Here is a 57,671-nt window from a genome sequence, read left to right as displayed (position 1 = left end):
CGTTGCCGGCAGCATGGCCGTGCCGCCGGGGTACGCACCCCTGATCGCCGGGAGGTGCTGCCTCCTGGTGGACGACGTGCTCACCACCGGTGCCACGATGGGTGAGCTGGCCCGGGCCCTGCGTGCCGCCGGCGGACATCCCCTGGGCGGAGCGGTGCTGGCAGCCGCCTCGGCCCCGGCCGGGCCCGCCGGCCGGGATGCGGGCCGGGAGGCCGCGAGCCGGCCCTCGTGAGCACCGCGGAATGACGCGGAGTGTAACGATTATGCAGTGCCGGCTGCACCGGCCCTCGGAGTGCCCTCGGACATCGTCGGCAAATGTTGTAGATATTCGTGGGTAAAGGGTGAATAAAAGGTGTCCGTGATCTAACGTGAAGTATGGGCTCCCGCGAGGGAGGCAACCCGTCTTCAGCGGCTGAAAGGAGTTTCTCTTTTCGGTCGCTGTTGTGTCATCTAGGCAATTATGGAGGGCACCATGGAATTCAACATCAACGGCCGCAACCTGTCCGTTTCGGATCGGTTCCGCGAGTACGCTGAGGAGAAGATCTCCAAGATCGAGCAGTTGGGCGACAAGGTCCAGCGGCTTGATGCCAAAGTCACCAAAGAGGCCAATGCCCGCAATGCCGAAAGCTCGATGACCGTCGAGCTCACCGTGCTCGGACGGGGCAGCGTGGTCCGCGCCGAGGCCAAGGCCGCGGACAAGTTTGCAGCTTTCGACATTGCCTATAACAAGCTTTTGGAGCGCCTGCGCCGCGCTCGGGACCGCCGCAAGGTCCACCACGGCCGTCACACCCCGACCGCCGTCCATCAGGCCACCGCCACGCTGGAACCGGCCAGCTCGGACATGCCGCTGCACGAAGCGGCGCTGGCTGCGGCAACTGCCCAGGACCAGGCCGAGGACCGGACCGGCTACGACATCGACAACGATGTTCCCGCCGGAGACTCACCGGTGCTGATCCGCCGCAAGGTCTTCCCGGCCGCGTCCATGACTCTCGACGATGCCGTGGACAACATGGAACTGGTGGGACACGACTTCTACCTGTTCATCGACAAGGCGACGAACGCACCCAGCGTCGTCTACCGCCGTCGTGGCTGGACGTACGGCGTGATCACCCTCGACGCCGATTGCAGCGCCGAAGAAGCCAAGGCGCGCGAAGAGGTGCTGGCCTACCGCGCGTCGGCGGGCGCCAAGGCCTGACAGCGCCGCGGCTGCCTAGTATGAAGGCATGACAGCCCGCATCACTCCGGCCCAGGCCCGCCGCATCGCGCTGGCGGCGCAGGGCTTGGTTCAGGAACGGCCCACCGGCCTTGTCACGGCAAGGCAGGTGGGCCGGACCTTTGACCGGCTGCGGCTGCTGCAGATTGACTCCGTGAACGTGCTGGTGCGCTCGCATTACCTGCCGTTCTTCTCCAGGCTCGGCGGCTACGACGTCGACATCCTCCACCGGTTTGCGGGAAAAGCGCCGCGCCGCATGATGGAGTACTGGGCGCACGAAGCCAGCTATATCAAGCCGCAGGATTTCGCCGATCTCCGCCAGTGGCAGCGTCGCCGGTGGGTTGGCGCCGCCGGCATGGACCCGGTCCTCGTCCAGGACCTGACCGCCAAGATCCTGGACACGCTTTCCTCCTCGCGCGGCCTGACCGCCCGGGCGGTCGCCGACCGGATCGGCCATGACGCGCACCAGCCGAAGACCGACTGGGGCTGGAACTGGAACGCGGTCAAGCGGGTGCTGGAGGACCTCTTCGAACAGGGGCTGGTCAGCGCCGCCGCGCGGACTCCCCAGTTCGAACGGCTCTACACCCTGACCGAGCGGGTGCTGCCAGCCCCGCACGACGCACAGTACCGGCCCGATCCTGAACAGGCGATGCTGAGGCTGATCGAGGCCGCCGCGCTGGCTCACGGCATCGGGACCGTCAAGTGCTTCGCCGACTACTTCCGGGTGCCGGTGCGGGCGGCCGCCGACGCGGTGCGGACCCTGGAGGCGGCCGGAAAGCTGGAAGCGGTGCAGGTGGATGGCTGGAGGGGCGACGTGTACCTGCACGCCGAGGCGGCCCGGCCGCGCCGCGCCACCGGCAGGGCACTCCTGAGCCCCTTCGATTCCTTGGTGTTCGAACGCCAGCGGGTGGAGCGGCTGTTCGGCTTTCGCTACCGGATCGAAATCTACACGCCGGCGCCGAAGCGGACCTACGGCTACTACGTCCTGCCGTTCCTGCTGGGGGACCGGCTGTGTGCCCGCGTGGACTTGAAAGCGGACCGGGCCTCGGGCAGGCTCGTGGTCCGGGCTGCGCACGCCGAAGACGACGCCCCGCCCGGAACCGCCGCGGAGCTGGCAGCCGAGCTGGCCGGCATGGCCGAGTGGCTGGCGCTGGACGCCGTGGTGGTTCATGAGAGCGGCGGTTTGGCCCCGGCCCTGGCCCGTGAGAGCGCGAAACGGCCGCCGGGAACCAAAACGCTGCGGGACTCGTCTCTCACGTAGACTGAACGAGCCAGATTTCTGCGCAACTGACTGGGAGCTATGTAGTGCCAACGATTCTCGAGCGTGTGCTTCGTACCGGCGACAAGAAGACGCTGAAGAGGCTGCGCGGCTACGCCGATGCGATCAACGTCCTGGAAGAGGACTTCAAGTCCCTCACGGATGCCGAGTTGCGCGGGGAAACCGACACGTTGAAGCAGCGCTACCAGGACGGCGAGCTGCTCGACGACCTGCTCCCGGAGGCATTCGCGGCCGTCCGCGAAGCCGCCAGCCGCACGCTCGGCCTGCGCCACTTCGACGTCCAGCTGATGGGCGGCGCAGCCCTGCACATGGGCAACATCGCGGAGATGAAGACCGGCGAAGGCAAGACGCTGGTGGCCACCGCGCCCGCCTACCTGAACGCGCTCACCGGCAAGGGCGTCCACGTGGTGACGGTCAACGACTACCTGGCCGAATACCAGTCCGACCTGATGGGCCGTGTTTACCGCTTCCTGGGCCTGACCAGCGGCTGCATCCTGTCGAACCAGAACCCGGCGACGCGCCGCGAACAGTACGCGGCGGACATCACCTACGGCACGAACAACGAGTTTGGCTTCGACTACCTGCGCGACAACATGGCCTGGAGCCGTGACGAACTGGTCCAGCGCGGACACCACTTCGCGATCGTGGACGAAGTCGACTCGATCCTGATCGACGAGGCCCGCACCCCGCTGATCATTTCCGGCCAGGCCTCCGGCGACGTGAACCGTTGGTACACCGAATTTGCGCGCGTCGTGATGCGGCTGAAGGACACCGAAGACTACGAAGTCGACGAGAAGAAGCGTACCGTCGGCGTGCTGGAATCCGGCATCGAAAAGGTCGAGGACTACCTCGGCATCGACAACCTGTATGAATCGGCGAATACGCCGCTGATCGGGTTCCTGAACAACGCCATCAAGGCCAAGGAGTTGTTCAAGCGGGACAAGGACTACGTGGTGCTCAAGGGCGAGGTGCTCATCGTCGATGAGCACACCGGCCGCATCCTGGCCGGCCGGCGCTACAACGAAGGCATGCACCAGGCGATCGAGGCCAAAGAGGGCGTCGAGATCAAGGCCGAGAACCAGACGCTGGCCACGGTGACCCTGCAGAACTACTTCCGCCTCTACGGCAAGCTCTCGGGCATGACCGGCACCGCCGAAACCGAAGCGGCCGAGTTCATGAGCACCTACAAGCTCGGCGTGGTTCCGATCCCGACGAACAAGCCGATGGCCCGCATCGACCAGTCGGACCTGATCTACAAGAACGAAGTCGCCAAGTTCGACGCCGTCGTGAAGGACATCGCCGAGCGCCACGAAAAGGGCCAGCCGGTCCTGGTGGGCACCACCAGCGTGGAGAAGAGCGAGTACCTGTCCAAGCAGTTGGCGAAACAGGGCATCCGGCACGAAGTGCTCAACGCCAAGAACCATGCCCGGGAAGCGGCCATCGTCGCGCAGGCCGGCCGCAAGGGTTCCGTCACGGTGGCGACCAACATGGCCGGCCGCGGTACGGACATCATGCTCGGCGGCAACGCCGAGTTCAACGCGGTGGCTGAATTGGAACGCCGCGGCCTGGACCCCGCCGCGAACCCGGAAGACTACGAGGCCGCCTGGCCCGCCGCCCTGGCAGCGGCGCAGAAAGCCGTACAGGCCGAGCACGACGAGGTCAAGGAGCTCGGCGGGCTCTACGTGCTGGGTACCGAACGGCATGAATCACGGCGCATCGACAACCAGCTCCGCGGCCGCTCCGGGCGCCAGGGCGACCCGGGCGAATCCCGCTTCTACCTCTCCCTGACCGATGACCTGATGCGGCTGTTCAACTCGGGCGCAGCGGAACGGATCATGAACTCCTCCCGCATGCCCGACGACGTGGCGTTGGAGTCCAAGATGGTTTCCAAGGCCATCCAGAACGCCCAGGCACAGGTCGAAGGCCGGAACGCCGAGCAGCGCAAGAACGTGCTGAAGTACGACGACGTGCTCAACCGGCAGCGTGAGGCAATCTACAACGACCGGCGGCGCATCCTGGAAGGCGACGACCTGCACGAGAAGGTCGCGTTCTTCCTTGAGGACGTGGTGACGGCGATGGTCAACGAAGCCACCGCTGAGGGCCATGGCGACGACTGGGACTACGAGCAGCTGTGGACCAACCTCAAGCAGCTCTACCCGATCGAACTGACGATCGACGAGGTGCTGGAGGAAGCCGGCGGGCGCTCGCGGGTCACGGCGGATTTCCTGCGCGCGGAAATTGTCTCCGATGCTAAGGTCGCCTACGCCCAGCGGGAGCAGACGCTCGGCTCCGAGACCATGCGCGAACTGGAGCGGCGCGTGGTGCTCTCGGTGATCGGCAGGAAGTGGCAGGAACACCTCTACGAGATGGATTACCTCAAGGAGGGCATCGGACTGCGGGCCATGGCCCAACGCGATCCGCTGGTCGAATACCAGCGCGAGGGATTCGTGATGTTCCAGGCCATGATGGAGTCCATCCGTGAAGAGAGCATCGGCTATCTCTTCAACCTCGAGGTACAGGTTCAGCAGCCGGCCGAGGCGACGGTCCCCGGGGTCGCTGACGCCCGGGCGGCGGCGGCGCCGCAGATCACTGCGGCCGGGCTGGAAGCTCCGCAGCGGCCGGCGGCCCTGCAGTTCACGGCGCCCAGTGCATCCGGGGAAGCCGAGACACGGGTCGAACGCCAGGCCCCGGCCAAGGCGGCAGCGCCCGCCAGGGACAAGCGCCCCGCCAAGAGCGGCAAGCGCCGGAAGTAGTTTGCGGGTTCAGCCGATCTCCAGGGCCGTGACCTTCCACAGTCCGCGGATCCACTCCAGCCGCAGCGCCACCGCGCGTATCCGGCGGGTCTCGGCCACCACCAACGACGCTTCATAGGCGCTGTCGGCGGCACGGCACACCCGGGCGGAGCGGACCACCGGGCTGCGGTGCAGCCGCAGCGGTGCCCGGCCATCGGAACGCAGTTGCGCCTGGTGGGCCCTGGCGATGTCCGCCCGGTGCACCAGCTTTTCGTAGCTGGCGGGGTCCAGCCAGCGAGCCAGCTGTTGGACCGGCCGTGTGCCGGAGACGGCCTCCAGGCAGGCCTGCGCCACGGACCGGGCCATCGCCGTGACGTGGAGCAGTTCGGCCTCCGCCTCGGGGTCCCCGCCCACCGGCAGCGGAACGGGACGGGGCACTGCGGCGGGTCCGGCCATCCCGCGGGTGTCATCCGGTCGCCTGGGCTGCAACCGGATGACGGGCGCAAAGTAGCCGTCCGGCCCGGCCGGTTTGACCCGCCGTACCGTCAGGGGCCGGGGCGCCCCGCTCGCCGGTGCCAGCGTGTCCAGGCGCGCGCCCGCCGCGGCTTCTTTCTCCGGCGTCTGCACGGCCGGGAGGTGTCGCACGTTGTCCATGTCCTGCCCTTCCTTCCACTGGTACTGCCTTGGCTTCCAGCCGCGCCACACAGCACGGCTCCCGTGTGCGTCTCTCGGCCGTTTCCGGAAAGCTTCACTATCCGGGCGGAGGTACGACGAGCGTTTGCCCGGGTTTGATTAGGGAGGGGTCGTGACCGATGAGGGTTTGGTTGGCGGCATACCACTCCGGCCACCGCTCGGCGATTTCCACGTCGGTCGCCAGCGGGCCCAGCTCGGCGGCCGCGAGCTGCCAGAGGGAATCCCCGGCGGTGACGGTAACCAGCCGGGGTGCGCCGGAGGCTTCCCGGGTTGGCGGCTTGGCGACGGCGCCCGGGGCCGCGGCCGGGGGAGCGGGCTTCCATGAGGGGTCCACCGGAGGGTTTACCCGACCGGCCAGGCCGTCCGGCTGCCACCGGGGATCCACCAGGGCAGCGCTGGACGCGCCGGTCCCGGCCGCGGCTTCGGCCGGACGCGTTGCGGCCGCCGCATGGGCGCCCGCGACCACCACCAGATTGAGGCCGACGACGGCGCCCGCCAAGCGCCGCAGGAACGCGGGACTCCACGCGGCCGACCGCGCCGCCAGGCGGCTGTGGCCGGTCCTGGCCAGCACCGCGCAGGCCGCCGCTGCCGCCATGCCCAGGAGCAACCAACAGAGCACGGCCGCGCCGGCTCCGATCGACAGGAGCGCCAGCAGGTCCTGATAGTTCTGCGAAGGCCACGCGGCGCCGGTGGCCAGCTCCCTCCCGGCGAGCACCAGCACGGCGGCACAAGCCGTCACCAGCCCTGTGGTTGCCAGATCGGCGGTGGTTCTGAGCATGGGAAGTGCCTCCGGAGAGAACGTGTTAACGTCATTTGATGTAGTTTGATTCTGTTTACTGCTGTTTGTTTCCAATAGTGGCAGCTTCAAACGCTTGTTGTAAAGCAGTAGGTTTTCCGTTGACGGCATGTGGTGCAGGTTCCTAGGCTGGCGCCATGCGTTGGGACGCCCTGTTTGCCGATTTGGAGGCCCAGCTACACGCCGCAGACCGGCTGGAGCTGGAAGCGGAGGTAAACGAGCGCGCCCGGATCGAGCTGGCGGCAGTGGGTCTGGCCGACCGGCTTCGGGGGCAGCTGGACAGCAGGTTGCGCGTCCGTGTAGGCGCAGACCTCAGGTTCGAGGGGACGCTGGCCCATGTCGGATCAACCTGGTTGGTGCTGTACGAGGGAGTGCGGAGCGTGCTCCTGCCGTTGGCCGCTGTCCAACTGCTCGAAGGAATGGGCCGGCATGCGGTTGCCGACTCGACCGGGGCCCGTCGGCTCGGGCTCGGTTCCGCCCTGCGCGCCCTTGGCCGCGACCGCGCACCGGTCGCGGTCTACCTGTCGGGTGGCCTCGGCATCCCGGCGGCCGAGGGGGTGGTCGACAGGGTCGGGGCGGACTCCTTCGACCTCGCGGCGGTGCCGTCGGGCGAGGACAGGCGCGCGGCAAATGTCCGGTCGGTCTACACGGTGCCCTTCGCGGCCATTGCGGCCCTCGTGTCCCGCAGCCCGGACTGAATGCTCATTCCGTGGTGGACTTGGCCTCTTCGATCAGCCGCCGCGTCTGGGCGTACTTGTCCTGGATGTACTGGTCGAGCATGACCTGCTCGACGCGCCATTGGCCCCGGCCGCCGATCTGGATGGCGGGAAGTTCGCCGCTGCGAACCAGGGCGTACGTCTGCGACGAGGAGATCTGCAACTCCTCCGCCACATCGGACAGGGTGAGGAACCGCGGCATGGGCTGATCCTTCGAAGCGGGGACGGTTTCAGCCATTATGGCATCGTTTGACGTCGTTTGGTCCAACTGGCTCCGTTGGTTCTGAAAAGTTTTCCCCAGATCCGGCCCGGGTGGCCGCGGCGGTTCCCTTTCCCCTGGGCCACGGCCAGAATGGTGCCACCCGCGGCCTCGGGGCCGACTCTCGGAGCGCAGCCTGGCTGTCCCTTGGGCGCGGGAATAAGGGGGGAGGAAGATTCGTGAGCGCTGCCATCGCAGAAAAAACCGTCGCACAGCGGTTGAAACGCCCGTCGTGGAAAGATCCCCGGTTGCTGGTGGGGCTGCTGCTCGTGGCGGCTTCGGTGGCCGGAGTTGCAGCGCTGGTCAACAGCGCGGATAAGACCACCGGTGTCTTGGCGGCTAGGACGGACATCGCGGTGGGACAACCGATCTCCGCCGCCGACGTGGTCGTCGTCGACGTTCGGCTGGGCGAGGCGGGCAGCCTTTATCTGCCGGCAGCAACGGGGTTGCCGGCAGATGCCGTCGCTACCGCGCTGGTCCGGGGCGGTGAACTGCTGCCGGCTTCCGTGCTGGGTGCCGGCGACGACTTGGACCGGAAACCGATCGGCCTGAGTATCGAGAGCCCGTTGCCCGAGGAGGCCGGTCCCGGTTCCCGGGTCGATGTATGGGTGTCGCTGCCCGACGGACGCAACGGTTTCAAGGAGCCGGAGAGGCTGCTCGAGGCGGCCGAGGTGTCGCAGTTGACGCGCGCCACCACCGCTTTCGGCTCGTCCGGGGCGGAACGGCTGCACGTCCTGGTGGGGGATGACACCATGCCGGCGCTGCTACATGCCCTCGCCAACGGGGCACGCATCAACGTGGTACTCAACCCGGCCGGTACTCCATGAGTCTGCCGGTCGTCACGCTGGGAACGGCGGCCGCCGACTTCGTGACCGGCCTGGAACGGCTCCATGGGCCTGTCACCGTGGTCCGGCGCTGCACCGACCTCGCGGAGTTGCTGGCGGCGGCGCAGTCCGGGCTGGCCCGGGCGGCCATCGTGGCGGGCCGGACGAGGGAGCTCGACGGCAGCGTGCTGGAGCGGCTGCACGGCGCCGAGGTGTCCGTGGTGGCGTTGACCGACGACGGCGGGGAACGCCTCCGGCTCGAAGCGCTCGGCATCCGCACGGGTGCCGCAACCGTTGAGCCCGTGGCCCTGGCAGCACTGGTGGCCGAGTCCGTCGCGCAGCTGCGCTCGCTGACGGCGGCCAAAGCGGCAGCAGGAGCCGCCGCGCCGGGAGGGGCGGCGCTGGCCGACCCCGCCCGGGCCCTGCGGCCGCACGACGCTGCGGTTGAACCGCCGGCACCTGCAGGGGCCAAGGGTGAACTCGTCGCGGTGTGGGGTCCGGCCGGGGCGCCGGGACGCACCACCTTGGCGGTCAACCTCGCCGCCGAATACGCCGCCGCCGGCCGGCGGACCCTGCTGATGGATGCGGATACCTACGGGGCCAGCGTCGCCGCGTTCCTTGGCCTGCTCGATGAATCTGCCGCGCTTGCCCACGCCTGCCGGCTGGCGGACCAGGGCGTGCTGGACAGCCCGGCCCTGGAACGGGTCTGCCTGAAGGTAGCCGTGGCCGGAACCTCGATGCTGGTGCTGACCGGGATTACGAGGGTGGACCGGTGGACCGAGCTGAGGCCGTCGGCGCTCGGGGCGGTGCTGGACGTGGCGCGGGCGGTGGCGGAGACCGTCGTCGTGGATTGCGGTTTCTCGCTGGAACACGACGAGGAGCTGAGCTTTGACTCGATGGCGCCCCGGCGCAATGGTGCCACGTTGCGGGTGCTGGAGGCGGCGGACCGGGTGCTGGCCGTGGGCAGCGCGGATTCGGTGGGGCTGCCGCGGCTGGTCCGCGCGCTGGACGAACTGGCGCATGCCGTCCCCTCCGCCTCGGCCGAAGTGGTGCTCAACAAGGTTCGGGCGGCAGCCGTGGGAGCCCGGCCGGAAGCACAGTTGCGGGAGGCCTGGGAACGGTTCGTGCCGGCCGCCGGCGTCCCCGCCCTGCTGCCGTCCGATACCGCCGCAGCCGATGCCGCCCTGCTGGGCGGCTCGGTCCTGTTGGAATCCGCGCCGGGCTCTGCGCTGCGGCACGCCATCGCCGGGCTGGCCGGAAGCCGGCCGGCGCCGCCCAGGCGGGGAATCCGCCGTCGTGCCCGGTCAAAGTGAAGTTTTGAACGCGCCGCGTTAGGCTTGCCGAAGGACCGCAACGGCGCGGTTGGGACCCACCTATCGGAGGCGTTTTACATGTCGACTGGATCCAGCATGGCGGATCTGTCCAGCTCAGCTACCGGCGATGAGGAATTCATCGCTAAATACTATGAGCACCTGGCCGCGGAGGATGCCGCGAGCTACAGTCCGGATGTGCTCCGCGCCCGCGCGCTGGCGCACCGGGAGCTGGCGGTTCACCGGCCGCCGGCGCAGCCCGTGATCGCCATCCGGGACGAACCCGAGGCCAGCATCGTCATGATCGTCACCGATGACATGCCGTTCCTGGTCGATTCGGTGACCGCGGAGCTGCTGCGCCACGGCATTGCCATCCGGATGATCACGCACCCCACCTTTGTAGCCACCCGGGCCCGGGACAGCCACGACCTCACCGGCGTGGAACAGGTGCCGGCCGCCGCCGGGGTCTCCAGCGGCGACACGGCGGCACTGCCGCAGCTGGGATCCTTCGAGACCGGCGGCGACCAGGTCCTGCGGATCGAATCCTGGATGGCCGTGGAGACCGGACGGATCGAGCCGGACAAGGCCGCCGAGCTGATGTCCGGCCTCAAGAGCGTCCTGGCGGATGTCCGGGCGTCGGTCGAGGACTGGCCGGCCATGCGCCGGCAGGTGCGGCAGGTTGCCGCGTCGCTGGATGCGGTCGTGGGAGCGGAGGAAATTCCCGACCTGCAGGAGGCCAAGGAGCTGCTTGAGTGGCTCGACGACGGGAATTTCACCTTCCTGGGCTACCGCGAATACGATCTCGTCACCCAGGACGGGGAAGACGTGCTCCTGGTCCGCGAGGACAGCGGCCTGGGCATGATGCGCCACATCGGCGACACGAAGCGGGTCCAGCACCTCACCGAAGAGGGCCGTGCCCGCGCCCGGGAAAAACGCGCGCTGGTGATTACCAAGGCGAACTCGCGGTCCACGGTGCACCGCGCGGCATACCTGGACTACATCGGCGTGAAGAGCTTCGATGCGCAGGGCAACGTCGACGGCGAGCGCCGCTTTATCGGCCTTTTCGCCACCAGCGCCTACAACCGTTCGGTGAAGAGCGTCCCGATTGCCCGGGAAAAGGTCGCGGCAGTGCTGCAGCACAGCGGCTTCCCGGCCGATTCGCACTCCGGCAAGGACCTGCTGTCGATCCTCGAAACGTACCCGCGGGACGAGTTGTTCCAGATGGACGTCGAGGAGCTGGCCGCGACCGCGATGGGCATCCTGCGGCTGCAGGAGCGGCGCCGGACCCGGCTGTTCCTGCGCACCGACGCCTACGGCAGGTTCGTGTCGGCCCTGGTGTTCCTGCCGCGCGACCGCTACACGACCGCCGTCCGGCTGCGGATCGAGCAGGAGCTGCGCAACACCTTCGACCCGCAGAGCATCGACTACGAGGCGCGGATGTCCGAATCCGCCCTGGCCAGGCTGTTCTTCCGCATCCGCCTCAAGCGTGCCTCCACGGTGCCGAAGGTCGACACGGCCGACCTTGAGCGCCGGCTTGCCCAGGCGTCCCGGTCCTGGTCGGAGGGCATCGAAGAGGTGCTGCGCGCCAATTTCGACGGCGAGGAGGCTGCCCGCCTCTCGGCGAACTGGAAGGACGCGTTCCCGCCCAGCTACCGGGTGGACTACGAGGTGGAAGACGCGCTCGAGGACATCGCCCGTTTCCGCAACTACGAGGGAGGCGACCCCGGCGCGGCCCCGGTGCTGCACGTCTACGTTCCCGAGGACAGCGCCGACGTACTCGCCGCCGACGCCCGGCTGAAGCTGTACCTGCCGGAAGCCCGGTCGCTGAGCAACATCATGCCCGTGCTGCAGAACACCGGGCTGGAGGTACTGGACGAGCGCCCGTTCGAGATCAACACGGCGGACGGCGAAGACTACTTCCTGTACGACTTCGGCCTCCGGTATCCGGCGGGCGTCGACCCGATCGCCACCGGCGACCTGCTCGAGGAAGCCTTCGGCGCTGCCGTCACCGGACGCAGCGAGTCGGACGGCTTTGACCGGCTGGTCCTGGCCGAGGGCATCGGCTGGCGCCAGGTTGCGGTGCTGCGCGCATACACCCGCTACCTGCGGCAGCTGGGCAACCTGGTCTCCTACGCCTTCGTCTCCGACACACTCCTGGCCAACCCGGCAGTGGCCCGCGCCCTGCTGGCGGTGTTCAACGCCAGCTTCGATCCGGACCTGGAAGGCGACCGCGAGGCGGCGGTCGAGGCCGCCCGCTCCGAGCTCGCGGCGGGACTCGAAGCCGTGCCCACCCTTGACGCGGACCGGGTGCTGCGCTCGCTGGCCAACCTGATCGACGCGACGCTTCGCACCAACTACTTCCAGGACAAGCCCTACTTCAGCTTTAAACTCAGCCCGTCGCGGATCGAGGGTGCACCGTTCCCGCGGCCAAAATACGAAATCTGGGTCTACTCGCCGCGAGTCGAAGGCGTCCACCTTCGCTTCGGCGACGTGGCCCGCGGCGGACTGCGCTGGTCGGACCGGCGGGAGGATTTCCGCACCGAAATCCTGGGACTGGTCAAGGCGCAGACCGTCAAGAACGCGGTCATCGTGCCTACCGGCGCCAAGGGCGGCTTCTTCGCCAAACGGCTGCCCGACCCCGCCGTGGACCGCGCGGCCTGGATGGCGGAGGGGCAGGAAAGCTACCGCACCTTTATCCGCGGCCTGCTGGACATCACCGACAACCTGGTCCGGTCCGCAACCGGCCAGGACGTGGTGCCGCCCGAGCGGGTGGTCCGGCTGGACGGCGACGACACCTACCTGGTCGTCGCCGCGGACAAGGGGACCGCAAGCTTCTCCGACATCGCCAACGACATCTCGCTGGAATACGGCCACTGGCTCGGCGACGCCTTCGCGTCCGGAGGCTCGGTCGGCTACGACCACAAGGCGATGGGCATTACCGCCCGTGGCGCGTGGGAGTCGGTTAAGCGGCACTTCAGCGAACTCGGCGTCGACACCCAGACCGAGGACTTCACCGTCGTCGGCGTCGGGGACATGAGCGGCGACGTCTTCGGGAACGGGATGCTGCTTTCCGAGCACATCCGGCTGGTCGCGGCCTTCGACCACCGGCATATCTTCCTGGACCCGGATCCCGACGCCGCTGCCTCCTTCCAGGAGCGCCGTCGCCTGTTCGAGCTGCCCCGTTCCTCTTGGGCGGACTATGACGAGAAGCTGATCAGCGCCGGCGGCGGGGTCTACCCGCGGTCGGTGAAGTCGATCCCGTTGTCCGCGGAGGTGCGGGAAGTTCTCGGCCTCGATCCGCAGGTCACGAGCATGAGTCCGCCCGAACTGCTGCAGGCCATCCTGAAGGCGCCGGTGGACCTGCTGTACAACGGCGGCATCGGCACCTATGTGAAGGCGTCGACCGAGTCGAATGCCGAAGTCGGCGACAAGGCCAATGACGCCATCCGCGTCAACGGCGCCGACCTGCGGGTCAAGGTGATCGGCGAAGGCGGCAACCTGGGGATGACCCAGCGCGGCCGGATCGAAGCCGCCGGCAAGGGGATCATCCTCAACACCGATGCCATCGACAACTCCGCCGGCGTGGACTGCTCGGACTACGAGGTCAACATCAAGATCCTCGTGGACCAGATGGTCGCCGCCGGGAAACTGCCGGTAGCGGAGCGGGCCGACCTGCTGCATTCAATGACCGAGGAAGTCGGACGCCTGGTCATCCAGGACAACATCGACCAGAACGTCCTGCTGCTCAACGACCGCCAGCGGATCATCGAGTGGAGCCCGAGCTTCGAACGCCTGATGGACTGGCTGGAAAGCCACGCCGAACTGGACCGGCAACTCGAAGCGCTGCCGACCACCGAGGAGCTGCACGAACGGATCGCGGCCGGCCAGGGCCTGACCTCTCCGGAGCTGTCCGTGCTGGCGGCGTACTCGAAGATCGAGCTGACCCATGCGCTGACCGAGAGCAACCTGGCCGACGACCCGTACTTCGACGGCGTGCTGCGCGGTTATTTCCCGCACCAGCTGGTCGAGCGGTTCGGCGACGATATGGCGGGCCACCCGCTGCGCCGGGAAATCATCGCCACCGTCGTTGCCAACGACATGATCAACATGGGCGGCATCACCTTCGCCTTCCGGGTCATGGAGGAAACGTCCGTCTCCGAGGCGGACGTGGCGCGGGCGTTCGTGGCGCTGCGCGAGATCTACGAATTCGACAAGCTCGTGGAAGCGTTGAACGCGTTGCCGGCCAGCTTCCCCACGGATTTGTGGTGCATGGTGCATCTGGACATGCGCCGCCTGCTGGACCGGGCAGTGCGTTGGTATATCAACCATGTCGACAGCGGAACACCGGTCGCAGAAGGCGTCGCGATGTTCAAGCCCCAAATGGACCCGTTGCGCAACAACCTGGCTCAGTACCTGCGCGGCGACGACCTGGTCCGCGTGCACGAATGGCTGGAAACCGCCGAAGAACGCGGGCTGCCCGCAGGGATCGCCCGGCAGTGGGCCGAGCAGTTCGAGAGCTTCGGTTTGCTCGACGTCGCCCGCATCGCCGGGCAGATCGACGAACCGGTCGAGTCCGTCGCACGCGTCTACTACGCGGTTTACGACCGGTTCGACGTCGACAACCTGCTCGAGCGGATCACGGCGCTGCCGCGGGAGGACCGCTGGCAGTCGCTCGCCCGTGCCGCCATGCGCGACGACCTGTACACGACGGTCACGGACATCACCGTGGCGGTCATGCAAAGCACCCCGGCAGGGGAGCAGGCCGAGGCCAGGCTGGACGAGTGGGAACGGGCCAACGCGGAGAACATCAAGCGCACCCGGGACATGTTCGAGGAAGTGAACAGGCTCGAGCAGGACGACATGGCGTCGCTGTCCGTGGCACTGCGACTGATGCGTTCGACAGTGCGGCGATAGCTTGGCGATCTTCACCGATCCCATCCGCGACTACGCGGACTTTCGTCCGGGTGACGCGGAGTGGCTCCACCTGCTGGTGGGCGACTGGCAGCTGATCGCGGACCTGGCGTTCGCCGACCTGGTCCTGTGGTTCCCGACGCCGGACGGGAGCTACGTGGCGCTGGCGCATGTGCGCCCGTCAACCACCCACACGGTGTTCCACCGGGACTTCGTGGGGGAGCGGATCCGTGCGGACCTCAAGCCGCTGGTGGACCAGGCACGCCAGTCGCAGGCGATCGAACGGTCGTCGGAGGCGGACTGGACCACCGAGATGGCCATGCGGGTCGAGGCGGTGCCCATGGTCCGCAACGGCCGGACGCTCGCCGTCGTGACGTCGCACATGGACCTGTCCAGCTCCAGAATGCCGTCGCGGCTGGAGCTGACCTACCGGCAGTGCGCCTACGACCTCTTGAAGATGGGAACGCTGGGACTGTGGCCGGACTTCGCCTCGCCGACCGGGTCGCGCCGCGGCGCGCCCCGGGTCGGCGACGGCCTGATCAGGCTGGACGCCGACGGGGTGGTGGAATACGCCAGCCCCAACGGGGTTTCTGCATTCCGGCGCCTCGGCGACGTCGAGTCCCTGGAGGGCCGCTCACTGGCCGAGGTGACGACGGCGCTACTCAAGGACCGGCGGATGGTCGACGAAACCCTGCCGTTGGTGGTCACCGGGCGGATGCCCTGGCGCACGGAGATTGAATCCCGCGGCGTCTCGCTCTCGCTCCGGGCCATACCGCTGAGGAACGAACAGGAGCGTTTCGGCGCCCTGGTGCTGTGCCGGGACGTCTCCGAGCTGCGCCGGCGGGAGATGGAGCTGGTGTCGAAGGACGCCACCATCCGGGAGATCCACCACCGCGTGAAGAACAACCTCCAGACGGTCGCGGCGCTGCTGCGCATGCAGTCGCGCCGGATGGTCAGCGACGAAGCAAAGCAGGGGCTGGAACAGGCCATGCGCCGCGTCGCCTCGATCGCGCTGGTCCACGAAACGCTGTCCCAGGGCTTGGCGCAGAACGTCGACTTCGACGAACTGATCGGGCGTCAGTTCCGGCTCTCGGCGGAAGTAGCCTCGCCCACGCAGGCCGTCCGCACGGAGCGCAGCGGCGAGTTCGGGGAACTGCCCAGCGAGTTCGCCACCCCGCTGGCCCTGGTGATCAATGAACTGGTCACGAACGCCGTCGAGCACGGGCTGGCCGGGCGGCACGGCACCGTCCGGTTGACTGCCCGGCGGAGCCGGCGGGGCGACGACGAATTGCTGACCGTCTCGGTCGAGGACGACGGCGTGGGCCTGCCCGAGGAACCGCGGCGGGAGGGCCTGGGCCTGCAGATTGTCCGCACCCTCGTCACCAGCGAATTAGGCGGCCGGATCGAATGGACCCCCCGCGACGGCGGGGGAACATGTGTGCGGATCGACCTGGTGCTCAACACCAAAGGGGCCCGCTGAGCGCGGGCGGATCAGCCGACGCGAGAGGCCGCTGCCGAATCCGGCAGCGGCCTCTCGCCACACTGGGGGTACCGGGTCAGGAGGCCCGGCGGGCCCGGGCGGCACGGCGCTTCAGCGCCCGGCGCTCGTCCTCGCTCATGCCTCCCCACACGCCGGCGTCCTGGCCGGATTCGATGGCCCACTGCAGGCAGGTATCAATCACCGGGCAGCGCCGGCAGACGCTCTTGGCCTCTTCGATCTGCAGGAGTGCCGGCCCGGTGTTCCCCACAGGGAAAAACAGTTCCGGGTCCTTGTCCAGGCATGCCGCGCGGCTACGCCAATCCATGCTGATCACATACTCCTTTAAATGGTGTCCGGTGGTTTTTGTGAAAACATTCACGAACAGACTCATAGAAAAGGGAGCCCGACCGGCCCCCTCTGCGCTTCGCCATCAAGCGTTTCATGTTAAATCCGCGTAAACAAGAGGTCGTGCGGACTTAACCGGCCGTAATACCTGAGTCATTCGTCACAGGGTGATATGGTTCGGCTCCAAGCGGGAGCCGGTGCCCGGCGATCTGGAGCCGTTAATCCGACTATCTAAGGTAGGGTGCGAGTGTGTCAATGCCTGCACCCTCATCCTTCCCTGCCGCCCGTCCGATCGCCATCAAAATTGTAGCGGCGGCAGTGGTGCTGGAAGCACTGGTGCTCTTGGGCGGAGCAGCCCTGTTCGCCTACGGGCTGGCCACCCAAACCCCGATATCGCTGACCAGCAGCGTCTTCCTGCTGGTCCTGATGCTGGTCTTCGGCCTCTGGCTGCTCGTCGTCGGACATTACCTGTTCCGCGGGTACCGCTGGACCCGCGCTGCTGCCCTGGTGTGGCAGATCTTCGTGGTTGTCGTGGCCATCTCCATGATCCAAGGCGGCCAACTGCTGCTGGGCCCGGTCCTGTTGGTGGCGGCCGCAGCCTCCTTCGTCCTGCTGCTGACCAAGCCCGTGACGGATTTCCTGGTCAAGGGCGCCGCACCCCGCGCCCTGTAGCCAACGCCACCTGCAGCGGGACGGCCCGGCCGGCCTCGATCCGGTAGCCGCGTCCCGCCGGTCTCCACCCGTCGTCGAGCCGCACACCGAAGAAGTCCGCATCCGCGCCCGCCCGCGGCGCCAGGACCATGCCGCGCCCGCGTGCCCTGGCCTGCAGGACCAGCGGAACCTGCTGCGGCAGCAACGGCCCGGGCCGCGCGGCCACCACGGCCGATGCACCGGCGGCGATCAGGGCCGCGATGGCACCGTGGGCACGCGTGCCCAGATCCTCCGCGTCGTCGACCAGCAGGACGGCGCCGCTCCCGACGGCCGCGCGGCCGGCCCAGAAGTCGTCGGCGTCTCTGCCGTGCGGGGGTGCGCAACAGGGCCTCAGGCCCTCCAGCGCCCGCTGCAGCACGACCATCAGATTGGTCTTCCCGCTGCCCTCGGGCCCCAGCACCAGGTACACCTCGCCGGCGGCCAGCGGCAGCGTGGAGGGCCCCAGCTCGTCGCCCTCCACGCCGATCACCGGAAGCCCGCGGGCCGCGCGGGGCAGCGTGGCCGCGGGAACGGTCAGCGGCAGCGCTTCGACCCGGAAGGGACGGGCGCGGGCATCGGCCGGCGGCGGGCAGCCGGCCGGATCGGTGGCCAGCTGGCAGACCCCGCCGTCGCCACCGATCCGTCCCTGCACTAATGCCCTGCCGGGCACGGCGTCCATGGGCGGAAGCCGGGGCCAGCCCAGCAACGTTTCGGGACCGGCCCCGGTCGGCAGGTAGAGCCGGTTGCCCATGAGCGGCAGGAAGCGGCTGCCCGATAGTTCACGGTCGCCGGACACAACCAGGATGACCCCCGTAACCTGGCCGTCGCGCGCCAGATCCTGCAGGCAGTCTTCGGCCCAGCCGAGCCGGCCGGCCCGGAAGCCACCGAGCCAGCGGCCCCAGCCGCTGACCAGCACGGCCAGCGGAACAGCGGCCGCCGGATCGGGCGGACCCCCGGCCGAGGCCAGGCTGCCGAGCCGGGCGGAAACCTCGTTGGCCAGGCGCCGCAGCACCCTTGCCGCCCGTTCGCTGTCCTGGGGGCCGACGTAGGCGCCGGTCCGGCCGGCGTCCGCGGCGAAGCCCAGCGAACCGTCACCGTCCAGCACGTAGCAGTGGCGTTCCACCGGTCCGCCCAGGAGCTGCGTCGCCAGGACCCGCAAAAACTCCCGGTGTCCTCCGCCCCCTACCCCGAGAACGGCCAGGTGGCCGTCGGGCTCCGGTTGCCAGCGCAGCGGCACCTGCCGTTGCCGGAACGGCATGTCCAGCAGGCCGATCGGGATGCTGCCCCCGTCCTTGGGCGCGGCGGCGGGGACCGGGCTCCCGCCGCCGTCGTCGCCGCCGGGAGAGCGGGCGGGAGCGGACGGCCCGGGCCCCGCGAGGTCGGCGGCGGCCAGGCTCAGCGGCAGGGCCGGCCGCAACCGCCGGGCCTCCGGCAGGCCGAGGCCACGGTAGGCGGCCGCTGCCTCCGCCACCAGCCGCTCCACCACTCCGGTGACCTCCGGCGCTGCCGCTGCCGGTGGTTCTGCCGCCAGCCATTCGTCCACGGTCCGGAAGAGCGGGAAGTGTCCGGCGGCCGGCAGGGTGCTGCAGGCGGACTGGAAGGGCACCACATCCTGCGTGCCGACGCGCAGGTAGGCCCTGCCCCTCGCGGTCACCGGAATGTCGGCGGCCACGGGCGAATCCAGCAGGTCGCGGGACTCGGCCGTGTTCTGCGTCCGCAGCACGATCATGGTGGTGATATTCGCGCTGATGTCCGAGGAGACGGCACCCTGCGGCCGTTGCGTGGCCAGCACCAGGTGGATGCCCAAGGCGCGGCCCACGGTGGCCACGCGCATCAGCTCGGGAAGCGCCTGCGGCGCGTCCTCGCCCAGCATCCGGAATTCGTCGACGACGACGACGAGCCGCGGCAGCGTGCCGGGCGGGCAGGCCGCGATGTCCCCGATGCCGCGGGCGGCCAGCAGGGCTTCGCGGCGGCGTACCTCCGCCTGCAGCCAGGCCAGCGATCGGCCGACTGCCTCCAGCGTCAGGTCCGTGAGCAGGCCGGCGCAGTGCGGCAGCCGGGCGAGCGGGCCGAGCCCGGAACCGCCCTTGAAGTCGATCAGCAGGAAATTCACTGTGTTCGGGGACCTGGTCAGGGCCAGCGAGAGGACAAGGCTCCGCAGCAGTTCGGACTTGCCGGAGCCGGTGGTGCCGGCGACCAGCAGGTGCGGCCCGTGGACGGCCAGGTCGAGCGCCAGCGGTCCGGCGGCGCCGGCACCCGGCAGGGCGGTGAGGCCGGGATGGCGGTCCCCGCGGAACCAGCGCTCCTCCAGCGGCTCCCGCGGCAGCATCGACTGCAGGCGGCAGCGCGGCGGCACCGAACCGGTGGCCGGCAGCGTCTCGGAGGGCATGGCCGCGGCGGCCAGCCGGGCAAGGCGGTCCAACGTGGGGGCCTGCACCAGATCCGCCGAGAACACGACGTCTCCGCCGTCTGCGCTCAGGCGGGAGGCCTGTCCGGCCACGATGATCCGGGTCCCGGCGTCGGCCGATCCGCCGAACCAGAGCTGCGCGGCCGGCCGTCCGGCATCCGCCAGTACCCGGGCCGCCTCGCCCCCGCGTCCGGCTACCAGGAGCACGAGGGTGCCGCCGCCGGTGGCGAGCCGCTCCGCCAGTTGCCTGGGCCGGTCCGCCAGCTCCACGCCGGGAAGGAACCGCGCCGACGCGCGAACGGATTCCGGCAGCGCGTAGCAGACAACGCGCAGGGCGGTTCCCGCCGCGCGTGCGGCCAACTGCAGCAGGGCCGAACGCAGCAGACCGTCCAGCCCGAAAGGTGTTCCCTGGATCCGCAGCGGGGGCCCGGCGAGCAGGTCCACGCACAACGGAACATCCCTCGGCGGGGGAGGCGGGACCACCGGCGCCGACGCCGAACCGATGTGTGCCGGCAGGCCGGCCGTCCCCAGCCGCAGCCACACGTGCGCCGGCCGGTCCGGAGGGCCGGGGTCCCCGGCAGGACGCCGGGCCCCCGTCCCGGCCCGCAGCAGGGACGCGGCCAGATCAGCGGCACCAGGGGCCGCCAGGTGCCGCCGCCGCGCATCGGCTTCCGCCGCCGCGTGCACCGCGGCCCGGTAGCGGCGGCGCTGCCGGCGCCCGGCGGCGTAGGGCACGGCGGCGGCCAGCAGGGACATGGCGCTGAAGACCAGGAAGAACCACAGGCCCGTCAGCAGGGCCAGCGCGAGCCCGGCGAGCAACGGTAGTCCGGCTAGCAGCAACGCCGTTTTGGACCGTTGCTCCGGAGGCTTTTCAGCCACGGGCACCGGATCGGCCAGGTCCGTGTCCGGCCGGAACGGTGCGTCCGGTTCGCTGCCCACGACCAGTTGCAGCCGGCTGCCGCCGATCCGCACGCTGCGGCCGGCCTGCAGCACGACCTGCAGGGTGCGCCTGCCCCGCCAGACGATCCCGTTGGACGACCCGGCGTCGCGCAGCAGCACCTGGCGGTCGGTGACATCCACGATGGCATGCAGCCGCGACAGCGCCGGATCCGCGATGGTCAGCGCGCAGGCATGCCGGCCGACACTGAAGCTGCCGCGCCCGAGGGCGAACAACCGGCCGGCGTCGGGGCCGGCGGCGACGGCCAGCAGCAGCGGCGGCAGAGCGGGCCGTTCCCGGCACGGCACCGCCGCCGCGTCCGGGGCGCAGACGACGACGGCGCCATCGACCAGCGGGGACACGCCGGCGGCGAGGGAGGACAGGCTCAGTCCGGCCACCGTGAAGGCCGCCCCGGGCAGGCGCCCGCCCAGCCAGGCAGCCAACGGCGCGGCGCTGCTTCCTGATTCCAGCCCCGCGACTGCATCGGCATGCGCCGCGACCCAGGCCGCTGCGGTGGCCGGAAGGCCGGGGGCCGCCACCAGCGTCAGATGAAGGACCATGACAAGGAACCTAGGCAGAAGGGAGCCCCACTTTCCCGTGCATCGCCCGGTATGTGGATAACCTGCGGTACCGGAGGCTGACGCGAACAAGCGATACCCTTGACTCTGGGCCGAAGGGCCGACACACCGACACAACGAGAAAAGGCCTTTGCTCTTGAAGATCGCTGTCATTGCTCTGGGAAAGATCGGGTTGCCGCTGGCCGCCCAGTTCGCCTCGAAGGGGCACGAGGTCGTCGGCGTGGACGTCAACCCCGCCGTGGTCGACCTGGTCAACGCGGGCAGCGAGCCGTTCCCGGGGGAGGCGGGGCTCCAGGACAGGCTGGCCGAGCTGGTGCCGGCGGGCAGGCTGCGGGCGACCACTGACTATGCGGAGGCGGTGCCGGGAGCGGACGCGGTGGTGCTGGTTGTGCCCCTGTTCGTGGACGCGGAGGCCAAGCCCGACTTCGGCTGGATGGATGCCGCCACGCAGGAGCTGGCCCGGCACCTGACGCCGGGCACGCTGGTCTCCTACGAGACCACGCTGCCGGTGGGCACCACCCGGACCCGGTGGAAGCCGATGCTCGAGGCCGGCTCCGGCCTGGTCGAGGGCGAGGACTTCCATGTGGTCTTTTCCCCGGAGCGGGTGCTGACCGGCCGGGTGTTCGAGGACCTGCGGAAGTATCCCAAGCTCGTCGGCGGGCTCTCCGGGGCCGGTGCTGCGGCGGCGCAGGAGTTTTACGAGGCGGTGCTGGACTTCGACGACCGCCCGGACCTGCCGCGCGGCAACGGCGTCTGGGACCTGGGCTCGGCCGAGGCCTCCGAGCTGGCCAAGCTCGCCGAGACCACCTACCGGGACGTGAACATCGGGTTGGCGAACCAGTTCGCCCGCTATGCCGCGACCGCCGGGATCGACATCTACCAGGTGATCGAGGCGTCCAACTCCCAGCCCTACAGCCATATCCACCAGCCCGGCATCGCCGTCGGCGGGCACTGCATCCCGGTGTACCCGCGGCTGTACCTGTGGAACGATCCGTCGGCCACGGTGGTGGCTGCGGCCCGAGCCGCGAACGCGGGAATGCCGGACTACACGATCGGCCTGCTGGAGGGTGCGTACGGCGACCTGGCCGGCGCGCGCGTGGCCGTGCTGGGCGCTGCCTACCGCGGCGGCGTGAAGGAGACGGCGTTCTCCGGGGTGTTCGGCGCGGTAGAGGCGATCAACGCGCGGGGCGGCACCGCCGTCGTGCATGATCCGATGTTCAGCGACGCCGAGCTCGCCGCCCTGGGCTTCACGCCCTACCGGCTGGGCGAGCCGGCCGACGCCGCGGTGGTGCAGGCCGACCACGCCGAATATGCGCAGCTGGGACCGGACGACCTTCCCGGCGTGAAGGTGTTCGTCGACGGCCGGCGGGTCAGCTCGGCCGAACGGTGGCCGGGCGTGGCGTACCGGGTGATTGGCAAGGCATGAGGGCCGGAGCGTAGAGGCAATGGATGGTGGAGCAGCGGTCGCGAGCGGAAAGAGGGAACCCATGGCGTTCATCGCCGATTCGGCGGACGTCGCCGACGCCGCCCGGCTGGGCGAGGGCACGAAGATCTGGCACTTGGCGCAGGTCCGCGAGGGCGCCGTGCTGGGAGAGAACTGCATCGTGGGCCGGGGCGCCTACATTGGCACCGGGGTGCAGGCCGGGGACAACTGCAAGATCCAGAACTATGCGCTGGTGTACGAGCCGGCGCGGCTGGGCCGCGGCGTGTTCATCGGACCGGCGGTCGTGCTGACCAACGACACCTACCCGCGGGCGGTCGCGCCGGACGGGTCGCTGAAGAGCGCCGACGACTGGACGCCGGTGGGCGTGGACATCCGCGACGGCGCATCGATCGGCGCGCGGGCGGTCTGCGTGGCCCCGGTGACCATCGGCGCCTGGGCCACCGTGGCGGCAGGCTCCGTGGTCACCCGCGACGTGCCCGACTTCGCCCTCGTGGCCGGGGTTCCGGCCAGGCGGATCGGCTGGGTGGGCCGGGCCGGACAGCGGCTGGTCCAGGACCCGGCGGACCCGTCGGGCTGGGTGTGCCCGGCGACCGGCGCCCGGTACCGGGAGGACGAGGGCATGTTGCACGAAGTTTCGGACGAAACCGGAGGAGAGCAGCTGTGAGCAAGGACTTCATACCGGCGGCCAAGCCGATCATCGGAGAGGAGGAACGGGCCGCGGTGGACGCCGTGCTGGCCTCCGGGATGCTTGCCCAGGGGTCGGAGGTCGCCGCCTTCGAGCGGGAGTTCTCGCAGGTGCTGCTGGACGGCCGGCACGCGGTGGCGGTCAATTCCGGGACCTCGGGCCTGCACCTGGGCCTGCTGGCCGCCGGCATCGGCCCGGGTGACGAGGTCATCGTCCCGTCCTTCACCTTCGCGGCCACCGCGAACTCGGTGGCCCTGACCGGCGCCACTCCGGTGTTCGCCGACATCGAGCCGGAGCACTACTGCCTGGACCCGGACGCGGTCGCCGCCGCCATTACGCCGCGGACCAAGGCCGTCATGCCGGTGCACCTGTACGGCCACCCGGCCGACATGGACGGGCTGGGCAGGCTCGCCGCGGAAAAGTCGCTGCTGCTCTTCGAGGACGCCGCGCAGGCCCACGGGGCGTCGCTGGGCGGCCGGCCGGTGGGCACGTTCGGCGAGTTCGCGATGTTCAGCCTGTACCCGACCAAGAACATGACCTCCGGCGAGGGCGGCATGGTGTCCACCGGCAGCGACGACGTGGCGCGCCGGCTGCAGTTGCTGCGCAACCAGGGCATGGAACGCCAATACGAAAACGAACTGGTCGGCTTCAACGCCCGGATGACCAACCTGCACGCCGCGATCGGCCGCGTGCAGCTGGGCAAGGTCCTCGGCTGGACCGAACGGCGCCGGGCCAACGCCGCGTTCCTGGACGCGAACCTGGACGGTGTGGGCACGCCGAAGGTGGCAGCCGGGGCGGTCCACGTGTACCACCAGTACACCGTGCGGATCGGCGCGGGGGAGCGCGACCGCTTCGCCGCGGCGCTGAAGGACGAATACAACATCGGCTCCGGGGTCTACTACCCGATCCCGAACCACCGGCTGCCCTCCTTTAACGTCGCCGCGGACCTGCCGGTGACCGAGGCCGCGGCCGCCGAGGTGCTCTCGCTGCCGGTGCACCCCTCGCTGGACGCCGAGGACCTGGACCGGATCGCCACCGCGGTCAACGCCCTGGCGAAGGCAGGAGCGTGAGCATGGCAGGTTCCGGCAAGAACGTGCTGCGCGCCGGGCTGATCGGCCTGGGCATGATGGGCCGCCACCACGCCCGGGTGCTCCGCGAAACCGAGGGCGTGGAACTGGTGGCCGTGGCCGACGCGTACGGCGACCCGCACGGCGCGGCGCCCGGCCTGCCCGTCTTCGGCGGCGTCGAGGAGCTGATCGGGGCCGGGATCGACATCGCCATGTGCGCGGTGCCCACCGGCCTGCATGTGGAAGTCGGAATGGCCCTGGCCGAGGCCGGCGTGCACACCATGGTGGAAAAGCCGATCGCGGACACGGTCGCGGGCGGCGAGAAACTGGCCGCCGCGTTCGAGTCGCGCGGCCTGGTCGGCGCGGTCGGCCATATCGAACGGTACAACCCGGCGCTGCAGTCGCTGCGCGCCCGGCTGGAGGCCGGCGAACTCGGCCTGATCTTCCAGATCGCCACCCGCCGGCAGGGCCCGTTCCCGGCCCGGATCGCCGACGTCGGCGTGATCAAAGACCTGGGCACGCACGACATCGACCTGACCGCATGGCTGGCACAGGCGGGCTACGCATCCGTCAGCGCCAACACCACCATCCGCACCGGCCGCGAGCACGAGGACATGGTGGCCGCCACTGGCCTGCTGGACAACGGCGTGATCACCAGTCATCTGGTGAACTGGCTGTCGCCGACGAAGGAACGCGTCACCGTGGTCACCGGCGAACGCGGCGCCTTCGTGGCCGACACACTGACCGCGGACCTGACCTTCCACGAAAACGGCACCATCAACACCGAGTGGGAGTCCGTGGCGAACTTCCGCGGCGTCTCCGAAGGCAACATCACCCGCCTGGCCATTCCCAAGCGCGAGCCGCTGAAGGTCGAACACGAAGCCTTCCGCGACGCCGTGCTCGCCACCCGCGGCCTGCCGCCCGGTTCCCCGGCTGCCCGGCACGACGGCGATGCCCGCCCCGGCCGCCCGGCGGCCAGCATCGTCACCATGCGGGAAGGGCTGAACACGCTGCGCGTGGCCGAAGCCATGATCGCCAGCGCGAAGGAATCCCGCACCATCGGGCTGCACGCCTGATGGGCCTGCGGATCGTGCTGGCCACCCGGATCTACGCACCGGAGGCCGGCGCCGCCGCCTACCGGCTGGCCGCCACCGTGCGGGCCCTGACCGAGGCCGGCCATCAGGTCACCGTGCTCACCACCCGGCCCCCGCAGGGACTCCGTGCCGCGGCGGGGACCAGCGGCGACGGCGCCCGGATCCTCCGCTGGCCCGTGCTGCGGGACGCCAGCGGCGCCGTGCGGGGCTATCTCCAGTACGCCAGCTTCGACATCCCGCTGTTCTTCCGCCTGCTGGCGCAGAAACCCTTCGACGTGCTGCTCGTCGAGCCGCCGCCGACCACCGGCGTGGTGGTCCGGGCCGCGGCCGCGCTGCGGCGGCGTCCCTACGTGTACTTTTCCGCCGACGTCAGCTCCGATGCGGCGGCCGGAATCGGAGTGCACCCGCAGGTGGTCAAGGTGCTGCGGGCAGTGGAACGCTGGGTGGTGACCGGAGCAGCCGGCGTCCTGAGCATCTCGACCGGCGTGACCCAGGCGCTGGCGCGGCTGACCTCCGGACGCGCCAGGGTGGCCGAGGTGGGCACCGGCATCGACACCGGCACCTTCAGCCTGCACGGGCCCCGGGATGCGCACCCCGGCCCCACCTTCGTCTACGCCGGCACCATGTCCGAAATCCAGGGCGCCGGCGTGTTCGTGGACGGATTCCTCAAGATCTCGGACCGGTACCCTCACGCGCGGCTGCTGATGTACGGCGGCGGCGTGGAGCTGGAGGAGCTGCGCCGGCGGGCGGCACCGGCGGGGGAGCGCATCCGCTTTATGGGAACGGCCGACGGCGGCACGATCGCCGGCGCGCTGCGCTCCGCTACCGCGGGGCTGGCCTCCGTGCGGCCGGCCCGCGGCTATGACTTCGCCTTCGCCACCAAGGCCTTCGTCTCGCTGAGCTGCGGCACGCCCGTGGTCTATGCCGGCGTCGGGCCGCTGCGGCAGCTGGTGGCCGACCACGGGCTGGGCCAGAGCGTGGACTGGGACGCCGGCCAGGTGGCCGAGGCCCTGGCCGTGGCGCTGGAACGGACCCCGGACGACGCCGAGCGCCGCCGGCTGTCCGACTGGGTCGAGCGGAACTACTCGCTGCGCAGCGTGGGGGCCCGCGCCGCCGAGGCCCTCGCGGGTGCCGCGAAAGACTTCCGACCGCGCTGACGCCGGCTCCGGCAGCGCGTCGGCAGGGTCGCGGGAGTGCCTCCGGCGGTGGCGCGGTCAGGGGGTCCGCAGCCCCGAAAGGATTCCTTCGGCGACGGCCTCGATCAGGGCGTCAGCAGGGCCGCGAGGATGCCCCTGGTGACGGCCTCGTCCTCGGCCGAGCTGAGCGCCGCGGCGGCTCCGTGGGCGTTGGCCTTGTACTTGTCCACCTGTTCCGTGGTCAGCGACGCCAGCGCCCGGGCCAGCGACTCGGTGCTGAAGTCCTCGGTCACCACGCCCAGGTCGTAGGCCTTCATCAGCGCCGCGGTCTCCGGGGACGGGCTGAACACCAGCGCCAGCCGCGCCTGGACGAAATCGAAGAACTTGTTCGGCAACATGAACCGGTGGTTCATCGTCTGCGGCGGAAGGGAAAAGACCCCGACGTCATAGGCATTGAGCGTTGCCGGCAGATCTTCCGGCGGCACCGCGTCGTGGAAGGTGATGCGTTCGTCGCCGTCGGCCAGGTCCTTGAGCTGCTGCCAGTAGCGCCCGCCGTCACGCGCCTTGACCAGGTACAGATCCAGCGTGAAGCGGTCATCGAGCAGCTTTACGGCGTTGATGGTGCCTTCCAGATTGCGGCCTGGTACCGCGGCGCCGCTGTGGACCAGGCGGATCTTCCCCGGCACGGGGGCCGACGGGTCAAGATATCGGAACGGCCCCGCGTTGCGGACCACCTCCACCGTGCAGCCGAACTGGTCCGCATACATCCGGGCGATCGATCCGTTAACGGCGGTGACCGCGGCGCTGATCGGCAGGTACTTTGCGCAGAGCCTGTGCATATACGGCGCGACCAGCAGCCGCCAGGGCAGTACATGGGAGCGTTCCTCCGGCGCCCACTCGTGCATGTCTCCCCACACCGGTGCCCCCTGCGCCACGGCGTGGGCCAGGGGCAGGGCGCGCGCCTCATTCGCCACGACCAGGTCGAAGCGGCGTCCCGCCACCAGTTCGCGGGCCTGCTTGATGGCGGGGGCAGCCAGCTCCACCGCAGAATACAGGCGCAGCGCCAACAGCAGCACACCCAGCGGCGTCTGCGGCAGCGAGGGCAGCGACGCGTCGATTTCGAGGTGGTGGGTGGCTCCGGGGGGCCGCTTGCCATAGCTGAGCGTGGTGACCTCACCGGCTTCGGCCAACAGCTTGACTTGCCGCAGCACCCGGGAATCGGCCTGGATATCCGAGAACGAGATACACAGGATCTGCTGGGCCACCACTGCTCCTTGTCGCTGACGCCGGGCGAATGCCGGACACTGAAAGATTACCGTCCGGGAATCGGTCCGCCGCGGCGCGACGGTGCACCGGGCGCGCCGGACCGCGGCGCGAGGGGAGGATGCGGGTCTGGGCTGCAGGCCTCCGGCCCAGGGCAGCCGGGCTCAGGGCAGCCCTGCGGACCCCGGGCCGCGGCAGGGGCCCGGGCGGGGCCCGGAGCCCCGGGTGGCGTTCAGGACGCCGGGCTAGGATGGCGATAAGCCGCACCGAGCCGGCTGCAGCCCACCAAGATCCGGGAGCCCCGTGAAGATCGCGATCACCAAGAGCACGTTGCGGATTCCGCCAACGTACTTCGCCACGGCGCACGCCGAGCGGTTGAAGGACAGGCACGACTTCCGTGTCTTCACGCTGGTGGCCGAGATCGAGGATTCGTCCGTCACGATCCCGGTGACGGACTTCGTTCCGGTGCCGCGGCTGGGCTTCCGGCGCCGCGAGCTCATGATGCCCGCTTTCATGCCGGCCATGACCGTGGCAGTGGGCCGGTTTGAACCGGACATCATCCATCAGCACTTTGCCACCTGGTCGACGCCCGCCGTCAAGGCCTCCATGGTGTCCGGGACGCCGCTCATCACGACCATGCACGGCTCCGACATGGTCTCGCTGGGGAATCCCGCGGACACGGTGATGGCCCGGTGGCACCACCGGAACGTCCTGGCCGCGGCGGCGCACAGCACCCGCATCCTGGTGGTCAGCAACTACATGGCCGGCCGTGCCGCGGAGCTGGACCTGGACACCGCGAAAATCCAGGTGCATTACCAGGGCGTCGATACCGACTATTTCGAGCCAGTCCGCTACGAGGCCGATGAAGTGCCGGTGGTGCTCTTCGTCGGCCGGTTGAACACGCAAAAGGGCATCCGGGATCTGTTGGACGCCTCCCTGGCCGTCTGGCGCAAGGCCCGGCACCGGCTGGTGGTGATCGGGGACGGGCCCTTGCGGGACACCGTCGCCGAGCAGGCCGCCAGCCATCCGCACATCGACTACCTGGGCCGCCAGGACAGGAGCGCGATCCGCTCCTGGCTGCAGCGGGCGCATGTCCTGGTGGCCCCCAGCCAGGAAGCCGGCGGCGCCCGGGAGGCGGCCGGACTGGTGCTGCTGGAAGCCCAGGCGTGCGGCACTCCCGTGCTGGCGTACCGCAGCGGGGGCATTCCCGAAATGATGGACGACGGCGTCACCGGCCTGCTGGCACCGGAAGCCGAGTACAACCAGTTGCAGGACGGGTTGCAGCAACTGCTGCAGCTGGGCAGCGCGGAGTACCTGGCCATGCGCCGAGATGCGCGCAAGTTCGTCGTGGATCAGCGGAGCCTGGCGGGCAGCGTGCGGGAGCTGGACGGCCACTATCGCGACGTGGCAGCCCAGCGGCCGGCCGCCGGATGGCAGGGCCCGCCGCCGCCGGAACAGCCGTGACCATTCCCTGTGTGGAATACTAGGCGGGTGAGTCGCTGCTGGGTCGTCGTGCCGATGTACAACGAGGCCACCGTCGTCGGTTCAGTCATTCAGGAGCTGCTCGAAACCTTTCCCCACGTGGTCTGCGTGGACGATGGCAGCACCGACGATTCCGCCGCCCTGGCCCGCAAGGCCGGCGCCGTCGTCGTTGCCCACCCGGTGAACCTGGGCCAAGGCGCCGCCCTGCAGACCGGAATCGAATATGCCGTGCAGGATCCGCAGCTGGACGCGGTCATCACGTTTGATGCGGACGGCCAGCACCGGGTCCAGGACGCCGCGGCGATGCTGGCGCGGATCAGGGCCGGCGAAGCGGACGTGGTGCTCGGTTCCCGCTTCCTCGACGGGCGGGGCGAGGTCTCGGCGCTCAAGCGCATGGTCCTGCGCACGGCGGCCATCCAGTCCCGGATTTCCACCGGCTACCGCCTGACCGATGCCCACAACGGGCTCCGTGCCATCTCCGCCGACGTGGCCCGGAAGATCCATCTGACCCAGAACCGGATGGCGCACGCCTCCGAACTGGTTCACCAGTTCGCCGCCCTCGATGCCCGGGTGGTGGAGCAACCGGTACACATCGTCTACACGGAATATTCCAAGTCCAAGGGGCAGTCCCTGCTCAACGGCATCAACATCCTCGCTGACCTCTTCTTCCGGTGAACCCATGCTCATAGTTGTCCAAATCGTCCTGGTCCTGGCCGTCGCCCTCGGCGCGCTGGCGCTGATGCGCGGCGGCCAGAACGCCCGGCACCAGGCCGTGCGCCGCATCCTGCTGATGCTCTTCGCGGTCATGGCCGCGCTGTCCGTGTTCTTCCCGGGCATCCTGACCGCCGTGGCGAATGCGCTGGGCATCGGCCGCGGCACCGATCTGGTGCTGTACGGGCTGATCGTGTGCTTCCTGATCTACATGGCGAGCTCGTTCCAGCGCACCCGGCAACTCGAGGAGCGGATCACCAAGCTGGCCCGGCGCATCGCCCTGGACGAGGTGCCCAAGCCGGATGACGTGGCCGGACCGAGCGACGCGGCACCCCCCGGAAGCGGGACGTGAGCGTGCCGGAGAACCTTGGCCGAGACGGCGGTTTCGAAGCCGAGATCGTGATCGCCGTCCATACCGCTGACCGGCCCGTCCGCCGCGCCGTGGACTCGGTCCTGGCCGCAGCGCCCGGCCGCGTCGGCGCCACGGTGGTGTGCCACAACATGGACCCGAATCCCGTGCGCGGGCAGCTGGCCGGTCTGCCGGAGACCGTCCGGGTGCTGGAACTGGCCGACGGGATACCGTCTCCGGCCGGGCCGTTCAACCACGGGCTGGGCCAGGCCCGGGCAGAATTCGTCGGCATTATGGGATCCGACGACACGCTGGAGCCCGGCTCGGTGTCCGCTTGGCTGGACGCCGCGCACGCCACGGGCGCGGTCGCCGTCGTCGCACCGCTCCGCTACCGCGGAGGCGCACGCATCCTCACGCCCCGCGCCCGAGTGATCAGGGGCCCGCTGGTGGATCCGCTCCGCGACCGCCTGGCCTACCGGACGGCACCCCTGGGACTGATCCGGCGCGAGGCGGTCGGCCGGTTGGGCCTGCGGCTGACCGAAGGGCTGCGCACCGGGGAGGACCTGGAATTCGGCCTGCGCCTGTGGTTCTCCGGCGAAAAGCTCGCCTACCCGGCCCGCGCCCCGGCGTACCTGGTGGGACAGGACGCGGACGAACGCGTCACCGCCGCCGTGCTGCCGCTGCGCGCCCAATTCCAGGACGTCGAGTCGCTGGTGTCCGGGGACTGGTTCCAGTCGCTGCCGGCCGCCCGGCGCGAGGCCATCGCGGTGAAGCTGCTGCGCGGCCACGTCGTCAGCGCGGCGCTGCGCCGCGGTGCGGGCTTCGCCTGGGGAGCCGAGGACCGGGAGGCGATGTCCGCCGTCGTCCGCTCCCTAATCAACGCCGCGCCCGGGGCGCCGCGCCTGCTGGGCGCCCCGGACGAACGGCTGCTGCTGGCCCTGCGGGATGCGGCCTCCGCCGCGGACCTTGCCTCGGAGATACGACGGCGGGAGGCCGCCGGCGCGCTGCGGCGCACCTTCACCCGGCGCTGGCCGGACAACGCCCGGCGCGAAGCCCCGCTGCGGACCAACCTGAACTCGCTCGCGTTCACCGCCGCCTGCCGGCTCCGCGATGCCCGGCTGCAGGCAAGCCCGGCCGCCGCGGCGGGACGCCCTGCCGGGGCCAGCGGCTCCTCCGCCGCCCCGGAATCCGCCAGCCCCGACGTTAGGCAGCCCCGTGACTGATGCCCGATCCCTGCTGGTCCTCTCGTTCTCGCCGCTGCGCAGCGACCCGCGGGTGCTCAAGCAGATCACCCTGTTCAAGGACAAGTACCGGGTCTTCACCTGCGGCTACGGCCCCGCACCGGACGGCGTCGCCGGGCACTTCGAGCTGGACACCGCGCTGGCCAGCTGGCCGCGCGATCCCCGGCGGCTCGCCCTGCGCCGCTACGTGGACGTGTATTGGAACATCGCCGCCGTCGCGCAGGCCCGGAAGCTGCTGCGCGGCCAGCGCTTCGACGCGGTCCTGGCCAACGACACCAACACCGTCCCGCTGGCGCTCAGCCTGCAATCCGACCACGGCGTCCACGCCGACCTGCACGAGTTCGCGCCGAAAGAGCACTTCAACAAACCGGCCTGGCGGGCGCTGGTCGCCCCCTACGTGCGCTGGCTCTGCCGCACCTACCTGCCGGCCGTGCGCTCGGTGACCACGGTGGCGGAGGGCATCGCCGAGCAGTACACCAAGGACTTCGGCGTCGCCGCCTCCGTGGTCACCAACGCCGCGCCCTACGCGGACCGGCAGCCGCGGCCCACCGGCGCGAAGATCCGGATGATCTACAGCTCCGCCGGACAGCGCTACCGCAAGATCGAAGACATCATGGAGGCCATGCGCGGCGCGCCCGAGCACCTGGAGCTGGACCTGATCGTGATGCCCAACGAGCCGGCCTACGTGGCCGAGCTCAAGGCCCTCGGCGAGGAACTGCCGCGGGTGCGGTTCCGCGAGCCGGTCCCGTACGACCGGCTGGTGGACACCGTGGCCGAATACGACGTCGCCGTCTCCATCATCCCGCCCACCAACTTCAACCTGGCCCACGCGCTGCCGAACAAGTTTTTCGAGGCGGTCCAGGCCCGCACCGGGCTGATCATCGGGCCCTCGCCGGCCATGGAGACGCTGCTGCGCCGGCACGGGCTGGGTGCGGTCACCGCCGGCTTCACGCCCGCGGCCCTGGTGGAGGTGCTCAAGACCCTGACGCCGCAGCTGGTGGACGGGTGGAAGGCCAACGCGCACGCCGCCGCCCGTGAGCTGTCCTCCGAGCACCAGATCAAGGGCTGGGAGCAGGCCGTGGACCGTCTCTTCGCCCGGCAGGAGGCCTGAGCGGTGGCGGCAGAACCGCGCGTCCTGCACATCTACGACGCCGCCGACGTCGGTGCCACCCTGGTCAAGTACGGCCGGCGGGCGGGGCGTCCGTGGCGGCACTTCAACGTCATCCCGCCGGAAGGCGCGCCGTCGTCGGCCGTGGGCCGGGCGGGGAAGCTGGCCGCCGGTGCCGTGTGGCAGGCCCGGCGGGCGGCCGCCATTCTGCGGTCGGACCTGCTGCATGTGCACTCGGGGTCGCGGATCGGCGTCGTGCGGTCCAGACCGGTCAAGCCCTTCGTGCTGCATTTCCACGGCACGGATATCCGCACCCAGTACTACGATCCCGTCCGCCGGCCCGCGCTGCAGTGGGGCGCCGACCACGCCGTGAAGGTGCTGTACTCCACCCCCGACCTGCGCGAACACGCGGAATCGGCCCGCCCCGACGCCGTGTACCTGCCGAACCCGGTGGACCTGGAGGAACTGCCCGAGTGGCGGCCCGCCGAGCGGCCGCGGATCGTTTTCGCTTCCCGCTGGGATGACTCCAAGGGCGGCCGGCGGCAGCTGGAGCTGGTGCGTGCCCTGCAGGTTGCCGCCGGCGCAGAGGTGGAGCTGCAGGGGCTGGAGTGGGGCGGCGGCGCCTCCCGGGCGGCGGAACTCGGCGTCGTGATGGTGCCGAAGATGCCCAAGCCCGCGTACCTGCGTTGGCTCGCGTCGGCGCACGTGGTGATCGGCCAGGCGGCCGGCATCCTGGCCATGAGCGAACTGCAGGCCATCGGCATCGGTGTTCCCGTGGTGATGCAGCCTGGGGAGGGGTACTACCTGTCGCCTCCCGTGCTGCAGGGGGAGTCGGCCGACGCGCTCGCGGCTGCGGCCGCGGCGGCGCTGGAGAACCCGTCCCGCACGTCCGCGGCCCTGGGCGGCCGCGCCTGGCTCGGCGAACACCACGACCCGGTTCGCCTGGTGCAGCGGCTGGCAGGACTTTACGCCGAGGCCGCGGCCGGATAGACCGGCCGGCTCCTGCCCGCGGGCCTGGAGCTGCCGGGCGGCGGGCGCCGGCTCAGCGGTGTTCTTCCACCGGCTTCCCGGTCTTGCCGAGGCCGGCGAGGGCGGCCTGTTCGGCGAAGTCCGGCACGGTGGCCACCACCTCGTCGAAGATTCCGGCAGCGGCCACCGTTCCGCCGCGCATGAAGAACACGATGTCGGCGTCGCGGATCGTCGCCAGGCGGTGCGCCACGGTGATGACGGTGACGTCACCGTGCAGCTGCCGGATCGCCGTCGTCACGGCCGCCTCGGTGGCGGTGTCGAGCGCCGAGGTGGCCTCGTCCATGACGAGCACCCGAGGGTTGTCGTAGAGGGCGCGGGCGATGCCGAGCCGCTGCCGCTGCCCGCCGGAGAGTGCCATGCCGCGCTCGCCGACCAAGGCGTCCAGGCCGCCGTCGCGGCCCAGCACCGTGTCCAGCAGCTGCGCGCGCCGCAGCGCAACGGTCACGCGCTCGCGATCCACGCGAGACTGGTCCCACGCGAGGGCGACGTTCTGCGCGATCGAGGCATCGAAGAGCGAGACCTCCTGGGGGACGTAGCCGATTCGCCGCCGCCAGGAATCCAGCACGAACTCCATTGGCTCGCCGCCCACCAGGATGCGCCCGCGGCTCGGCTCGAGCAGGCCCAGGAGCAGGTCCACCATCGTCGACTTGCCGGCGCCGGACGCCCCGACGAAGGCCACGTGGCTGCCGGCCGGAATCCGGATGTTCACGTCGTGCAGGGCCGGCGCCGCGGTATCCGGGTAGCTGAAAGCGACGTCCTGCAGCTCGATGTCGGCGGCGTTGTCCGGAAGCTCGTGCTGCGGGCGCTCGTCGCGCAGCCGGGACATTTCCGCCTCGCCCTCGTGGATGTCCTCGACGATCTGCCGGGCGAAGGACGCGCTGGTATTCACGGAGGACTGCACGGCCTGCATGCGCGTCAGCGAGGGGATCAGCCGGAAACCGGCGACGGCGAACAGCCCGACGGCGCTGACCGCCCCGGCCGGTCCGCCGGTCAGGTAGCCCACGCCGCCCAGCAGCGCGAAGCCCAGGACCAGGGCGGTCTCCAGCACGTAGCGCGGGATCTGCGAGATCTGGATGGCGCCGGCACGCGCTATCGAGGACTTGGTGCGGGTGCCGTGCACCTGTTCCTGCACCTCGGGCCCGCGGCCGGCCAAGGTGATTTCCTTGAGCGCGCCCAGCGCCTCGTACAGGGTTTTGGCGGTGCGATTGGACCATTCGCGGTTCTCCCGCCCGATGGCCACGGCGCGCGGGGAGATCACCTTGGCCAGCAGCAGCGCCACCAGGCCCAGGTAGATCATGGTCACCACCGCGATCAGCGGCTGGGCCACGAACAGCACGACGACGACCGCCACCAGGGTGCCCAGCTCGCCGAACAGGCTCATCGCCGGCATCAGGACACCCGAGACGGTGATTCCCACGCCCACGTCCACGGAGCGCACGATCTCGGCCGAATTGCGGCCGAGGCGCTTCTCCCACGGAGAGGCGAGGTAGGCGGCAAAGAGGCGGTCGCCGATGGCCACCTCGTGCCGGGCAAAGCGCTTGGTGGCGAAGCGCAGCAGCAGGACGGCCAGCACTCCCTTCAGCACGATCAGCAGGCAGATGAACGCCAGCAGCGGCAGGGCCAGCCCGTTTTCGGCGACGTTGCCCACGACGGGCAGCTCGGCGTCGGAGCTGCCCACGAGGGCCGGCAGGAGGGCGGCGATCAACCCCAGGGCGACGACGTCCAGCAGTGCCAGCGCCGCCGACGCCGCGCCGTAGCCGGTCAGGAAACGCCGGCTGCCCTCGGGCAGGGTACGCAGCAGCGGCACAAGAACGTCGAGGATGCTTTTCATACTGCCCCTCAGCCTATTCCATCGCGCCCTTATCACCCGCGACGACTACTGGCCAGCGGCGGATCGAAGATGGGACGGTTTTTCCACAATCGGGATGCGGGGGCTGGCCGGTCCGAAGACCGGCCGCTAGGGTCGGTGGACACCCTGCCGCAAGTCTCAGCTTCGCGCGGCGGGGGTTGCGCCCGAACTCTGAGGGGGGAGAAGGGATGGAGGGACTCCGGATCGTCGAGGGGGAGGTCCGAGAGCTGATCCGCCAACGAGGCCTGGACCCTGTCCGCCAAGGTCCGGAGGTCCGACGGCTGGTCGAAGCCGCGGTGACCGACTATGACGAACGGTCCTTGCTGGGATCTCTTCCGCCGCTCGGACCCTTGGATGCTGCACGCAAGTACGTTTTTGACGCCGTGGCCGGGTTCGGTCCGTTGCAACCGCTGCTGGACGACCGCTCGATCGAAGAAATCTGGATCAACTCTCCGTCCGAGGTCTATGTAGCCCGAGGCGGCGAATCCGAACTGACGTCCGTCTCGCTCACCCAGCAGCAGGTGGCGGACCTGGTGGAGCGGATGTTGAAGTCGTCCGGGCGCCGCCTGGACTTGTCAGCGCCCTTCGTAGATGCGGCTCTTCCGGACGGATCGAGGCTGCATGTTGTCATTCCGGACATCACCCGCCGGCATTGGGCGGTCAACATCAGGAAGTTCATCGCCCGTGCTTCGCGGTTGGAACATCTGGTCGAACTGGGCTCGCTGACGCCGGAAGCATCCCGATTCTTGGGAGCGGCGGTCAGCAGCGGACTGAACATCCTCGTGTCAGGAGCAACGCAGGCGGGCAAAACCACCATGCTCAACTGCCTGGCTGCCGCTATCGGCAGCCGGGAGCGGGTGGTCACGGTGGAGGAGATCTTTGAACTGCAACTGCCCCTGCGCGACGTCGTGGGGCTGCAGTGCCGGCAACCGAATCTTGAAGGGGAGGGCGCCATACCGCTGCGGCGGCTGGTCAAGGAGGCACTGCGCATGAGGCCCGACCGGCTCATTGTCGGTGAGGTCCGGGAGGCCGAAAGCCTTGACATGCTCGTGGCACTCAACAGCGGGTTACCGGGGATGTGCACGGTCCATGCCAACAGCGCGCACGATGCCATCACCAAGATTTGCACCCTGCCGCTGCTGGCTGGGCAGAACATCTCGTCCGCCTTCGTGGTTCCTACTGTGGCATCGTGCATCGACCTGGTGGTCCACTGTGTCCGTCGGCCGGACGGCAGGAGGCAGGTCGCGGAAATCGTTTCGTTGGGCCGACGGGTGGAGAACGGGATTATCGAAACGTCCACGTTGTTCAGCAGCCAGGGCGGCCAGCTTGAGGTGAGTCCGTCTGCCAGCCCCGCGGAGGAGAAGTTCGCGCGCGCGGGATATGAAGTCATGCAGCTGTTGGAACCGGTGCCATGACGACGGCGGCGGGGCTCCTTGGCGGCGTGGGGCTCTTTTTGATTTGGTGGTCGTGCTGGGAAAAACCGCCCCCGCAGGTGCGGCTGAAGCGGCCGGGCCGGCTCCAGCGGATGATCAGCCAGGCAGGCATCGAGAGGGTGTCGCCGAGCGCGCTGATAGCGAGCTGCGTGGCAATGGCAGCTGCGACTTTCCTGATGGTGTTTGCACTCGCAGCGTCCGGTCCCATCGCAGCCTGTTTCGGCTTGTTCGGGGGATGGCTCCCGTTCGCCCTGGTGAGTTGGAGGGCTCGCCGCCGCGCCGCCGTCTTGCGCGAAATCTGGCCGGACGCCGTTGACCACCTCCGGTCGGCCATCCGGGCAGGACTCTCGCTGCCCGAGGCGCTGGTGCAGTTGGGAACGCGAGGTCCGGTGGAGCTGCGGCCGGCCTTCAGCGAATTTGCCTCCGACTACCGAGCGGGCGGGAATTTCGACGACGCGCTGGAGCGGCTCAAAACAAGGCTGTCCGATCCGGTGGCCGACCGCATCGTGGAGGCCCTGCGCTTGACTCGTGAGGTCGGCGGTACCGACTTGGGCAGGTTGCTCGGGACGCTGGCGGATTTCCTCCGCGACAGCGCTCGGACCCGCAGTGAACTGGAGGCCCGCCAATCCTGGACTGTCAACGCCGCCCGGCTCGCTGTTGCCGCGCCTTGGATCATCTTGATGCTGTTGGCTACCAGGCCGGAAGCTGTGGCTGCCTACAACACGACCGCAGGGGCGGCCGTCCTGCTGGGCGGGCTCGTGGTGTCGATCGTGTGTTATCGACTGATGCTGCGCATTGGGTCGCTCCCCGAAGAGGAGCGGGTGCTCCGGTGAATCACACAGCTGCAACGACGGCGTTATTGGGCATCACGTTGGGTCTCGGCCTCTGGCTGACGGTCGTCCGGCTGCCGTTCGCACGCCGCAGGCGTTTCGCGGACCGGATCGCCCCGCAGTTGAAGTCGATCGAGATGAAGTCGCGGCTGCTCGACGGCGGACAGGGAAACATCACCCCGTTTGGCCCCCTGGAACGGATTTTTCGCCCGGTGCTCCGTGACTCGGTCACCTGGCTTGGAAAGTTCAATTTCGGTTCCACCTTGTTGTCCAAGCGGTTGCTGCAGGCCGGACGCAGACAGGGAACCGTCGATTTCCGTGCTGAACAATTGCTGTGGGCGGCGGCGGGTTTCGTCATCGGCGTTGCGTGGACGATTACCTCGGCGGCAGGAAATTCGCTGGACCCGGTACTTGCGGTGATTGTCACCCTGGGCCTGGCTATGGGCGGGTTCATGATGCGGGATTACCTTCTGAGTGTCCAAATTCGACGCCGTGAGGAAAAGATGCTGGCGGAATTTCCCAGCCTGGCGGAGTTGATGGCACTTGCGGTCAGCGCTGGAGAGAGCGCTACGGGAGCACTCGAGAGGATCTGCCGCAGCGCCCAGGGCGAACTCGCCGGCGAATTTGCGGTGGTGCTCGCACAAACGCGATCCGGTATGCCGATGTTGACGGCCTTGCAGGACTTTTCACACCGCACCCGCTTGCCAGCGCTGGTGCGGTTCGTTGACGGAATCACCGTGGCCGTCGAGCGCGGAACTCCGCTGGCGGACGTCCTGCGGGCGCAGGCCCAGGACGTGCGCGACATGGCGAAGCGGAACCTGATGGAGTCGGCCGGAAAGAAGGAAATCGGCATGATGGTGCCGCTGATTTTCGGGGTCTTGCCGCTGACCGTGCTGTTCGCCGTGTATCCGGGCCTGGCGCTGATCAATCTCGGCTGGTGAAGTCCACCGAGGAATTTTCTCACTGGGGGTCAAAGGGAAGGAACTACACCATGATGAAACTCCCGCTCATGTTCACCGTCACGATTTCACTGCTGTGGAGCGGAGGTCTGGATCGATTACGTCGTGCGGCGCAGGCCGAAGATGGCGAACGCGGAGATGTGCCGGGGTGGGTGATGATCACCTTGATGTCGGCCGTGCTCGTGGCAGGCATCCTGGCCCTGGCCAAACCGGCTTTGGAAGGACTGTTCAACGACGCCATCGGCCGCGTGACCCAGCCCTGACATGGGATCAAGGGAAAGGGCCGGCAGAGCGCGGCCGTCCACCGCTGCCGGCGTCGGCAGCGGTTCCGCTCCGGGCCGGGACCGTTCCGACCGAGGCTCCGCAAGCGTGGACTTCGTGTTGGTGGGCGGTGTCCTCACCCTGATATTCGTGTCGATCATGCAGCTGAGCCTGGTCCTGCACGTGCGCAACACGCTCATCGACGCCGCGGGGTCGGGTGCTCGCTACGGAACCTTGGCCGATCGAGGCGCCGCCGACGCGCACGAAAGGACGGTTGACTTGATCTCGGCTTCGCTGACCGACACTTACGGCCAGGATGTCCACGTTGAAGAGATTGTGCGGTCCGGCGTCCCCACGTTACGGGTGACGGTCCGGGCTCCGCTGCCTGCGCTCGGACTGATCGGTCCCGAAGGTGCGCTGGAGGTTCACGGTCATGCGGCTCTTCCGCGCTGACGGGGCACCACGCGGGGCGCCGGGCTCAGGGGCGGCCCGGACCCATCCCGAAACTTGCCGGAGGAGTGCGGTGACGGACCTGCGGCGGCGACTAAAGGACTGCCTGCAGGGAGAGGAACCGGAACGGGGGAGCGCCGTCGTCGAATTCGTGTTCCTGGGAACGCTGCTCCTGGTTCCGGTGGTCTATTTCGTCATCGCGGTCTCACAGGTGCAGGCCGCGTCGTTCGCCGTCGTGAATGCCGCGGACCAAGCGGCGAAAGTGTATGCGGGGTCGGATGAGGCCGCAGCTGCCGGCCAGGCCGCGCAGCAGGCGGCGCTCTTGGCTGCCGGGGACTTCGGTCTTGGCATGGAGCGCGTGGATATCAGGATTAGTTGCGGCAATGGAGCGTGTTTGGAAGCGGGCTCTTGGGTCACCACGGAAGTTTCGATTTCGATCCCGTTGCCGTTGCTGGACGGCACGGGCCTCACCATGGCGACGGTAAATTCCTCGGCAACCCAGATAGTGGAACGGTACCGATGATGCCCGAGAGGCCTTCAGGCGCCCGGACTTCCGTTTGCATCAACAACGGCGCAGGAGATCGAAGGGCCAGAAACGATGATCAGGGGCAGGTGTTGGTTCTGCTCATCGGCTTTGTGTTGCTGAGCCTGTTGATCCTGACCGTGGTGATGGGTGCCTCCGCCGTGTATGTCGAGCGGAAGAAGTTGCTGTCGGTTGCGGATGGGGCCGCGTTGGCTGCCGCAGACACTTTCACCTTGGCCGACGTCGAATCGGGTTCCGGAACGCCCGTGCCGACGCTGGACGACGGGTCCGTAAGGGGCTCCGTCTCTCGGTACTTGTCCGACACCGGCGCATACGGCAGGTTTGACCAGCTGACCGTAGGCGGCGACACCGGCTCTCTGGAGCAGCGCACTGCGCACGTGGTGCTGAGCGCGGTCGTCCGGCCGCCCGTGGTCAACTTCATGATTCCTGCAGGTATACCGATTACAGTTTCCAGCGATGCGCGCTCGGAACTCAGGCGCTGAGGTTCCAGCCCGAAGTCTGCCGGGCGCCGATGAGCAACTGGCCCACCTGGCTGCTTGTACTAGAAGGGCATCACGGTGGTTAGGTATCCGTAGTACCGGCCCGGCACCGGTCGCAGGGGGTCACCGATGAACCCATACTGGGGATTCTCTTGGTTGTACTCGGCGACCACTGCACGGAATTGCTCTATCACGGCCGTCCCGTCTCCCTGGCAGACCCCGCTCTCAAGGCACCGGGCCACCGAGCCGGCGACGATTGGACTGGAAAAGCTGGTGCCGTGTGAGTTCGCGTACCGGTCGCCCGGGACCGTAGAGGTCATGCACACCCCGGGAGCTGCGACGGTGTGCTCCTGGTCGGCAGGCTGCGTGGCGAAGTTGGAGAAGAGGGCGAACTCGTCGTCGGGGGTGGGAAAAGGGTATCCGCTGCAGTTCGCTGTTGCCATCCCACCGGGGCGGCCGTCGAAGTCGGCCATGGCGGTGGCGGTGAGCACCTCGTCATACGCGGCCGGAACAGTGTTCGAGAAGTCCGCGGTCTCGTTGCCGGCCGCGACCGTCCAGACCACCCCCTGCTCGGCGCCTTGGCAAATCATTTGGTGCAGGGGATCGACTCCGTTGCCGCAGGTTCCCTGCTCTTGGCCGGGGCTGCCGATGCTGATGTTCGCCACCCTGATGTCGTTGCCCGGGTCCTCATCCGTGTGAGTGGAGACCACCCAATCGGCGCCGCAGAGTAGGGCACTTTCTGTGATGGTGCCGTCGTCTGCGATAACCCGGACGGACCACAGCGGGGCGCCGCTCGCGGTGCCGATGATCCCGGCGTTGTTGTTCTTCGCGCCAAGGATCCCGGCGACCATGGTTCCGTGCCCGAACAGGTCGACGGGAGCTACCTCGACCGGAGTACCGGACGAGCAGTCCACCCCGCCGCGCACGTTCAAGTCGGGATGGGTGCTGTCGATACCGGTGTCGATCACGGCGGCGTTGACCGTAATTTGCCGACCGTCCTCGGCCGCCTCCTCTGTTGTGCCGCCGACCCGCAACCACCCGGGCGGGAGGAATTCGGCGCCGCTGGTTCCGTTATTCGCGCCGCCCACGTTTTCCGGCAACGCGAATTGCCGCTCGGGCGCAACGAATTTAACGGCCGGGTCGGCGGCGAGCTGCTGCGCCTCCGATGCCGTCATGGTGCCGGAGTATCCCTTCAGCGCGTGTTCGTAGGTGTTGGACCGCGTAAACCCGTACTTCTCCCCGTGGGCCGTGGCGGTGGAATCGACATTCCCGATGCTGTCCTTGAGGACGACCGTGTAGCCGTGTTCTTCTCCCGCGGCGGCGGCGCCCGCGGCGACGGCCCCAGCGGCAGCAGGTTCGGCGGCGGCTGGTCCGGAAGCGGCGACGGCGGTTGCTGCGGCCAGCACGAGAGCGCCGAAGACCCCCAGGATTCTTCGCGATGTGGTTGACCGCGGGCCGTCCTGCCGGCTTTCGGGCTTCTGCCTCTTCCGCAGGCCCTGAACAGATCCGTGACTTTGACTGGGCATTGCAGCCTCCCCCAATAAGTGGATTTAGATCAGGCCCCAACCCCATACGCGGCACCTGCATCCCGCACTCTCCAAAGGTTATTGCACGCGCCCGCGCTTGAGCTAGGGGCTGTCAGGCGCCGTCTTGGCGGGACAGAGGATTCCCCGCCATGGCGTAGGCTGGGAGGACCATGGCTGAGATCGACTTTCCCGCTGAAATCCGCGCCCTGCGCGCCACGTATGAATCCATTGAAGCCGTCTCCGACGCGGAGGCGATCCGCAAAGATATTGCCGAGCTGAGCGAGCAGGCGGGCGTGCCGGATCTGTGGGACGACCCGGCCGCGGCGCAAAAAATCACCTCCAGGCTCTCGCACCGCCAGAGCGAACTGGAACGGCTGGAGAAGCTGGCGGCACGGATCGACGATCTGGAAGTCCTGGTGGAACTGGGCCAGGAGGACGCCGGCGACGCGGACTCCATGGCCGAGGCGGCCAGCGAACTGACCTCGCTCAAGAAGGCGCTCTCCGAACTCGAAGTCGTCACGCTGCTTTCCGGTGAGTACGACGAGCGCGAGGCCGTGGTGACCATCCGCTCCGGCGCCGGCGGCGTTGATGCCGCCGACTTCGCGGAGATGCTGATGCGCATGTACCTGCGCTGGGCGGAACGCCATGGCTACCCGACCCAGGTGCTGGATACCTCCTACGCCGAAGAGGCCGGGTTGAAGTCGGCCACGTTCGAGGTCAAGGCACCCTATGCCTTCGGCACCCTCTCCGTGGAGGCCGGCACCCACCGCCTGGTGCGGATCAGCCCCTTCGACAACCAGGGCCGGCGCCAGACCTCCTTCGCCGCCGTCGAGGTCATCCCGTTGATTGAGCAGACCGACTCGATCGACATCCCGGACAACGAGATCAAGGTGGACGTGTTCCGCTCGTCCGGTCCGGGCGGGCAGTCGGTGAACACCACCGACTCCGCCGTGCGGCTGACCCACATCCCCACCGGGATCGTCGTCTCGATGCAGAACGAGAAGTCCCAGATCCAGAACCGCGCGGCCGCGCTGCGCGTGCTGCAGTCCCGGCTGCTGCTGCTGCAGAAGGAGCAGCAGGACGCCGAGAAGAAAGCGCTCGCCGGCGACGTCAAGGCGTCCTGGGGCGACCAGATGCGCTCCTACGTGCTGAATCCGTACCAGATGGTCAAGGACCTGCGCACCGAACACGAGGTCGGCAACACGGGCGCGGTGCTCGACGGCGAAATCGACGACTTCATCGACGCCGGCATCCGCTGGCGCGCCAACAACCGCAACGCGGAAAACTAGCCAGCAACTGCCTGTCGCGCGAAGCCCGGCCGCTCCACCAGGAGCGGCCGGGCTTTTGTCGTCTGGGCGTGCGCCTGTACCTGACCATCAGGGGCCTGCAACCGAATCGTGACCTTCGCGACCCGGCGCGACTGTTGACACCTCTGTGAGCCACACCATAGATTTGCCGTAATCTGAATCACCTTTCAGGTTGGGGGACCTGACCATCAGGTTCAGACAGTTCCAGAGTTACTCCTCAAGAGATTTTTCAACGAAAGGCATCGGAGTGAAGGCAACGAAGAAGTTCCTGATGGCCGCGGCGCTGGTCACCGGACTGACCGTGAGCGCGTGCGCGCCGTCCGCCGGCGGCGACACCGCCGGCGCGGCCGGCGAGGAAGGCAAGGCCCCCGAGAGCATCAACGTGGGCATCGTCTATTCCGAGTCCGGCCCGCTGGCCGCCTACGGCGCGGCCTACTACCAGGGTCTCCAGGCAGGCATCGACTACGCCACCGAGGGCACCGGCGAGGTCAACGGCACCAAGCTCAACCTGACCTACCACGACGACGGCGGTGACCCCGACAAGGCGGTCAACGTCGCCAAGGACCTGATCGGCAAGGACTACAAGATCCTGGCCGGCACCGTGGTGTCCGGCATCGCGCTGAAGCTCGCGGAGCAGGCCGCGCAGAATAAGGTGCTCTACATCTCCGGCCCCGCCGCCACGGACGCGCTGCAGGGCATTAACGACTACACCTTCCGCTCCGGCCGCCAGAGCCTGCAGGATGTAGCAACCGCGGGCACCTTCGTGGACGACCTCAAGGGCAAGAAGGTCGTGGTGTTCGGCCAGGACAACGCGTTCGGCCAGGGCAACCTCGCCGCCGTCGAAGCAGTCCTCGGCGAGCAGGGCGCCGAAGTCGATGACGTGCTGGTACCCGAAGACGCCACCGAGTTCACGCCGTTCGCCCGCCAACTGATCGACGCCAAGCCGGATCTGGTCTTCGTGGCCTGGGCCGGCGCAACGTCGGGATCCATGTGGCAGGCACTGAGCCAGCAGGGCGCGTTCGACGCCGCCCCGATCGTGACCGGCCTGGGCGACGCCGCGACCTTCGGGGCCTACGGCAAGGCCTCGGACAAGATCAGCTTCCTGAACCACTACTTCCCGGGAGCAGCCGGCAACGACGTGGAGAAGGCCATGATCGAAAGCGTTGAGGCAGAAGGCAAGAAGGCCGACCTCTTCACCCCAGACGGCTTCGTCGCCGGCCAGATGATCGTGCAGGCGGTCAAGGAGGGCGGCAACGACGTCGACGCTATGGTCGAGGCGCTGGAGGGTTACAGCTTCGAAGGGCCCAAGGGCGAGACGACCATCCGTGCCTCCGACCACGCGCTGCTGCAGGAGATGTACCAGGCCAAGCTCGTGGAGAAGGACGGCGAGTGGGTGCCTGAGCTGATCAAGGCCATTCCGGCCGACACGGTGGCTCCGCCGGAAGCAAAGTAACCGCAGCACAACCACAGGCAGGCCCGCACTGCTGCAGTACCGGGGCGCCGCCGACCTAACCGGCGGCGGTGCCCCGGCCCGCGGACAGGGTCCTCGACCGGACAGAAAGTGACATGATGACCTCCCCAGCTCAGCCCGCGCTCACGGTGCAGGGCCTCGGCCTGCAGATCGGCGGCGCCCGCATCCTCGAGGATGTCGGATTCTCCGTTGCGACCGGAGAGATGGTCGGCGTGATCGGACCGAACGGTGCCGGCAAGACCACCCTGTTCAACCTCATCTCCGGCGTCCTAAAGCCGACGGCCGGTTCCATCACGCTCGACGGCAAGGACGTCACGTCGGCCTCGATCCACAGCCGCGCCCGCGCCGGCCTGGGCCGAACATTCCAGACCTCCAGCCTGTTCCCGCGGCTCAGCGTGCTGGAAAACGTCCGGCTCGCGGCCCAGGCAGCGCTCGGCGGAAGCGTCACGGTCTTCCGGTTCCCCTCGCGGACGGATTCCGCGACCGCCGCCGCGAAGCAGAACGTGGCCGAGGTCGGGCTGGAGGACAAGCTGCACACCGCAGCCGGAGACCTCGCCCACGGCGACAAGCGCAAGGTGGAGATCGCCATGCTCCTGGCCGGCAACCCCTCGGTCATCCTGCTCGACGAACCGATGGCCGGCGTGGCCTCCGGCGACGTGCCGGGGCTGAGCGCGATCATCCGCCGGATGCACCGCGACCGCGGCTGCACCGTGATGATGGTCGAGCACCACATGGACGTGGTCCTCGGGCTGGTCGACCGCGTGGCGGTCATGCACCACGGCAAGCTGCTGGCCATCGACACCCCGGACGCGGTGATGGCCAATCCCACCGTCCAGAGCGCCTACCTGGGAGAACCCGTATGAGTCAGCACCCGGAAAGCCGCGCGGCCGCGCCGCAGGACGCTGCTACGCCCACCGCGACGACCACCACCGCCACGGCCGCAGCCACGTCGCAGGCCGCGGCACGGCCGGACCGCCACACCCGCCCGGTCCTGGAGGTGGCGGGGCTCAGCGCGCACATCGCCGGCCAGCAGGTGGTGGAGAACGTCAGCTTCTCCGTGCCGGCCACCGGCATCACCGCCCTGCTGGGCCGCAACGGCGTAGGCAAGACCAGCACCATCAAGGCAATCATCGGCCTGATCTCCCGCAGCGGCAGCGTGACGCTGGACGGCACGCGGATCGACAAGGAAGCGACCTACAAGATCATCCGCCGCGGCGTGGGCTACGTCCCCGAGGACCGGGAGGTCTTCTCCAAGCTGACCGTGGCGGAGAACCTGCGGCTGGCCGAACGGGACGCCTCCCCGCGTCGGCAGCTGGTGGAGGAACTCTTTCCCGACCTGCTCAAGCGCGCCGCGCAGATGGCCGGGACACTCTCCGGCGGGCAGCAGCAGATGGTCTCGCTGGCGCGTGCGCTGCTGAATGAGAACAAGCTGCTGCTGATCGACGAGCCGACCAAGGGCCTGGCGCCCAAGATCGTGCAGGAAGTCTCCGAGACGCTGGAGCGGGCCGCCGCAACGGTGCCGATCCTGCTGGTGGAGCAGAACCTGCAGGTGGTCCGCCAGCTGGCCGCCGGCGCGGTGGTGCTGTCCGGCGGGCGGGTGGTCCACACCACCGACAGCGCGCTGGACTTCCTGGACAACGAAGACCTGACCCAGCGGCTGCTGGGCGTCCACGCCGAAGGCGGGCACGACGACGAGGCCGGCCCCGCCGCCGGCGCGCACGGCCGGGACACGGCCCCCGCCGCCGTATCCCTTTCCGAGACCGGCACCGACCCGAACGGGGTGCACAAGTGAGTACCATCGTCCTGCTGACCGTCACCGGCCTGGGCCTGGGCGCGCTCTACTTCCTGGTGGCCTCCGGGCTGAGCCTGATCTACGGGCTGATGGGCGTGCTGAACTTCGCGCACGGCTCCTTCCTGACCCTGGGCGCGTTCGCCGGCTGGGAAGTGGCCCGCCGCGCCGGCGCCGACAACTGGTGGACCTTCCTCGGCTCGCTCCTGGTGGGCGCCGTCGTGGGGGCCCTGTTCGCCGCCTTCACCGAGTTCGTGCTTATCCGCAAGCTGTACGAGCGGCACATCGAACAGGTCCTGGTCACCGTGGGCCTCTCGCTGGCATCGGTCGCGCTGTTCGACGGGATCTGGGGCACCGACCCGGTCTACATCTCCGGACCCGAATGGTTCAGCCAGACCACCAGAATCCTCGGCGCCGACATCGCGAACGACCGCTTCGTGGCCATCATCGCGGCGGTGTTCGTGCTGCTGGGCCTGGTGTTCTTCCTCAAGCGCACCCGCTACGGCATGATCATCCGCGCCGGCGTGGAAAGCCGCTCCATGGTCACCGCGCTGGGCATCGACGTCCGCAAGGCGTTCACGCTGGTCTTCGCCATCGGCGGCGCCGCGGCCGGCCTGGGCGGGGTGCTGGCCAGCCACTACTTCGGCTACGTCTCGCCGCTGCTGGGCGGATCGCTGCTGATCTTCGCCTTCATCGTCACCGTGATCGGCGGTTTGGGCTCGCTCACCGGCGCGGCCATCGCCTCGGTGGTGGTGGCGCTGCTGCAGCAGTTCGCGAACTTCTACCTCAACGGCACCGGGGATTTCGTCGTCGTCGTGGCCCTGGCCCTTGTCCTGCTCTTCCGGCCCTCCGGCCTGCTCGGGAGGAAATCATGACCACCAGCAAGACCGACCCGCAGTCGGACGCGCAGCCGAATCCTGCCGCCGCAACCGCCGGGCACGCCGAGACCCCGGGCGCCGGAGACAGGACGCCGCGGCGCGGACGGAAGGGCAGGAACGACGGCGGGGCTGCCGCCGGCGGGGTCCGCGGGCTGCTCAAGTGGGCCGCCGGGGGAGCGGCCGTGGTGCTGCTGGCCCTGCTGCCGCTGCTGAACCTGTCCCTGCCGGGCGTGCTGCCCGGGCCCACCTACACCCCGGGTTCGCTGCAGCTGATCGCCATGTGCATGCTGATGGCCGCCGCGGCGCTCAGCTACCACCTGCTGCTCGGCGTCACCGGCCTGCTGTCCTTCGGCCATGCGCTGTACTTCGGCGCCGGGGTCTACGGGCTCGGCGTCATCCTGGACACGTTCGACATCCCGTTGCTGCCGGCCATGGGCCTGACGTTGCTGCTGGTCATCGTGCTGGCCCACGTGGTCGGAGCGGTCGGCCTGCGCGTGACGGGCATCCCGTTCGCCATGGTCACCCTGGCCTTCGCGGAGGCCGGCCACGTGCTGGTGGGCCGCAACCCGGGCCAGGTCACCGGCGGCGAAGAGGGCCTGACCCTGGCCACGGAGAACCTGCCCGAGGCCCTGCTGGGCGTGGCCAACACCCGCAACCTGTACTGGCTGGCGCTGATCGTGCTGCTGGTGGTCTTCGCCGTCGTCAGCTGGGTGCAGTTCAGCCGCGCCGGCCACGTGGCCGCGGCGGTGCGCGAGAACGAGCTGCGCGTCCGGGTCATCGGGCTGCAGCCCTACCTGGTCAAGCTGCTGGTGTTCGTGGTCGGCGGGGTGCTGGCCTCGGCGGTCGGCATGGTCTACCTGCTGCTGCAGTCCGGTGCCGTCCCGCGCAGCCTCTCGGCCGACTTCACCATCACCCTGCTGGTCATGGTGGTGCTCGGCGGCGTGGGCTCGCGCTGGGGAGCGGTCATCGGCGGCGTCTTCTACACGCTGCTGGACCAGCGGCTGACGGCGCTGGCGCAGTCGGAGGCCATCGCCAACCTGCCGGACATCCTGCGGATCCCGCTCTCGGAGCCGCTGTTCATCCTCGGTACACTGTTCATCCTGGTGGTCCTGTTCCTGCCCGGCGGCATCACCGGCGCGGTGCAGCGGGCCACCCTCAGCCGCGGCCAGCGCCGCCAGGCAGCCGCCCGGCAGCGCGACATCCTGGAGAAAGCCGAGTGAACCTGCAGCCCCATCCGCCCGCCGGCGGCCTCCATACCCTCGGCCGCTGGACCGCCGACCGCGCGGTGTCCACCCCCGACCGGGTGGCGATCGACGACCGCGGGGTCAGCCTGCGCTATCGCGACCTCGATGCCCGGGCCGTCGCCCTGGCCGCGGGCCTTCGCGCCGCCGGCTACGGGGTGGGGGACCGGATCGCCACGCTGACCGGCAACTCCGCCGACCACGTGGTGCTGTTCTTCGCCTGCGCCAAGGCCGGCCTGGTGCTGGTCCCGCTGTCCTGGCGGCTGTCGCCCGGGGAGATCGCCGAGCAGCTGCAGCTGGCGGACCCGGCGCTGCTGCTGGTGGAGGATGAATTCGACGCGTTGGCCGCCGCGGCCGCCACGATGCTCCCGCTGCCGCCGCGCACGGCCGCGCTGGGGCCCTCCGGGGTGGAGCGGCACGTGCCCGGCCCCACCCGCCGGCTGGACAGCAGCGGGGCGCCCGTGCAGCGGGACGTGCGCGACGACGATGCCCTCCTGATGATCTTCACCTCCGGCACCGAGGGGCCGAGCAAGGCCGCCATCCTCACCCACGCCAACTGCTTCTGGACCAACCTCTCGCTGTCGCGGACCATGGAGCTCTCCAGCTCCGACGTGGTGCTGGCCGCGCTGCCGCAGTTCCATGTGGGCGGCTGGAACATCCAGCCGCTGCTGGCCTGGTGGACCGGCGCCACGGTGGTGCTGGAACGCACGTTCGACGCCGGCCGGATGCTGCAGCTGATCGCCGAACGCAGGGTCACCACCATGATGGGCGTCCCCACCCAGTACGCCCTGCTGGCCGAGCACCCCGGCTTCGCGTCCGCCGACCTGTCCAGCCTGCAGCACGCGATCGTCGGCGGCGCGTCGATGCCCGCGCCGCTGCTGCGGATCTGGCACAAGCGGGGAGTGGCCCTGAGCCAGGGCTACGGTTTGACCGAGGCCTCGCCCAACGTGCTCTGCCTGCCCAACGAAGACGCGGCCTCCATGATCGGCTACGCGGGCAAGCCCTACCCGCACGTCAGCGTGGCGGTGGCGGACCCGGCCACCGGCGGGATCCTCGACGGCGCGGCCACCGGTGAGCTGCTGGTCTCGGGACCGGGCGTGTTCGCCGGCTACTTCCGGAACCCGGACGCCACCGCGGCGGCGCTCGCCGGCGGCTGGCTGCGCACCGGCGACCTGGTCGAACGCACCGCGGACGGCTTCTTCCGGATCGTGGACCGGATCAAGGACCTCTACATCTCCGGCGGCGAAAACGTGGCCCCGGCCCAGGTGGAGCAGGTCCTGCTCTCGCATCCCGCGGTGGCCGAGGCCGCCGTCGTCGGGGTTCCCGACGAACGCTGGGGCGAGACCGGGCTGGCCTACGTGGTGGTCCGGCCGGGCCGGATCACCGACGCCGAGGAACTGGCGGAGCACTGCCGGGCGCAGCTGGCCGCCTTCAAGGTCCCCGGCCGCTTCGCCTTCGTGCCGGCGCTGCCGCGCACCGCACTGAACAAGGTGGTTCGGGGGAGGCTGCGGGAGGCCGCCGTCCGCCCCGGCCGCCACCCGCTGACCGCAGGATCGGAGCAGGAATCATGAGCGCTGCACCACGCACCGCCCGGGGCACTCGGACGCGGGCCAAGTTGCTGGAGGCGGCCGAAGCGGTGTTTGCGTCGGTGGGCTACCACGAGGCCTCGATCGTCAAGATCACCGAGCAGGCCGACGTCGGGCTGGGCACCTTCTACCTCTACTTCGAGGGCAAGCAGGCCGTCTTCGACGAGGTCGTCGAGGACCTCAACCGGCGGGTGCGCCACGCGATGACCGAGGCGGCGAAGTCGGCGGAGAACCGGCTGGAGGCCGAGCGGGCCGGGTTCAAGGCGTTCTTCCGCTTCACCGCCGAACACCCCGCGCTCTACCGGATCATCCGGCAGGCGGAGTTCGTGTCGCCCGGCGCCCTGCGGATGCACTACACGCGCATTGTCAACGGCTACATTGAGGGACTGAAGGCGGCGCAGGCCACCGGCGAGGTCCGTCCGATGGACCCGAACGTCGCGGCGTGGGCGCTGATGGGCATCGGCGAACTGATCGGCATGCGCTGGGTGCTTTGGGAGGACGACGACGGTGCGCAGCCCGTCCCGCGGGAAGTGCCCGACCACGTATTCGAAGAGATGATGCAGTTCATTGAGCGGGCGCTGGCGCCCGGACAGCAGACGACGGAAGGACCCACCCATGGCTGAGAAGACTCTGACGGGCCGCAGCGCCATGGTGACCGGCGGGGCCAGCGGCATCGGCGAGGCCTGCGCGCGGGCCCTGGCCGAACGCGGCGCGAAGGTCACCGTGGCCGACCTGGACGGCGCGGCCGCCGAACGGGTGGCGCAGGAGATCGGCGGGGTCCCGTGGCAGGTGGACCTCAGCGACACCCGGGCGCTGGAAACGGCGGCGGTGGACACCGACATCCTGGTCAACAATGCCGGGATACAGCGGATCAACCCCATCGAGGAGTTCGACCCGGAGGCCTTCCGGCTGATGCTTCGCCTGATGCTCGAATCCCCGTTCCTGCTGATCCGCGCGGCGCTGCCGGGCATGTACCAGCGCGGTTTCGGCCGGATCATCAACGTCTCTTCCGTCCACGGGCTGCGGGCGTCCGCCTACAAATCCGCGTACGTCTCCGCCAAGCACGGGCTGGAGGGCCTCTCAAAGGTCACCGCGCTGGAGGGCGGCGCGCACGGCGTGACCAGCAACTGCATCAATCCCGGCTACGTGAAGACGCCGCTGGTCGAGAAGCAGATTGCCGACCAGGCCCGGATGCACCAGCTGCCGCCGGAAGAAGTGGTCGCGAAGGTGATGCTCACCGAGAGCGCCGTCAAGCGCCTGGTCGAGCCGCACGAGGTGGCTTCGCTGGTGTGCTGGCTCGCGGGGCCCGACGCCGGCATGGTCACCGGCGCCTCCTACACGATGGACGGCGGATGGTCCAGCCGATGAGCGCCGAACCCGCAGCCCTGCCCTACGCCGCCCTGGACGTGCCGGTCCGCGGCGGCACCCTGCGCACCGGCGTGTGGGGACCCCGGGACGCCGAGGCGCCGGCCATCCTGGCCGTGCACGGCGTGACCGCCTCCCACCGCACGTGGGGCCTGCTGGCGCAGGAGCTCGACGGCGTGCGGGTGATCGCCCCGGATCTGCGCGGGCGCGGCCGCAGCAACGGGCTGCCCGGCCCGTTCGGCATGGCCGCGCACGCCGACGACCTCGCGGAGGTGCTCGCGGCGCACGGCGTGGGCCGGGCCGTCGTCGTCGGCCATTCCATGGGGGCGTTCGCCTCCGTGGTGCTGGCCCGGCGCCACCCGCGGCTGGTGGAGTCCCTGGTGCTCGTCGACGGCGGCCTGCCGCTGCAGGTGCCGGCCGGGCTCAGCGACGAGGAGGTCATCCAGTCGGTGCTCGGCCCGGCCGCCGAACGGCTGGCCGCGACGTTCCCCACCCGGGAGGCGTATCGGGACTTCTGGCGGGTGCACCCGGCGTTCGCCGAGCATTGGAACGCGCTGGTGGAGGACTACGTGGACTACGACCTCGCCGGTGAACCGCCGCTGTTGCGGCCGGCGACGAATTACGAGGCGATGGCCCGCGACACCGCCGACCTGAACAGCGGCGCCGTCCTGATGGAAGCGCTGGAATCACTCGCTGTTCCGGCGGTGCTGCTGCGGGCCCCGCGCGGCCTGCTGAACGAAGACGCGGGCCTGTACACGCCCGGATACGTGGCCGGCTGGGCGCGCCGGCTGCCGGCGCTGCGGGTGCGCGAGGTCGCCGGAACCAACCACTACACCATCGTCATGGACCGCCCGGGCGCGGCGGCGGTGGCCGATGCGGTGCGCGACGCCATGGCCGGCCGGGCGGCGGGATGGGCCGCGGGCCAGGGGCCGGTGCGGTGAAACGACACACCGAACAAGCTGCAGGATAAACTCAAGACTGCGTGCCTATAGTCGAGAGGCTGAGGTTTCTTCCCCCAAGCACAAGCCCTCGTCCTCGGCCTGAGGCACAAAGTAGTCATGATTCGATTCGATAACGTCACGAAGATCTACGACCAGAACTCTCGTCCGGCCCTGGACAAGATCAGTCTGGAGATCGACCGCGGCGACTTCGCGTTCCTGGTCGGCTCGTCCGGGTCCGGAAAATCCACGTTCATCCGCCTGGTTTTGAAAGAAGACCGCGCCACCCGCGGCTCGGTCTACGTCGCCGGCCAGAACGTGGCCAACATTCCCAGCTGGCGCGTGCCCAAACTGCGCCGCGGCATCGGCGTGGTGTTCCAGGATTTCCGGCTGCTGCCCAACAAGACAGTCTTCGCCAACGTGGCGTTCGCCATGCAGGTGATCGGGCGCAGCCGGGCGGTGATCCGCGAGACGGTGCCCGAAGTGCTCAAGACCGTGGGCCTGGAGGGCAAAGACCACCGCATGCCGCACGAGCTCTCCGGTGGCGAGCAGCAGCGCGTCGCCATCGCACGCGCCGTCGTGAACAAGCCCGGGATCCTACTGGCCGACGAACCCACCGGCAACCTGGATCCGACCACCTCGCTGGGGATTATGAAGGTGCTGGACCGGATCAACCAGAACGGCACCACCGTGGTGATGGCCACGCACGACAACGTGATCGTGAACGAAATGCGCAAGCGCGTAATCGAGCTGCGCGACGGCGTGCTGGTGCGCGACCAGTCCGAAGGCATCTACCTGGGCGAACCGGAGGAGGCCAAATGAGGCTGGCTTTTATCCTCGGCGAAATCGGTTCCGGCCTGCGCCGCAACCTGTCCATGGTGGTCTCCGTGGTGCTGGTGACTTTCATTTCGCTCAGCTTCGTGGGCGCGGCCGGCATGCTGCAGATGCAGATCAACCAGATGAAGGGCTACTGGTACGACAAGGTCCAGGTAGCCATCTTCCTGTGCGTCGACACCTCGACGACGGCCAGCTGCGCGGCCGGCCCCGTGACCGACGAGCAGCGTGCGGAAATCGAGGCCACGCTGACCAGTCCGGCCGTGGAACAGTACGTGGACACCTACCTGTACGAGTCGCAGGACGATGCCCTGGGCCACTTCCGCGACCAGTTCGCGAACTCCCCGATCGTGGACTCGGTGACGGCCGACCAGCTGCCGGAGTCCTTCCGCGTCTCGCTGGTGGATCCGCAGAAGTACGAGGTCATCAACGAGATCTTCTCCTCGCTGCCCGGCGTCGAAGTAGTGGTGGACCAGCGCGAGATCCTGGAAAAGGTCTTCAGCGTCATGAACATCGCCTCGCTCGTGGCGGTGGGCATCGCCGTCGTCATGATTGTCTGCGCCATCCTGCTGATCGCCACCACCATCAGGCTTTCCGCCTTCAGCCGGCGCCGGGAAACCGGCATCATGCGCCTGGTCGGTGCCTCCAAGGCCGTGATCCAGCTGCCGTTCGTGCTGGAAGGGGTGATCGCCGCCGTGCTCGGGGCGCTGCTGGCCTCGGTCACCCTGTGGGCCGTGGCGCACTTCTTCATCGGCGGCTGGCTGGCCAGCCAATACCCCGACACGGCCTTCATTTCCTCCAGCACCATGCTGGTGATCGGTCCCGCGCTGGTGCTGCTGGGCGCCGTCCTGGCCGGAATATCGTCCCTTTTGACCCTGCGCCGCTACCTTAAGGTCTAGACTCATGAAACGTGCACAGAACTTGACATTGGGGAGCCAGGCTGTGAGCCGTACTAAGCCGCGGAAGAAATGCCTTCCGCAAGGGATTTTGAGTGCCGCCATGGCCGCCCTGCTCGCGTTCTCGCTGGGCTCCGCCGGCCCCGCCCAGGCAGACGACCTCGACGACCGCAAGGCCGCCCTCGACCAGGAAATCCAGCAGATCGAATCGTCGCTGGAGTTCCTCAACGCCGACATCGTCGAGGCGGTCAAGGAGCTGAAGCAGCACCAGAGCCGGCTGCCGGCGGCGCAGCAAAAGCTCTCCGAGGCCGAGGGCCGGGTGGACGCCGCCGCCAACAAGGTGGCCGCACTGGCGCAGCGCGTGGACCTGGCGCTGCAGACCAAGGACAAGATCAACCAGCAACTGGCCAGCGATGCCGAGGAGCTGGAGGAAACCAAGAAGGTCATCGGCCAGATTGCCACCCAGGCCTACAAGCAGGGCGGGGTGCCGTCCAACCTCTCGCTGTTCTTCGGTTCCGACGGCGACGCCAACCTGGCCAGCACCATCGACCTGGCAGACCAGGCGCTGCGCAGCCAAAACGCGGCACTGGACAAGCTGGCCCAGCAGAACGCGACGAATGTGAACTCCCGGGCGCGGCTGGAAGCCGTGGAGGAGGAAATCCGGGACCTGAAGGCGCAGGCCGAGGAGGCGCTGGCGGCCGAACAAGTCGCCCGCGACGAGGCGGCCGCCGAAAAGCAGAAGGTCGACCAGCTGATCGCCGAGACCTCGGCGCTGTCGGACAGCCTGCAGGCCAAGAAGCCGCAGATCGAGCAGGAGCTCGCCAAGACCGAGCAGGCCCAGAACCAGGTGCTCTCGCAGATCAAGGAACGGCAGGAACGGCTGCGCCGCGAGGCGGCGGAGAAGGCCCGGCGCGAGGCCGAGGAGCGGCGCAAGGCCCAGGAAGCCTGGGAGCGGGAACAGGCCCGGATCAAGGCGGCACAGCAGGCCGCGCGCAACAGCGGCCAGCCGGTGCCGCAGCTGGTCCCAAGGGTGCCGCCGCCCCCGCCGGCCAGCCAGGCGCCGTCGTCCTTTGGCTTGATCAACCCGGTGAACGGGCCCATCACGTCCGGCTACGGCTGGCGGCCCACTCCGGCGGGCACAATGGACTTCTACGGCACCGGCGGCTACATGCACAGCGGGATCGACTACGGTTCCGCCTGCGGCACGCCGATCTACGCGCCGGCGGCGGGCACCGTGGCCCGCGCGGACAGCACGGTCTGGGGCGGCGGCAACAGCGTGACGATGAGCCACGGCGTGGTCGGCGGCAACGCGCTGGACACCAACTTCTACCACATGACCCGCTACGTGGTGTACGCCGGCCAGAGCGTCGGCCGCGGCCAGCTGATCGGCTATGTGGGCAGCACCGGCAACTCCACCGGCTGCCACCTGCACTTCGAAACCATCGTCAATGGCAGCTTCGTCAATCCGATGAACCTGCTCTAGGTTTCGGCGGCGGCACCCGGGGCTGCGGCTTATCCGGCCGTGACGCCGCTGCGGCTTATGCGGCGGTAACACCGCGGCGGCGCTCCTGCCGTGGCGCCGCTATAATGGAACGTTCCGACGACGAAGGAGTACCCCGTGCCCAGAGAAAGTGGCCGAAAGGTAGTGGCCACCAATCGAAAGGCCCGGCACGACTACCACATCATGGACACCTACGAGGCCGGCATGGTCTTGATGGGGACCGAGGTGAAGTCTCTGCGCGAGGGCCGTGCTTCGCTGGTGGACGGCTTCGCCATCTTCTATAACGATGAGCTGTACCTGGAATCCGTCTACATCCCGGAATACCTCAACGGCAGTTGGACCAACCATGCCGCCCGGCGCCGGCGGAAGCTCTTGCTGCACCGGGCCGAGCTGGAAAAGATTTCCCGCCAGACCAGGGAGTCGGGCTACACGATTGTTCCGCTGCAGCTGTACTTCAACGACGGCCTGGCCAAGGTGGAGATCGGCGTGGGCCGCGGCAAAAAGGACTACGACAAGCGCCAGACGCTGCGCGAGAAGCAGGACAACCGCGAGGCCCTGCGCGCGATGCGGGAAAAGAACCGCGGGGCCTGAGCAGCTGCTTCACCGCTGCCGCCCCGCCATGCCGCGGGCGGGAGACGCCCTGTTCCTTCCGCGGCCGCCCGCCATGCCGCCGGCCGGAGAGCCCTGTGTGGCATCAGCCCGCCGTCAGGGACCGGCGCACCAAGTCCAGCCACCCGGGCAGGCCGCCGCGGGCCAGCGCCTTCCGCTGGCGCTGCGCACCGTTGCCCTCCAGCCGCAGCCGTGCGGCCTGCTCGCGGACCCAGCCGCCGTCCCCGTGCTGCTCCAACGCCTCATCGATATGTCGCAGCAAGAGTTCGAGGACATCGTGCGCGGGCCAGAGGGTGGCCGAGTCCAGATGCACCAGTTTCTCCGACAACCCGAACCGGGCCGCCTGCCAGAGCGCCACGTCCAGGTGTTCCGGATGGAAGTTGGTGACCGGGCGCCCCGCGAGGACGGCGGCCTGCTCGGTGGCGACCAGCGCGCGGACCAGCCCGGCCAGCAGCACGCTGTCGGCCGCGGTTAGCTGGCTGTCGGCGGCCCGGACCTCGATAGTGGGGTAGTGGTCGGCCAGCCTTGCCAGCCAGGAGAGGTGCCCGGGATCCGGGACCACCCCGGAGGCGTACAACTGCCGCACGCGGACGCCGTAGTCGTGCAGGTCCGCGAAGAACGGCGGGCAGCCCTGGACCTGCCAGCGGCGGTACATGATGGTGCGCCAGCTGGCGAAGCCACTGTCCGCGTGCCGCCAGTACGGTGAGTTGGCTGCTACCGCCGTGAGCAGCGGGAGCCAGGGACGCAGCCGGTTAAGGACCTGCAGCCGCACCTCCGGATCTGCCACTTCGACGTGGATGTGCATGCCCGTCACGTACTGGTCGGCGATCAGGGCCGGCGCACGCTCGGCGATGCTGCGGTACCTGGGGTTGTCGGTCACGGCTGCCGGGCGCAGGTCGGCGTCGAAAATCACGCCGATGCCGGCCGCGGCCGCGCCCGTTGCCGCGGCGCTGAGGGCCAGCTCGTGACGGAAGTCCAGCAGGGCGTCCGCAGCTTCGGACAGCTGGCGGCACACCGGGGTCGAGGTTTCCACCTGGCAGTCGAGCAACTCGTAGCTCACCCATTCCGGGGTGGTTCCCAGGCGCAGGGCGGCCCGCACCGCCGGGCCGGTCGTCACCGGCAAGCCAGTGCGCGGGTCCATCAACA

General features: G+C 69.1%; 51 protein-coding genes (2 of these 51 only partly in view). 42 read left to right on the top strand and 9 right to left on the bottom strand.

Features of this window, described 5'->3' with window-relative positions:
* From AC5RVV_RS04685 to secA, 4 genes are all read left to right on the top strand, one after another.
* Positions 1-232: the end of a ComF family protein gene (locus AC5RVV_RS04685; RefSeq protein ID WP_494000221.1), read on the top strand. The gene continues 620 nt to the left of window position 1, outside the view; the window shows 232 of its 852 coding nt (coding positions 621-852); its start codon lies beyond the left edge, outside the window; the stop codon is at positions 230-232.
* A gap of 240 nt (positions 233-472) precedes the next feature.
* The gene (gene hpf / locus AC5RVV_RS04680) at positions 473-1,195 is read left to right on the top strand and encodes a ribosome hibernation-promoting factor, HPF/YfiA family (protein WP_494000220.1); all 723 of its coding nucleotides are present in this window, start codon (positions 473-475) and stop codon (positions 1,193-1,195) included.
* Between the two features lie 28 nt (positions 1,196-1,223).
* Positions 1,224-2,474 (top strand): winged helix-turn-helix domain-containing protein, encoded by a 1,251-nt coding sequence (locus tag AC5RVV_RS04675; RefSeq protein ID WP_494000219.1) that lies wholly within the window; start codon positions 1,224-1,226, stop codon positions 2,472-2,474.
* 44 nt (positions 2,475-2,518) lie between these two features.
* The gene (secA, locus tag AC5RVV_RS04670) at positions 2,519-5,245 is read left to right on the top strand and encodes a preprotein translocase subunit SecA (protein ID WP_494000218.1); all 2,727 of its coding nucleotides are present in this window, start codon (positions 2,519-2,521) and stop codon (positions 5,243-5,245) included.
* Between the two features lie 9 nt (positions 5,246-5,254).
* Here the strand turns inward: secA and AC5RVV_RS04665 are convergent, their stop codons facing one another.
* Positions 5,255-5,878, bottom strand: a complete 624-nt coding sequence (locus AC5RVV_RS04665) for an Rv3235 family protein (protein WP_494000217.1) — start codon at positions 5,876-5,878, stop codon at positions 5,255-5,257.
* 97 nt (positions 5,879-5,975) lie between these two features.
* Entirely contained in the window at positions 5,976-6,695 is a 720-nt protein-coding gene (locus AC5RVV_RS04660) for a LysM peptidoglycan-binding domain-containing protein (protein WP_494000216.1), read from the bottom strand.
* A gap of 155 nt (positions 6,696-6,850) precedes the next feature.
* On the opposite strand from AC5RVV_RS04660, the gene AC5RVV_RS04655 reads away from it, so the two are divergent.
* Positions 6,851-7,411, top strand: a complete 561-nt coding sequence (locus tag AC5RVV_RS04655) for a hypothetical protein (protein ID WP_494000215.1) — start codon at positions 6,851-6,853, stop codon at positions 7,409-7,411.
* A 4-nt stretch (positions 7,412-7,415) separates the two neighbouring features.
* Here the strand turns inward: AC5RVV_RS04655 and AC5RVV_RS04650 are convergent, their stop codons facing one another.
* Positions 7,416-7,631 carry a helix-turn-helix domain-containing protein gene (locus tag AC5RVV_RS04650; protein WP_493979122.1) on the bottom strand — a complete coding sequence of 72 codons (216 nt, stop codon included), beginning with the start codon at positions 7,629-7,631 and terminating at the stop codon, positions 7,416-7,418.
* A gap of 236 nt (positions 7,632-7,867) precedes the next feature.
* Between AC5RVV_RS04650 and AC5RVV_RS04645 the strand changes: the two genes are divergently transcribed.
* The 4 genes from AC5RVV_RS04645 to AC5RVV_RS04630 all read left to right on the top strand — a co-directional run bounded on the left by AC5RVV_RS04645 (position 7,868) and on the right by AC5RVV_RS04630 (position 16,213).
* Complete coding sequence (locus AC5RVV_RS04645; protein WP_494000214.1) at positions 7,868-8,515, top strand: hypothetical protein; 648 nt, start codon at positions 7,868-7,870, stop codon at positions 8,513-8,515.
* Positions 8,512-9,825, top strand: coding sequence for a CpaE/TadZ family protein (locus AC5RVV_RS04640; protein ID WP_494000213.1), 1,314 nt, complete (start codon positions 8,512-8,514; stop codon positions 9,823-9,825). Before AC5RVV_RS04645 ends, AC5RVV_RS04640 begins: the two co-directional genes overlap by 4 nt.
* A gap of 78 nt (positions 9,826-9,903) precedes the next feature.
* Positions 9,904-14,736, top strand: a complete 4,833-nt coding sequence (locus AC5RVV_RS04635; RefSeq protein ID WP_494000212.1) for an NAD-glutamate dehydrogenase — start codon at positions 9,904-9,906, stop codon at positions 14,734-14,736.
* Between the two features lies 1 nt (position 14,737).
* Positions 14,738-16,213: a sensor histidine kinase gene (locus tag AC5RVV_RS04630; RefSeq protein WP_494000211.1), complete on the top strand. Its 1,476-nt coding sequence runs from the start codon at positions 14,738-14,740 to the stop codon at positions 16,211-16,213.
* Positions 16,214-16,289: 76 nt separating this feature from the next.
* Here AC5RVV_RS04630 and AC5RVV_RS04625 read toward each other — a convergent pair whose 3' ends face one another.
* Positions 16,290-16,538, bottom strand: coding sequence for a WhiB family transcriptional regulator (locus AC5RVV_RS04625; protein WP_086994524.1), 249 nt, complete (start codon positions 16,536-16,538; stop codon positions 16,290-16,292).
* Positions 16,539-16,813: 275 nt separating this feature from the next.
* Between AC5RVV_RS04625 and AC5RVV_RS04620 the strand changes: the two genes are divergently transcribed.
* On the top strand, positions 16,814-17,230 hold the full coding sequence (locus AC5RVV_RS04620) for a hypothetical protein (protein WP_494000210.1): 417 nt from the start codon (positions 16,814-16,816) through the stop codon (positions 17,228-17,230).
* Here the strand turns inward: AC5RVV_RS04620 and AC5RVV_RS04615 are convergent.
* A complete protein-coding gene (locus AC5RVV_RS04615; protein WP_494000209.1) occupies positions 17,202-21,152 on the bottom strand; it encodes a type VII secretion EssC family protein in 3,951 nt (1,316 codons plus the stop codon). The genes AC5RVV_RS04620 and AC5RVV_RS04615 overlap by 29 nt on opposite strands.
* Before the next feature lie 154 nt (positions 21,153-21,306).
* Here AC5RVV_RS04615 and AC5RVV_RS04610 point away from each other — a divergent pair, with 154 nt between their 5' ends.
* The 5 genes from AC5RVV_RS04610 to AC5RVV_RS04590 all read left to right on the top strand — a co-directional run bounded on the left by AC5RVV_RS04610 (position 21,307) and on the right by AC5RVV_RS04590 (position 26,617).
* Positions 21,307-22,596 carry a nucleotide sugar dehydrogenase gene (locus tag AC5RVV_RS04610; protein WP_494000208.1) on the top strand — a complete coding sequence of 430 codons (1,290 nt, stop codon included), beginning with the start codon at positions 21,307-21,309 and terminating at the stop codon, positions 22,594-22,596.
* A 61-nt stretch (positions 22,597-22,657) separates the two neighbouring features.
* The gene (locus tag AC5RVV_RS04605; RefSeq protein ID WP_494000207.1) at positions 22,658-23,278 is read left to right on the top strand and encodes an acyltransferase; all 621 of its coding nucleotides are present in this window, start codon (positions 22,658-22,660) and stop codon (positions 23,276-23,278) included.
* Positions 23,275-24,369: a DegT/DnrJ/EryC1/StrS family aminotransferase gene (locus tag AC5RVV_RS04600; protein ID WP_494000206.1), complete on the top strand. Its 1,095-nt coding sequence runs from the start codon at positions 23,275-23,277 to the stop codon at positions 24,367-24,369. Before AC5RVV_RS04605 ends, AC5RVV_RS04600 begins: the two co-directional genes overlap by 4 nt.
* Positions 24,370-24,371: 2 nt before the next feature.
* On the top strand, positions 24,372-25,442 hold the full coding sequence (locus tag AC5RVV_RS04595) for a Gfo/Idh/MocA family protein (RefSeq protein ID WP_494001280.1): 1,071 nt from the start codon (positions 24,372-24,374) through the stop codon (positions 25,440-25,442).
* The gene (locus AC5RVV_RS04590; protein ID WP_494000205.1) at positions 25,442-26,617 is read left to right on the top strand and encodes a glycosyltransferase; all 1,176 of its coding nucleotides are present in this window, start codon (positions 25,442-25,444) and stop codon (positions 26,615-26,617) included. Before AC5RVV_RS04595 ends, AC5RVV_RS04590 begins: the two co-directional genes overlap by 1 nt.
* Positions 26,618-26,721: 104 nt before the next feature.
* On the opposite strand, the gene AC5RVV_RS04585 is transcribed toward AC5RVV_RS04590, so the two are convergent.
* The gene (locus AC5RVV_RS04585) at positions 26,722-27,861 is read right to left on the bottom strand and encodes a glycosyltransferase (RefSeq protein WP_494000204.1); all 1,140 of its coding nucleotides are present in this window, start codon (positions 27,859-27,861) and stop codon (positions 26,722-26,724) included.
* 301 nt (positions 27,862-28,162) lie between these two features.
* On the opposite strand from AC5RVV_RS04585, the gene AC5RVV_RS04580 reads away from it, so the two are divergent.
* The 6 genes from AC5RVV_RS04580 to AC5RVV_RS04555 are packed head-to-tail and all read left to right on the top strand — an operon-like array spanning position 28,163 to position 33,740.
* Positions 28,163-29,323, top strand: coding sequence for a glycosyltransferase (locus AC5RVV_RS04580; RefSeq protein WP_494000203.1), 1,161 nt, complete (start codon positions 28,163-28,165; stop codon positions 29,321-29,323).
* A gap of 27 nt (positions 29,324-29,350) precedes the next feature.
* Complete coding sequence (locus AC5RVV_RS04575) at positions 29,351-30,016, top strand: glycosyltransferase family 2 protein (protein WP_494000202.1); 666 nt, start codon at positions 29,351-29,353, stop codon at positions 30,014-30,016.
* A 4-nt stretch (positions 30,017-30,020) separates the two neighbouring features.
* Entirely contained in the window at positions 30,021-30,404 is a 384-nt protein-coding gene (locus tag AC5RVV_RS04570) for a DUF2304 domain-containing protein (RefSeq protein WP_494000201.1), read from the top strand.
* Positions 30,401-31,624: a glycosyltransferase family 2 protein gene (locus AC5RVV_RS04565; protein WP_494000200.1), complete on the top strand. Its 1,224-nt coding sequence runs from the start codon at positions 30,401-30,403 to the stop codon at positions 31,622-31,624. The genes AC5RVV_RS04570 and AC5RVV_RS04565 overlap by 4 nt, the downstream gene beginning before the upstream one ends.
* On the top strand, positions 31,617-32,753 hold the full coding sequence (locus AC5RVV_RS04560; RefSeq protein ID WP_494000199.1) for a glycosyltransferase: 1,137 nt from the start codon (positions 31,617-31,619) through the stop codon (positions 32,751-32,753). The genes AC5RVV_RS04565 and AC5RVV_RS04560 overlap by 8 nt, the downstream gene beginning before the upstream one ends.
* Positions 32,754-32,756: 3 nt before the next feature.
* Positions 32,757-33,740 (top strand): glycosyltransferase family protein, encoded by a 984-nt coding sequence (locus tag AC5RVV_RS04555; RefSeq protein ID WP_494000198.1) that lies wholly within the window; start codon positions 32,757-32,759, stop codon positions 33,738-33,740.
* A 52-nt stretch (positions 33,741-33,792) separates the two neighbouring features.
* On the opposite strand, the gene AC5RVV_RS04550 is transcribed toward AC5RVV_RS04555, so the two are convergent.
* Positions 33,793-35,610: an ABC transporter ATP-binding protein gene (locus AC5RVV_RS04550; RefSeq protein WP_494000197.1), complete on the bottom strand. Its 1,818-nt coding sequence runs from the start codon at positions 35,608-35,610 to the stop codon at positions 33,793-33,795.
* Positions 35,611-35,816: 206 nt separating this feature from the next.
* Here AC5RVV_RS04550 and AC5RVV_RS04545 point away from each other — a divergent pair, with 206 nt between their 5' ends.
* From AC5RVV_RS04545 to AC5RVV_RS04515, 7 genes are all read left to right on the top strand, one after another.
* The gene (locus AC5RVV_RS04545) at positions 35,817-37,043 is read left to right on the top strand and encodes a TadA family conjugal transfer-associated ATPase (protein WP_494000196.1); all 1,227 of its coding nucleotides are present in this window, start codon (positions 35,817-35,819) and stop codon (positions 37,041-37,043) included.
* Positions 37,040-37,894, top strand: a complete 855-nt coding sequence (locus tag AC5RVV_RS04540; RefSeq protein WP_494000195.1) for a type II secretion system F family protein — start codon at positions 37,040-37,042, stop codon at positions 37,892-37,894. Before AC5RVV_RS04545 ends, AC5RVV_RS04540 begins: the two co-directional genes overlap by 4 nt.
* Positions 37,891-38,832: a type II secretion system F family protein gene (locus AC5RVV_RS04535; RefSeq protein WP_494000194.1), complete on the top strand. Its 942-nt coding sequence runs from the start codon at positions 37,891-37,893 to the stop codon at positions 38,830-38,832. The genes AC5RVV_RS04540 and AC5RVV_RS04535 overlap by 4 nt, the downstream gene beginning before the upstream one ends.
* Positions 38,833-38,885: 53 nt before the next feature.
* Positions 38,886-39,113: a hypothetical protein gene (locus AC5RVV_RS04530; protein ID WP_494001279.1), complete on the top strand. Its 228-nt coding sequence runs from the start codon at positions 38,886-38,888 to the stop codon at positions 39,111-39,113.
* 106 nt (positions 39,114-39,219) lie between these two features.
* A complete protein-coding gene (locus tag AC5RVV_RS04525) occupies positions 39,220-39,564 on the top strand; it encodes a TadE family protein (protein ID WP_494000193.1) in 345 nt (114 codons plus the stop codon).
* 70 nt (positions 39,565-39,634) lie between these two features.
* Positions 39,635-40,084, top strand: a complete 450-nt coding sequence (locus tag AC5RVV_RS04520; RefSeq protein ID WP_494000192.1) for a hypothetical protein — start codon at positions 39,635-39,637, stop codon at positions 40,082-40,084.
* An 89-nt stretch (positions 40,085-40,173) separates the two neighbouring features.
* Entirely contained in the window at positions 40,174-40,587 is a 414-nt protein-coding gene (locus AC5RVV_RS04515) for a pilus assembly protein TadG-related protein (RefSeq protein WP_494000191.1), read from the top strand.
* Positions 40,588-40,646: 59 nt separating this feature from the next.
* Here AC5RVV_RS04515 and AC5RVV_RS04510 read toward each other — a convergent pair whose 3' ends face one another.
* A complete protein-coding gene (locus AC5RVV_RS04510; protein WP_494000190.1) occupies positions 40,647-41,990 on the bottom strand; it encodes a S8 family peptidase in 1,344 nt (447 codons plus the stop codon).
* Positions 41,991-42,280: 290 nt separating this feature from the next.
* On the opposite strand from AC5RVV_RS04510, the gene prfB reads away from it, so the two are divergent.
* The 14 genes from prfB to smpB all read left to right on the top strand — a co-directional run bounded on the left by prfB (position 42,281) and on the right by smpB (position 56,507).
* Positions 42,281-43,399, top strand: a complete 1,119-nt coding sequence (gene prfB / locus AC5RVV_RS04505; protein ID WP_494000189.1) for a peptide chain release factor 2 — start codon at positions 42,281-42,283, stop codon at positions 43,397-43,399.
* 265 nt (positions 43,400-43,664) lie between these two features.
* Positions 43,665-44,870: a substrate-binding domain-containing protein gene (locus AC5RVV_RS04500; RefSeq protein ID WP_494000188.1), complete on the top strand. Its 1,206-nt coding sequence runs from the start codon at positions 43,665-43,667 to the stop codon at positions 44,868-44,870.
* 116 nt (positions 44,871-44,986) lie between these two features.
* Entirely contained in the window at positions 44,987-45,751 is a 765-nt protein-coding gene (locus AC5RVV_RS04495; RefSeq protein ID WP_494000187.1) for an ABC transporter ATP-binding protein, read from the top strand.
* 128 nt (positions 45,752-45,879) lie between these two features.
* Positions 45,880-46,680 carry an ABC transporter ATP-binding protein gene (locus AC5RVV_RS04490; protein ID WP_494001278.1) on the top strand — a complete coding sequence of 267 codons (801 nt, stop codon included), beginning with the start codon at positions 45,880-45,882 and terminating at the stop codon, positions 46,678-46,680.
* Entirely contained in the window at positions 46,677-47,552 is an 876-nt protein-coding gene (locus tag AC5RVV_RS04485; RefSeq protein WP_494000186.1) for a branched-chain amino acid ABC transporter permease, read from the top strand. The genes AC5RVV_RS04490 and AC5RVV_RS04485 overlap by 4 nt, the downstream gene beginning before the upstream one ends.
* Entirely contained in the window at positions 47,549-48,775 is a 1,227-nt protein-coding gene (locus tag AC5RVV_RS04480) for a branched-chain amino acid ABC transporter permease (RefSeq protein WP_494000185.1), read from the top strand. The genes AC5RVV_RS04485 and AC5RVV_RS04480 overlap by 4 nt, the downstream gene beginning before the upstream one ends.
* Positions 48,772-50,367 carry a class I adenylate-forming enzyme family protein gene (locus AC5RVV_RS04475; protein ID WP_494000184.1) on the top strand — a complete coding sequence of 532 codons (1,596 nt, stop codon included), beginning with the start codon at positions 48,772-48,774 and terminating at the stop codon, positions 50,365-50,367. Before AC5RVV_RS04480 ends, AC5RVV_RS04475 begins: the two co-directional genes overlap by 4 nt.
* Entirely contained in the window at positions 50,364-51,005 is a 642-nt protein-coding gene (locus AC5RVV_RS04470; RefSeq protein ID WP_493979076.1) for a TetR/AcrR family transcriptional regulator, read from the top strand. Before AC5RVV_RS04475 ends, AC5RVV_RS04470 begins: the two co-directional genes overlap by 4 nt.
* Complete coding sequence (locus AC5RVV_RS04465; protein ID WP_494000183.1) at positions 50,998-51,750, top strand: 3-hydroxybutyrate dehydrogenase; 753 nt, start codon at positions 50,998-51,000, stop codon at positions 51,748-51,750. The genes AC5RVV_RS04470 and AC5RVV_RS04465 overlap by 8 nt, the downstream gene beginning before the upstream one ends.
* A complete protein-coding gene (locus AC5RVV_RS04460) occupies positions 51,747-52,688 on the top strand; it encodes an alpha/beta fold hydrolase (protein ID WP_494000182.1) in 942 nt (313 codons plus the stop codon). The genes AC5RVV_RS04465 and AC5RVV_RS04460 overlap by 4 nt, the downstream gene beginning before the upstream one ends.
* Positions 52,689-52,805: 117 nt before the next feature.
* Positions 52,806-53,507 (top strand): cell division ATP-binding protein FtsE, encoded by a 702-nt coding sequence (gene ftsE, locus AC5RVV_RS04455; RefSeq protein ID WP_493979073.1) that lies wholly within the window; start codon positions 52,806-52,808, stop codon positions 53,505-53,507.
* Positions 53,504-54,418: a permease-like cell division protein FtsX gene (ftsX, locus tag AC5RVV_RS04450; RefSeq protein ID WP_493979072.1), complete on the top strand. Its 915-nt coding sequence runs from the start codon at positions 53,504-53,506 to the stop codon at positions 54,416-54,418. Before ftsE ends, ftsX begins: the two co-directional genes overlap by 4 nt.
* A 100-nt stretch (positions 54,419-54,518) precedes the next feature.
* Positions 54,519-55,898 carry a peptidoglycan DD-metalloendopeptidase family protein gene (locus tag AC5RVV_RS04445; RefSeq protein ID WP_494000181.1) on the top strand — a complete coding sequence of 460 codons (1,380 nt, stop codon included), beginning with the start codon at positions 54,519-54,521 and terminating at the stop codon, positions 55,896-55,898.
* A 135-nt stretch (positions 55,899-56,033) separates the two neighbouring features.
* Positions 56,034-56,507: an SsrA-binding protein SmpB gene (gene smpB / locus AC5RVV_RS04440; RefSeq protein WP_494000180.1), complete on the top strand. Its 474-nt coding sequence runs from the start codon at positions 56,034-56,036 to the stop codon at positions 56,505-56,507.
* 103 nt (positions 56,508-56,610) lie between these two features.
* Here the strand turns inward: smpB and AC5RVV_RS04435 are convergent, their stop codons facing one another.
* A protein-coding gene (locus AC5RVV_RS04435) for a carboxylate-amine ligase (RefSeq protein ID WP_494000179.1) crosses the window boundary here: on the bottom strand, positions 56,611-57,671 show its 3' portion. The gene runs 76 nt beyond the window's last position; the window shows 1,061 of its 1,137 coding nt (coding positions 77-1,137); its start codon lies beyond the right edge, outside the window; the stop codon is at positions 56,611-56,613.

Source organism: Arthrobacter sp. MDT2-34-1 (assembly GCF_059091365.1).
The sequence above is the reverse complement of the archived record's forward strand: the minus strand, read 5'-3'. Positions and strand labels throughout refer to the sequence as shown.

Excerpts from the sequence above, each read along its gene's own strand:
- hpf (WP_494000220.1), top strand. The coding sequence starts at position 473 with ATGGAATTCAACATCAACGGCCGCAACCTGTCCGTTTCGGATCGGTTC.
- AC5RVV_RS04675 (WP_494000219.1), top strand. The coding sequence starts at position 1,224 with ATGACAGCCCGCATCACTCCGGCCCAGGCCCGCCGCATCGCGCTGGCG.
- AC5RVV_RS04665 (WP_494000217.1), bottom strand. The coding sequence starts at position 5,878 with ATGGACAACGTGCGACACCTCCCGGCCGTGCAGACGCCGGAGAAAGAA.
- AC5RVV_RS04660 (WP_494000216.1), bottom strand. The coding sequence starts at position 6,695 with ATGCTCAGAACCACCGCCGATCTGGCAACCACAGGGCTGGTGACGGCT.
- AC5RVV_RS04655 (WP_494000215.1), top strand. The coding sequence starts at position 6,851 with ATGCGTTGGGACGCCCTGTTTGCCGATTTGGAGGCCCAGCTACACGCC.
- AC5RVV_RS04650 (WP_493979122.1), bottom strand. The coding sequence starts at position 7,631 with ATGCCGCGGTTCCTCACCCTGTCCGATGTGGCGGAGGAGTTGCAGATC.
- AC5RVV_RS04640 (WP_494000213.1), top strand. The coding sequence starts at position 8,512 with ATGAGTCTGCCGGTCGTCACGCTGGGAACGGCGGCCGCCGACTTCGTG.
- AC5RVV_RS04635 (WP_494000212.1), top strand. The coding sequence starts at position 9,904 with ATGTCGACTGGATCCAGCATGGCGGATCTGTCCAGCTCAGCTACCGGC.
- AC5RVV_RS04625 (WP_086994524.1), bottom strand. The coding sequence starts at position 16,538 with ATGGATTGGCGTAGCCGCGCGGCATGCCTGGACAAGGACCCGGAACTG.
- AC5RVV_RS04620 (WP_494000210.1), top strand. The coding sequence starts at position 16,814 with ATGCCTGCACCCTCATCCTTCCCTGCCGCCCGTCCGATCGCCATCAAA.
- AC5RVV_RS04615 (WP_494000209.1), bottom strand. The coding sequence starts at position 21,152 with ATGGTCCTTCATCTGACGCTGGTGGCGGCCCCCGGCCTTCCGGCCACC.
- AC5RVV_RS04605 (WP_494000207.1), top strand. The coding sequence starts at position 22,658 with ATGGCGTTCATCGCCGATTCGGCGGACGTCGCCGACGCCGCCCGGCTG.
- AC5RVV_RS04595 (WP_494001280.1), top strand. The coding sequence starts at position 24,372 with ATGGCAGGTTCCGGCAAGAACGTGCTGCGCGCCGGGCTGATCGGCCTG.
- AC5RVV_RS04590 (WP_494000205.1), top strand. The coding sequence starts at position 25,442 with ATGGGCCTGCGGATCGTGCTGGCCACCCGGATCTACGCACCGGAGGCC.
- AC5RVV_RS04570 (WP_494000201.1), top strand. The coding sequence starts at position 30,021 with ATGCTCATAGTTGTCCAAATCGTCCTGGTCCTGGCCGTCGCCCTCGGC.
- AC5RVV_RS04550 (WP_494000197.1), bottom strand. The coding sequence starts at position 35,610 with ATGAAAAGCATCCTCGACGTTCTTGTGCCGCTGCTGCGTACCCTGCCC.
- AC5RVV_RS04545 (WP_494000196.1), top strand. The coding sequence starts at position 35,817 with ATGGAGGGACTCCGGATCGTCGAGGGGGAGGTCCGAGAGCTGATCCGC.
- AC5RVV_RS04540 (WP_494000195.1), top strand. The coding sequence starts at position 37,040 with ATGACGACGGCGGCGGGGCTCCTTGGCGGCGTGGGGCTCTTTTTGATT.
- AC5RVV_RS04530 (WP_494001279.1), top strand. The coding sequence starts at position 38,886 with ATGAAACTCCCGCTCATGTTCACCGTCACGATTTCACTGCTGTGGAGC.
- prfB (WP_494000189.1), top strand. The coding sequence starts at position 42,281 with ATGGCTGAGATCGACTTTCCCGCTGAAATCCGCGCCCTGCGCGCCACG.
- AC5RVV_RS04495 (WP_494000187.1), top strand. The coding sequence starts at position 44,987 with ATGACCTCCCCAGCTCAGCCCGCGCTCACGGTGCAGGGCCTCGGCCTG.
- AC5RVV_RS04480 (WP_494000185.1), top strand. The coding sequence starts at position 47,549 with ATGACCACCAGCAAGACCGACCCGCAGTCGGACGCGCAGCCGAATCCT.
- AC5RVV_RS04470 (WP_493979076.1), top strand. The coding sequence starts at position 50,364 with ATGAGCGCTGCACCACGCACCGCCCGGGGCACTCGGACGCGGGCCAAG.
- AC5RVV_RS04465 (WP_494000183.1), top strand. The coding sequence starts at position 50,998 with ATGGCTGAGAAGACTCTGACGGGCCGCAGCGCCATGGTGACCGGCGGG.
- AC5RVV_RS04460 (WP_494000182.1), top strand. The coding sequence starts at position 51,747 with ATGAGCGCCGAACCCGCAGCCCTGCCCTACGCCGCCCTGGACGTGCCG.
- ftsE (WP_493979073.1), top strand. The coding sequence starts at position 52,806 with ATGATTCGATTCGATAACGTCACGAAGATCTACGACCAGAACTCTCGT.
- ftsX (WP_493979072.1), top strand. The coding sequence starts at position 53,504 with ATGAGGCTGGCTTTTATCCTCGGCGAAATCGGTTCCGGCCTGCGCCGC.
- AC5RVV_RS04445 (WP_494000181.1), top strand. The coding sequence starts at position 54,519 with ATGGCCGCCCTGCTCGCGTTCTCGCTGGGCTCCGCCGGCCCCGCCCAG.